The sequence below is a fragment of the Adlercreutzia muris genome (assembly GCF_041223505.1).
GTDB lineage: Bacteria > Actinomycetota > Coriobacteriia > Coriobacteriales > Eggerthellaceae > Adlercreutzia > Adlercreutzia muris.
Genome location: NZ_JBCLQK010000008.1, coordinates 1 through 57,671 on the forward strand (window position 1 = coordinate 1; position 57,671 = coordinate 57,671).

The 57,671-nt window shown below is 60.7% G+C and carries 42 protein-coding genes and 4 tRNA genes (1 of these 46 running past the window's edge); 17 read left to right on the forward strand and 29 right to left on the reverse strand.

The window, feature by feature from the left end; genetic code table 11:
* Positions 1 to 281: 281 nt before the first annotated feature.
* Positions 282 to 357 (reverse strand) — tRNA-Phe (locus AAK988_RS08285).
* 238 nt (positions 358 to 595) lie between these two features.
* Here AAK988_RS08285 and AAK988_RS08290 point away from each other — a divergent pair.
* Entirely contained in the window at positions 596 to 3,718 is a 3,123-nt protein-coding gene (locus AAK988_RS08290) for a YDG domain-containing protein (RefSeq protein ID WP_369880603.1), read from the forward strand.
* Here AAK988_RS08290 and AAK988_RS08295 read toward each other — a convergent pair.
* From AAK988_RS08295 to AAK988_RS08365, 15 genes are all read right to left on the reverse strand, one after another.
* On the reverse strand, positions 3,715 to 4,308 hold the full coding sequence (locus tag AAK988_RS08295; protein WP_151432021.1) for a prepilin peptidase: 594 nt from the start codon (positions 4,306 to 4,308) through the stop codon (positions 3,715 to 3,717). The genes AAK988_RS08290 and AAK988_RS08295 overlap by 4 nt on opposite strands.
* A 12-nt stretch (positions 4,309 to 4,320) precedes the next feature.
* On the reverse strand, positions 4,321 to 5,763 hold the full coding sequence (locus AAK988_RS08300; protein WP_369880604.1) for a coproporphyrinogen III oxidase family protein: 1,443 nt from the start codon (positions 5,761 to 5,763) through the stop codon (positions 4,321 to 4,323).
* A gap of 3 nt (positions 5,764 to 5,766) precedes the next feature.
* On the reverse strand, positions 5,767 to 7,056 hold the full coding sequence (gene purD / locus AAK988_RS08305) for a phosphoribosylamine--glycine ligase (RefSeq protein ID WP_369880605.1): 1,290 nt from the start codon (positions 7,054 to 7,056) through the stop codon (positions 5,767 to 5,769).
* Between the two features lie 12 nt (positions 7,057 to 7,068).
* Positions 7,069 to 8,379: an adenylosuccinate synthase gene (locus tag AAK988_RS08310; RefSeq protein WP_160324331.1), complete on the reverse strand. Its 1,311-nt coding sequence runs from the start codon at positions 8,377 to 8,379 to the stop codon at positions 7,069 to 7,071.
* A 197-nt stretch (positions 8,380 to 8,576) separates the two neighbouring features.
* Positions 8,577 to 10,757, reverse strand: a complete 2,181-nt coding sequence (locus tag AAK988_RS08315; protein WP_369880624.1) for an ATP-binding protein — start codon at positions 10,755 to 10,757, stop codon at positions 8,577 to 8,579.
* Positions 10,757 to 12,034 (reverse strand): metallophosphoesterase family protein, encoded by a 1,278-nt coding sequence (locus tag AAK988_RS08320; protein ID WP_369880606.1) that lies wholly within the window; start codon positions 12,032 to 12,034, stop codon positions 10,757 to 10,759. The genes AAK988_RS08315 and AAK988_RS08320 overlap by 1 nt, the downstream gene beginning before the upstream one ends.
* A 9-nt stretch (positions 12,035 to 12,043) precedes the next feature.
* A complete protein-coding gene (gene dnaB, locus AAK988_RS08325; RefSeq protein WP_369873509.1) occupies positions 12,044 to 13,459 on the reverse strand; it encodes a replicative DNA helicase in 1,416 nt (471 codons plus the stop codon).
* 163 nt (positions 13,460 to 13,622) lie between these two features.
* Positions 13,623 to 14,216 carry a 50S ribosomal protein L9 gene (rplI, locus tag AAK988_RS08330; RefSeq protein WP_151431003.1) on the reverse strand — a complete coding sequence of 198 codons (594 nt, stop codon included), beginning with the start codon at positions 14,214 to 14,216 and terminating at the stop codon, positions 13,623 to 13,625.
* Positions 14,217 to 14,230: 14 nt separating this feature from the next.
* Positions 14,231 to 14,491 carry a 30S ribosomal protein S18 gene (gene rpsR / locus AAK988_RS08335; protein WP_135970729.1) on the reverse strand — a complete coding sequence of 87 codons (261 nt, stop codon included), beginning with the start codon at positions 14,489 to 14,491 and terminating at the stop codon, positions 14,231 to 14,233.
* Positions 14,492 to 14,511: 20 nt separating this feature from the next.
* Positions 14,512 to 14,991 carry a single-stranded DNA-binding protein gene (locus AAK988_RS08340; RefSeq protein WP_160324335.1) on the reverse strand — a complete coding sequence of 160 codons (480 nt, stop codon included), beginning with the start codon at positions 14,989 to 14,991 and terminating at the stop codon, positions 14,512 to 14,514.
* A 51-nt stretch (positions 14,992 to 15,042) separates the two neighbouring features.
* Positions 15,043 to 15,336: a 30S ribosomal protein S6 gene (rpsF, locus tag AAK988_RS08345; protein ID WP_135970749.1), complete on the reverse strand. Its 294-nt coding sequence runs from the start codon at positions 15,334 to 15,336 to the stop codon at positions 15,043 to 15,045.
* 340 nt (positions 15,337 to 15,676) lie between these two features.
* Positions 15,677 to 15,752 (reverse strand) — tRNA-Arg (locus AAK988_RS08350).
* A gap of 35 nt (positions 15,753 to 15,787) precedes the next feature.
* The gene (locus AAK988_RS08355; protein ID WP_369880608.1) at positions 15,788 to 18,871 is read right to left on the reverse strand and encodes an aminopeptidase; all 3,084 of its coding nucleotides are present in this window, start codon (positions 18,869 to 18,871) and stop codon (positions 15,788 to 15,790) included.
* 57 nt (positions 18,872 to 18,928) lie between these two features.
* Positions 18,929 to 20,188 carry a hypothetical protein gene (locus AAK988_RS08360; protein WP_369873513.1) on the reverse strand — a complete coding sequence of 420 codons (1,260 nt, stop codon included), beginning with the start codon at positions 20,186 to 20,188 and terminating at the stop codon, positions 18,929 to 18,931.
* Between the two features lie 13 nt (positions 20,189 to 20,201).
* A complete protein-coding gene (locus AAK988_RS08365) occupies positions 20,202 to 23,171 on the reverse strand; it encodes a helicase C-terminal domain-containing protein (RefSeq protein WP_369873514.1) in 2,970 nt (989 codons plus the stop codon).
* Positions 23,172 to 23,315: 144 nt separating this feature from the next.
* Between AAK988_RS08365 and AAK988_RS08370 the strand changes: the two genes are divergently transcribed.
* Positions 23,316 to 23,954: a hypothetical protein gene (locus AAK988_RS08370; RefSeq protein WP_369873515.1), complete on the forward strand. Its 639-nt coding sequence runs from the start codon at positions 23,316 to 23,318 to the stop codon at positions 23,952 to 23,954.
* On the opposite strand, the gene AAK988_RS08375 is transcribed toward AAK988_RS08370, so the two are convergent.
* Entirely contained in the window at positions 23,951 to 24,904 is a 954-nt protein-coding gene (locus AAK988_RS08375; RefSeq protein ID WP_369873516.1) for a D-alanine--D-alanine ligase family protein, read from the reverse strand. The genes AAK988_RS08370 and AAK988_RS08375 overlap by 4 nt on opposite strands.
* 76 nt (positions 24,905 to 24,980) lie before the next feature.
* Here AAK988_RS08375 and rlmN point away from each other — a divergent pair, with 76 nt between their 5' ends.
* Positions 24,981 to 26,033, forward strand: coding sequence for a dual-specificity RNA methyltransferase RlmN (rlmN, locus tag AAK988_RS08380; RefSeq protein ID WP_369873517.1), 1,053 nt, complete (start codon positions 24,981 to 24,983; stop codon positions 26,031 to 26,033).
* A 228-nt stretch (positions 26,034 to 26,261) separates the two neighbouring features.
* On the opposite strand, the gene AAK988_RS08385 is transcribed toward rlmN, so the two are convergent.
* The 10 genes from AAK988_RS08385 to AAK988_RS08430 all read right to left on the reverse strand — a co-directional run bounded on the left by AAK988_RS08385 (position 26,262) and on the right by AAK988_RS08430 (position 34,902).
* Positions 26,262 to 27,344, reverse strand: a complete 1,083-nt coding sequence (locus AAK988_RS08385; RefSeq protein WP_369873518.1) for a ParB/RepB/Spo0J family partition protein — start codon at positions 27,342 to 27,344, stop codon at positions 26,262 to 26,264.
* The gene (locus tag AAK988_RS08390) at positions 27,337 to 28,191 is read right to left on the reverse strand and encodes a ParA family protein (protein ID WP_240806278.1); all 855 of its coding nucleotides are present in this window, start codon (positions 28,189 to 28,191) and stop codon (positions 27,337 to 27,339) included. Before AAK988_RS08390 ends, AAK988_RS08385 begins: the two co-directional genes overlap by 8 nt.
* A gap of 249 nt (positions 28,192 to 28,440) precedes the next feature.
* A complete protein-coding gene (gene rsmG, locus AAK988_RS08395; protein ID WP_369873519.1) occupies positions 28,441 to 29,091 on the reverse strand; it encodes a 16S rRNA (guanine(527)-N(7))-methyltransferase RsmG in 651 nt (216 codons plus the stop codon).
* Between the two features lie 126 nt (positions 29,092 to 29,217).
* Complete coding sequence (locus AAK988_RS08400; protein WP_201757673.1) at positions 29,218 to 29,799, reverse strand: Jag family protein; 582 nt, start codon at positions 29,797 to 29,799, stop codon at positions 29,218 to 29,220.
* A 104-nt stretch (positions 29,800 to 29,903) separates the two neighbouring features.
* Positions 29,904 to 30,680, reverse strand: coding sequence for a YidC/Oxa1 family membrane protein insertase (locus AAK988_RS08405; RefSeq protein ID WP_242369847.1), 777 nt, complete (start codon positions 30,678 to 30,680; stop codon positions 29,904 to 29,906).
* Between the two features lie 32 nt (positions 30,681 to 30,712).
* Positions 30,713 to 31,024 (reverse strand): membrane protein insertion efficiency factor YidD, encoded by a 312-nt coding sequence (yidD, locus tag AAK988_RS08410; protein ID WP_369873520.1) that lies wholly within the window; start codon positions 31,022 to 31,024, stop codon positions 30,713 to 30,715.
* The gene (gene rnpA, locus AAK988_RS08415; protein WP_160324341.1) at positions 30,930 to 31,322 is read right to left on the reverse strand and encodes a ribonuclease P protein component; all 393 of its coding nucleotides are present in this window, start codon (positions 31,320 to 31,322) and stop codon (positions 30,930 to 30,932) included. The genes yidD and rnpA overlap by 95 nt, the downstream gene beginning before the upstream one ends.
* A 12-nt stretch (positions 31,323 to 31,334) precedes the next feature.
* Entirely contained in the window at positions 31,335 to 31,469 is a 135-nt protein-coding gene (rpmH, locus tag AAK988_RS08420; RefSeq protein WP_016310113.1) for a 50S ribosomal protein L34, read from the reverse strand.
* Between the two features lie 512 nt (positions 31,470 to 31,981).
* Entirely contained in the window at positions 31,982 to 33,766 is a 1,785-nt protein-coding gene (dnaA, locus tag AAK988_RS08425; protein ID WP_160324342.1) for a chromosomal replication initiator protein DnaA, read from the reverse strand.
* A gap of 80 nt (positions 33,767 to 33,846) precedes the next feature.
* A complete protein-coding gene (locus AAK988_RS08430; RefSeq protein ID WP_160324343.1) occupies positions 33,847 to 34,902 on the reverse strand; it encodes an ATP-binding protein in 1,056 nt (351 codons plus the stop codon).
* A gap of 760 nt (positions 34,903 to 35,662) precedes the next feature.
* On the opposite strand from AAK988_RS08430, the gene dnaN reads away from it, so the two are divergent.
* The 4 genes from dnaN (at position 35,663) to gyrA (ending at position 42,986) form a co-directional block, all read left to right on the forward strand.
* Positions 35,663 to 36,763, forward strand: a complete 1,101-nt coding sequence (dnaN, locus tag AAK988_RS08435; protein WP_151430977.1) for a DNA polymerase III subunit beta — start codon at positions 35,663 to 35,665, stop codon at positions 36,761 to 36,763.
* Between the two features lie 24 nt (positions 36,764 to 36,787).
* Positions 36,788 to 37,921, forward strand: coding sequence for a DNA replication/repair protein RecF (gene recF / locus AAK988_RS08440; protein WP_369880609.1), 1,134 nt, complete (start codon positions 36,788 to 36,790; stop codon positions 37,919 to 37,921).
* A gap of 287 nt (positions 37,922 to 38,208) precedes the next feature.
* Positions 38,209 to 40,152 carry a DNA topoisomerase (ATP-hydrolyzing) subunit B gene (gyrB, locus tag AAK988_RS08445; protein ID WP_440132290.1) on the forward strand — a complete coding sequence of 648 codons (1,944 nt, stop codon included), beginning with the start codon at positions 38,209 to 38,211 and terminating at the stop codon, positions 40,150 to 40,152.
* A gap of 215 nt (positions 40,153 to 40,367) precedes the next feature.
* Complete coding sequence (gene gyrA, locus AAK988_RS08450; protein ID WP_201757675.1) at positions 40,368 to 42,986, forward strand: DNA gyrase subunit A; 2,619 nt, start codon at positions 40,368 to 40,370, stop codon at positions 42,984 to 42,986.
* 78 nt (positions 42,987 to 43,064) lie between these two features.
* On the opposite strand, the gene AAK988_RS08455 is transcribed toward gyrA, so the two are convergent.
* Positions 43,065 to 43,571 carry a bifunctional nuclease family protein gene (locus tag AAK988_RS08455; protein ID WP_151430969.1) on the reverse strand — a complete coding sequence of 169 codons (507 nt, stop codon included), beginning with the start codon at positions 43,569 to 43,571 and terminating at the stop codon, positions 43,065 to 43,067.
* A 144-nt stretch (positions 43,572 to 43,715) separates the two neighbouring features.
* On the opposite strand from AAK988_RS08455, the gene AAK988_RS08460 reads away from it, so the two are divergent.
* The 10 genes from AAK988_RS08460 to AAK988_RS08505 all read left to right on the forward strand — a co-directional run bounded on the left by AAK988_RS08460 (position 43,716) and on the right by AAK988_RS08505 (position 57,141).
* Positions 43,716 to 43,792: transfer RNA gene (locus AAK988_RS08460), tRNA-Ile, on the forward strand.
* Positions 43,793 to 43,908: 116 nt separating this feature from the next.
* A tRNA-Ala gene (locus AAK988_RS08465) sits at positions 43,909 to 43,984 on the forward strand.
* 429 nt (positions 43,985 to 44,413) lie between these two features.
* Positions 44,414 to 48,088: a hypothetical protein gene (locus AAK988_RS08470; RefSeq protein WP_369873522.1), complete on the forward strand. Its 3,675-nt coding sequence runs from the start codon at positions 44,414 to 44,416 to the stop codon at positions 48,086 to 48,088.
* A 2-nt stretch (positions 48,089 to 48,090) separates the two neighbouring features.
* Positions 48,091 to 48,633: a SipW-dependent-type signal peptide-containing protein gene (locus AAK988_RS08475; protein WP_369873523.1), complete on the forward strand. Its 543-nt coding sequence runs from the start codon at positions 48,091 to 48,093 to the stop codon at positions 48,631 to 48,633.
* Positions 48,634 to 48,636: 3 nt separating this feature from the next.
* Positions 48,637 to 49,392 (forward strand): hypothetical protein, encoded by a 756-nt coding sequence (locus AAK988_RS08480; RefSeq protein ID WP_369873524.1) that lies wholly within the window; start codon positions 48,637 to 48,639, stop codon positions 49,390 to 49,392.
* A gap of 12 nt (positions 49,393 to 49,404) precedes the next feature.
* Positions 49,405 to 50,262: a hypothetical protein gene (locus AAK988_RS08485; protein ID WP_369873525.1), complete on the forward strand. Its 858-nt coding sequence runs from the start codon at positions 49,405 to 49,407 to the stop codon at positions 50,260 to 50,262.
* On the forward strand, positions 50,259 to 51,416 hold the full coding sequence (locus AAK988_RS08490; RefSeq protein ID WP_369873526.1) for a MucBP domain-containing protein: 1,158 nt from the start codon (positions 50,259 to 50,261) through the stop codon (positions 51,414 to 51,416). Before AAK988_RS08485 ends, AAK988_RS08490 begins: the two co-directional genes overlap by 4 nt.
* A 98-nt stretch (positions 51,417 to 51,514) precedes the next feature.
* Positions 51,515 to 52,105: a signal peptidase I gene (locus AAK988_RS08495; RefSeq protein WP_369873527.1), complete on the forward strand. Its 591-nt coding sequence runs from the start codon at positions 51,515 to 51,517 to the stop codon at positions 52,103 to 52,105.
* Positions 52,106 to 52,495: 390 nt separating this feature from the next.
* Positions 52,496 to 56,578, forward strand: a complete 4,083-nt coding sequence (locus AAK988_RS08500; protein ID WP_369880610.1) for an MBG domain-containing protein — start codon at positions 52,496 to 52,498, stop codon at positions 56,576 to 56,578.
* 62 nt (positions 56,579 to 56,640) lie between these two features.
* On the forward strand, positions 56,641 to 57,141 hold the full coding sequence (locus AAK988_RS08505; protein ID WP_135970154.1) for a thioredoxin domain-containing protein: 501 nt from the start codon (positions 56,641 to 56,643) through the stop codon (positions 57,139 to 57,141).
* 109 nt (positions 57,142 to 57,250) lie between these two features.
* Here the strand turns inward: AAK988_RS08505 and AAK988_RS08510 are convergent, their stop codons facing one another.
* Positions 57,251 to 57,671 carry the 3' portion of a TraX family protein gene (locus tag AAK988_RS08510; RefSeq protein ID WP_160324354.1) on the reverse strand. Its footprint extends 302 nt past the window's final position, so the window shows 421 of its 723 coding nt (coding positions 303-723); its start codon lies beyond the right edge, outside the window — the gene reads right to left on this strand; the stop codon is at positions 57,251 to 57,253.

The window sequence follows — 57,671 nt, forward strand, 5'->3', positions numbered from 1 at the left end:
GACTGGAACGAGTTCCACATGCCAACCCGGTACAGACAGTGAATAATGCTAAGAGCACACTTTTTGAGCCTTAACCCGCCTTTGGTGCCCTAGCTAATCGGCATATTTTAGAAATGGGGGGGTTGGCAGTGGTGGCGCGGCGGTTCATTGTGTCGCTGTTATTGTTTGTGATTTGATTTGCGCGGCAATTTGCGACAATTATTGCGACAACCTTGCGACAAGCCTAACTTAAAAGACAAAGCAGGTCAAGCGTTTTAGTTGCTTGACCTGCTTAAAGTTAATGGTGGTCGGAGGGGGACTTGAACCCTCGACACACGGATTTTCAGTCCGTTGCTCTACCAACTGAGCTACCCGACCAAGGTGCGGAAAGCATTCGCTTTCGACGCGAGCATATATATTAACGGGTAGAACCGCGCAATGCAAGAACTTTTTTCGGGACGATCCGTGGCGTCGCGCTCCCCCCATCGCATATCCGTTGCTGTCATCGGCCGAAACTCTCATCGCCTCAAGGGCTTATCGCGGTTGGCGCGACCTGGTGGCGGCGCTATACTATGAGTACTTCTATCATTTTAGAACGACCGAGAGAAGACCTGCTATGAAACCTCTGCATGTATTGGGAATGAACCTCGTCAAGGGATCCCTCGCCATCGCGCTAGCCGCAACGGCCTCGACGATTGCCGTTGTCGGCACCGCGCCTCTCTGCGAGCCAGCCTGGGCGGCGGACGAGAGCGCCGCACCTTCCGCCGATGTTGACGACGAAGCTGCGGAACTGACCATTGTGGCTGGCCCCGCCGAGCGCAATGGAAACGAGTACCGGTTTCCCAAGTTGAAGGTAACCTCCAACACCGATAAGAACATCCGCAGCATCACCGTGCAGTTCACGACGGCCATTGCGGCGGGCGACGACGTGACCTTCGATGCGGTAGAGGGCTTCGAGGTGCGGGGCAAGACGGCCAACCGATCTGTGAACGCCACGAATGCCGACGAGAAGGAAGGCGGCTGGCCGGCGGCAAAATGGGAGGAGTACCTCCAAAAGCATATGAAGATCACCCTTGCCGGCGGGTCGGGCACCAAGGGCCTGCGCATGATCGCCAGCCTGAAGCCCGTAACGGACACCTACGACTTCAATTCCGAGAATGGCCACTACTACCGCTACATTCCCCAGCCGTCTACCTGGCTGGAAGCCCGCGATGCGGCGGCGGCCGACACCTACATGGGCCTTCAGGGCTATTTAGTCACGGTTACCAGCCCCGAGGAATCGAAGTTCATCACCACGCTCATTGACACGAACATGTGGATGGGCGGTACGGCCGAGCCCACGTTCGGCGCCGTCGGCAACACGGGGCAGTTCACATGGCAGAATCCCTTAGCAGGATGGCCCTACAGCTTCTATTGGGTAACCGGGCCCGAGGCAACCATGGGCCCCGACGGCGGCCCCATGGAGATATGTCGCATGGTCTCGACCGGGTCGGCAACGCCCGTGAAAGATCCGATAACCGAAGACGACGCTTACTACAATTTTGCCAGCAGCGAGCCGAACAACGCGGCCAGTATCGGATTCTACGACAACGCCGGCACTCTAGATTCGGGCGAATACTGCTTGCATATGTACAGCCAGAAAAACTCCGCCGACGTGCCCACCGCAGCGGCCAACATTGGCAAATGGAACGATTATCCCAACTTCCCCAACAATGCTGCTCACCAGAAATGCTGCTACGTCATCGAGTACGGCGGTTTGGAAGACGATAGCGCGCCGGGCGGAGACGGCGATGGTTCCGGGGGCGATGCCGATGTGAACGTCGATGTGGATGTGTATGTGAAAGTGGACATCAACGTCGATCCCGAAGAGCTCACCATTACCACCGAGGCAGACAGCATCACCCTCGGCCAAGCCCTCAAGGTGGGCGAGAACATCAACGGCGGCGTGCTGGACCCCGTGGCCGACCAGGTGGAGCGTACCTACGTGCTCGTGGACGCCAACGGCAAGGAAATCATCGGCGACGACGGCAAACCCATCGTAGTGCCCGAGGCCGAGGTGCCCTACACCGCCGGCCGTTACAAGGTCACCTCCACGAAACCTAATCGGGAAGACGGCGGCGTGTACAAGGAGGGCACCGCCATCTTCACCGTGCGCCCCGCCACCGTTGACCTGACACGCGAGAAGGATGCTTCTGGTGCTATGCAGCCAAAGGTGTATGAGAAGGTGTACGACGGCACCGCCGACTTCAGCCTGGATGCCATCGCGTTGCCCGGCATTCTTCCCACCCATAGCGGCGATGTGCGCCTTGCCGCAGATAGCGCAAGCTACGGCACCGCCGACGCGGGGGACGGGAAGATCGTGCTCGAAGGGGCGCGGCTGGAATCGGCCGACGGCACCGTGACCACCAATTACACTCTGGCTGGTCTGAAAGATGACGGAACCCTTGAACTGGTAGCCCGTATCGTGCCTCGGGAACTGGTTGTAACCGCCTCTTCCACCGTAAAGTGGGGCCTAGCGGGCAAGCCCCTAGCCGACGAATCCGGCGTTCCCCTGACCCTGACGAGCAACGAAGACGTGCACGACGATGGGAGCGCCCCGTGGGCAGCGAATATGCTCGCGCCTCGCGATGCCGCGCGGGTCGATGGCGGGGCCGTTGAAAGCATTCTCGGTGCCGTGGAGCTGACCTGCACCCGCGACAGCGACGGCGAGCCGCTGGACGTCTCCAACCCCACTGTGGGCACCTATACGGCGACTCCCCACTTCGCCAATGTGAACCCTTGTGCCAACGGGGCGGCCGCGGCCTTCGCGATGGACGGATCCCGCGCGACCGGCTTCCCCTCCCCCATTACCGAGGTGAAAGATCTAGGTGGCGGCCGCTATGACATCGGCAATTACCTCCTCACCCTGAAGCCGGCCAAGGTGGTGGTCACCGCCAATCCGGCCACCGACCCCGATTTGGACCAGATCGGCGACCTCATCGAGGGAGGCACCGTGGAAGAGGACGTGACCCCGGGCAAGCCGCCGGTGTCGAAGGACGAGCTTGAGGATGTCATCAAAGACCAGATAGAAGACAATCTTCCCAACACCGATCCGGTCATCACCATCATCAAGGACGGCGAAGAGGTGGAGACCATCGACCCGACCAAGCCCGGTCACTACGTGGTCATCGCCACGTACCCCGACCCCGATGGTGGCCCGGACAAGGTAGTGCGTTTCGAATACACCGTGGCCGAGCCGACCCCCGACGAACCGCAGAAGCCCGAGAAGCCGGGCACGCCCGACAAGCCCACCGCCCCGGGCGCCTCGCAGCCGGATCAGGGAAACGTCATCGTTGACGAGAACGTCACCGTGACCGTGGATCCCAACGGCAAGCCTCTGACGAAGGATGATATTGCCGCCGATATCCACGAGCGCTGGCCCGATCGCGTGCCCGCCGACGTAAAACCCGAGATCACCATCACTCTTGATGGCAAGACGGTTGACTCCATCGATCCCACCCGTCCGGGCACCTACTACGTGACGGCGGTGTACCCCGACCCGAACGGCGGGCCCGATAGGATCGTGCGCTTCACCTATACCGTAGAAGAGCGGGATGGCACGACCATTCGCCTCAAGCACCTGCTGGCTCAAACGGGCGATGCCGCGCCGATGACCGTCGCCGGAGCGATGGCCCTGGGAGCTGCCGCCATTCTGGCTGTATCGGCGGCGCGGCGCCGAAAGGATCGGCGAAACAGCTAAACCACAAAGGCAATCAAAGCACCCAGGGCAATAAAGGGAGCAAAGGGGAGGGTCGTGCGCAGCAGGCCCTCCCCTTCTTCTTCGGAGGTTCCCCCTCGGCGGCGGGCAATCACCGAGCGGGCGATACGGGCAATAAGAGCGTAGAGCAGGCTGAGCACGCATGCGGCCAGCAAGCAGATGAGACCCCGATCGGCGCCGAGGAACAGACCGAGGGCGGCCATGAGCTTGATGTCTCCGCCGCCGAAGGACTCCCGATGGGTCACGGCCTCATAGACGGCCGTGAGCACCAGCAAACCGCCGCCGAGGATGACGGCGCCGATAATGCCCTCGGCCAGGGAAGCACCTTCGATGCTGAGCCCCGGGGGCACCACGATTGTCGGCGCGGGAGCCGCGAACTCGGCGCGGAAGCCCAGCCCCATGTGCTGGCCGGCGAAGCCAAGCACGACGCGCCACAGCAGCCAGAGGGCAGCCAAGGCCCCGGACAGCAGGTTGGGCACGCGCCTCTCCCGCAGATCAACTACGGCTATGGCCCCGAGCACCAGCAGCACGAGGCCATAGGCCGCCAGAGTCACAACGGAAACATAGGTCATGGGCGGGGGCGCCTACTCCTCGGCCGCCTGGGCCCGGGCTCCGTCGAGAACCGCCGTGGCGGACAGCTCGCGCACCCCGGCGGCGGCAGCGGCCGAGGCCGCGCCCCCGGCGGCCGCACACCCATGGGCCGTGCCATCGCCGAACACCAGCTCGCGCTCCTCGCCCGTGAGGGCCGCCCGGGCCTGGTCGCGCAGATTGTTCACGCCGATGAAGAACTGGCGCATCATGACTACCACGAGGTAGCGGCCCTTGGGCGTCAGCGTCAGCTCGTCGGAATTGTCGGTGGCAAAGGCGCCGCAGGCCCGCATGAAGGCCATCTCGGCCGGCAGACCCCGCTCCACGGTCGTACCGAAGTCGCGGTAGAACTGGCGCTTGTCCAGATGTAGGCCGAACAGCTGCATCATGAACCGGTAGCGCATGCGATCGCGCAGGCTGAACGTGGTCTTGCCCATCATGGACATACGGCCGCTCTCGATGGCGGCATTGTACTCGCGTACCGAGAACGTGTTCACGTACAGGTTCTTCCCCAGATAGGTGATGCCGCCGCTGCCGATGGCCGGGTACTCCTCGTAGTCCACCACGTACTCGTCGATCATGGCGTCCTCGCCGGCCGCACCGGTACCGCGGCGATTGAACGTCCAGGCGCTGCCCAACTCGAACAGACCGGGATCGCCGTTGGGCAAGTCTCCCAGCAGCAGATCGCAGATGATCTCGTAGAACCGCTGCTCACGGTTGTAATCCACCGGGCCCACGGTGGCTGCGAGAGACCGCTGCACCGACGGCGAGGCCATGAGCGGGTAGAACGTAGTCTGGCTCGCTCCCGAGGCCACCACCATCTCGATATCGCGGATGAGCGTGTCCTCGGTCTGGGCCGGGAAGTTAAAGATCATGTCGGCGTTCATGGAGGTGAAATAGGGCGACGCCTCGCCGATACGTTCGAGAATCTCCTGACCGCAGCCGTATTTCTCGTAGCGGTCCATCTGGCGCAGCAGGTCGTCGTCGAAGGACTGCACCCCTACCGACAGCCGCTGCACGCGCCCCTTCAACTTCTCCAAGTAGGAGGGGATGAGGTGGTTCGGGTTCGTCTCGCTCGACACTTCCCGAATGGAGAACAGATCGCGGGCCTGGTCGATGGTCTCGCACAGCTCGTCGATCATGATGGTGGGCGTGCCGCCGCCGATGTAGACCGAATCGAAGTCGTAGCCCAGCTCCTTCAGCATGCGCATCTCCTTGCGCATGTTCTCGAAGTAGGGCTTCGCCCGATCCTCCCGGAAGGGGAAGCGGTTGAAGGAGCAATACGGGCAGAGCCGCTCGCAGAACGGCACATGCATATAAAGCATATAGGCCTGCCCGGGCACGGGCTCGGGCACGGGCTCCTCGGTGCAGGGGGTCAGCTTCAGATAGTTGGCCGTGCAGGCCGCTACCACCTTCGACAACAGTCGCTCTGAGAGCATAGGCTACTCCCAAGCGGAACGACCCTGGAGGGCCTTCTTGCCGATATCATGGCGGAACTGCTTGCCTTCGAAGTTGATGAGGTCGCAAGCCTCATAGGCCCGCTCGCGAGCCTCCTCGAACGTGGCGCCCGTGGCCACCACGTTCAGCACGCGTCCGCCGTTGGTGAGCAGCTCGCCGTCGAAGTTGCGCCGGGTGCCAGCATGGAACACGGTAACGCCATCCAGGGCCTCGGCCTCCTCAATGCCGAGGATAACCTTCCCCTTCTCGTAGGAGCCGGGGTAGCCCTCGCTCGCGAGCACCACCGAGACGGCCCAATCGTCGGACCACTCCAGGGCAATGTCCTCGGGACGGCCCTCGGCCACGGCCAGCATCACGTCCACCAGGTCGCTTTCCAGGCGCGGCAAGACCACCTGGGTCTCCGGATCGCCGAAGCGCACGTTGAACTCCACGATCTTGGGGCCGGCGGGGGTGAGCATGAAGCCGCCGTACAGCGTACCGCGGTAGTCGGCGGCGAAGGGCTCGCGCGCTGTCGCAGAGGCGGCGTCTTCCATGATGGCCACCATGGCGGCCATTTCCTCATCGGTCACGATGGGCACTGGCGAGTACACGCCCATGCCACCAGTATTGGGGCCCAGGTCGCCGTCGTAGGCACGCTTGTGATCCTGGGCCGGGGCCATGGGGAAGGACTTGCCGGCTGTGACGAAGCAGAGCAGCGAGCACTCGGGGCCGGTCATGCACTCCTCGATGACCACCGTGGAGCCGGCATCGCCGAAGGCGCCGTCGAAGCAGGCGCGCACGGCGTTCTCGGCGTCTTCCAGGGTTTCCGCCACCACGACGCCCTTGCCGGCGGCCAGACCGTCGGCCTTGATGACGATGGGGGCGCCCTGCTCGCGCACATAGGCCAGGGCCGCATCCGCGTTATCGAAGCGACCGTAGGCGGCGGTGGGGATGGCATTGGCCATCATGAACTCTTTGGAATAGGCCTTGGAACCCTCCAGCTGGGCGCCATCGGCGTTGGGACCGAACACCGGCACGCCGGCCGCGCGCAGCACATCGGCCACGCCATCGACCAGGGGCGCCTCGGGGCCGATGACCACCAGGCCAATCTTGCGCTCGGCCACGAAGCTGAGCAGGGCCTCGCTATCGGCAATGTCGATCTCGACGTTCTCGGCAATGTCAGCGGTGCCTCCGTTGCCCGGGGCCACGTACAGCACATCGGTCTTCGGCGACTTCTGCAGCGCCCAGGCGATGGCGTGCTCGCGGCCACCCGAACCCAAAACCAGGATGTTCATGTTGGTCCTCTCCTACCAATTCCGCATGATGGTCTGATCGCGATCGGGGCCCACGGAGATGATGCTCATGGGCACGCCGGTGACCTCTTCCAGATACTCGATGTACTTGCGCGTGTTCTCGGGCAGCTCCTCGTAGGTCTTGCAGCCCGTAATATCGACATCCTTCCAACCGGGCAGCTCCACGTAGATGGGTTTCGCGTGATGCAGCACCGACTGCTGCATGGGGAAGTAGTCGTAGCGCTCGCCATCGCACTCGTAGGCCACGCACACCTTGATAGTGTCGAAGGCCGACAGCACGTCCAGCTTAGTGAGGGCCACGTCCGTAAGCCCGTTCACCTCGGCGGCATAGCGGCCGATGACGGCGTCGAACCAGCCGCAGCGGCGCTTGCGGCCCGTGGTCACGCCGAACTCGTGGCCGGCGGCGCACAGCAACTCGCCGTCTTCCGCATCCTGGCCCACTCCGCCGTTCTCGGGGAACTTCAGCTCCGTGGGGAAGGGGCCCTCTCCCACGCGGGTGACATAGGCCTTCTGGATGCCGAGTACCCGGTCGATGGCCGCAGGGCCCACGCCGGTGCCCGTGGCAGCGCCGCCAGCGCAGCAGGAAGACGAGGTGACGAAGGGATAGGTGCCATGGTCGATGTCGAGCAGGGTACCCTGGGCCCCCTCGAAGAGGATGGACTTGCCCTCGGCCAGGGCCGTGTTCAGCATGTGGGCCGACTCGCACACGAAGGGGGCGAGAATACGGGCATAGGGTAGGTACTCGTCGCAGATTTCCTCGACGGTGTAGGTGTGCAGCCCGTAGATCTTCTCCAAAATGGGATTTTTCTGGGCCAGCACCGCCGCGAGCTTCAGACGGAAGATCTTCTCGTCCAGCAGGTCCTGCATACGGATGCCCTTGCGGCCCATTTTATCCTGATAGCAGGGACCGATGCCGCGCTTGGTGGTGCCGATCTTCTTGTCGCCGAGGCTCTTCTCGTCGGCTCCGTCAAGATCCTTGTGGTAGGGCATGATGAGGTGCGCGTCGTTGGAGATGCGCAGGTTCTTGCAGGAGATGCCCTCGGCCTCCAGCATGGCCATCTCCTTCACCAGGACGCCCGGGTCCACCACCACGCCGTTGCCGATGACGGGCACGGCGTTCTCGTACATGACACCGGAGGGCATGAGGTGCAGCGCCAGCTTCTTGTCACCGTGGATGACGGTGTGGCCGGCGTTGTTGCCCCCCTGGAAGCGCACCACGTAGTCGTAGTCGCTGGCGATGAGGTCGGTGATCTTACCCTTGCCTTCGTCGCCCCACTGGGCGCCGACGAGCACTGTGCTGGGCATGCTGCGTCCTTTCGTCGTGAGCCTTTTGCTCGAAGATGTAAGTATAGTACAGGCGGCCGCAAATGGCCCGCACGTTCGGTAGCTACGGGTCTTTTCCAAAGGGCGAAGACACCGAGGGAAAGGACCTGGCCGCACATGAGGGGAAGCCGGAGGGAAGCGTCGGGACGACAGGGGCGCCGCACAGCAGCGGACGGGTTCTACAAATCGATGATCACGGTCGAGCAGTCGGCCTGCTTGGCGGCCTTCTTCAGAACCCGCACCACCTCTGGGTGGCAAGTGAACAGAATGACCTGGCGGGTTCGGGCCAGTTCCACCAACGCCTGGGCGGCGCCGATGCGCCGGCGATCGTCGAAGTTCACGAGAATGTCGTCGGCGAGAATGGGGATAGCGCGGCCAACATTGTCGGCACTCGTGAGCAGGGCGATGCGCAGGGCCAAATACAGCTGCTGACATGTTCCAAGGGACAGGTGGACAGGCTCGCGCGTGCATCGAGCCGCATCGGCCACCAACAGGGTTCCCCCAGAAGAGAGCTCTACCGCCGTCCAACGACCCTCGGTCATGAGAGACAGGAGACGGCTCGCCTTCGCGTACACCTCCGGCTGCTGCTTCGATTCCCAGGTGGCGATGGCCGCTTGGAGCATGCGCTTAGCGAGGAGCAGGCGGGCAAAGTCGGCCCGGGCCTCGTCAAGGCGCGTGGATACCTGCTGCACCTCGATCTTGTAGCGATCGAACGAGCCCTCAGCCTCGGCCTGGGAGAGGATGGTCGCCAACTCGCCGGCTCGCTGGTTCATGGACTCGAAGGCCTCTAGCAGCCCGGCCCGTTGACGCAAGCGGCGCTCGAGTTCGGCTTCTACCTCGGAGAGGTGGACCTCGGGAGAAAGGCCCGCCCGAGCCGTGGCCGCCGCCCGTTCCCGGCGGATCTCGGCCAAGCGGGCGCTGGCTTGAGCCGCCCGAGCTGCCGCCGCCTGCTGGCGCTGACGGCACAGCGCCGCATCGGCGCGGGCATCGCGCGCCTCGTCCAAGAGCACCCGAGCCTGGCGCAGAGAGCCATCGGCGGCCCCAAGCCCAAGCTCTTCCAGCTCCTCCGCGAGACGAATCTGAGCCTGCCGCTCCTCCGCCTGGCACGCCTCGAGCTTCTTCTTATCCTGCACCATGACCCAGTGGGCATCCTGGAAACGCTCCTTGAGCGCAGTGTTGTGCTTGCTGGGGCGGAAGAGCAAAGCGAAGCCGCCGAGGGCCAGCAATGCGGCAAATACCGTGAGCAGGAAGCCGATGGCCATATAGCTGAGGGCCCCGCGATCGCGGCCCTCGATGAACAGGGGCACGCCCAGCAAGAACAGCACGGCGGGGATGACCACGCAGAAAGCCACTTGAATGCGCCGATCTGTCCGCAAGCGCTGCTGCTCGTCGCGACCGCTCTCCGTCTCCAGTAGAGCCTCGTACACCGCTGCCGACGAGGTGTAATTCGCCCGAGCGACATCGGTACTGTGGGCAAGGCGGGCCTGCTGGGCCGCGAGGGCGTCGAGACGGTCGCGCAGGGCGCGGTCCTCATTGGAGCTCAGACGAGCCAAGGACGCCCCCGCCCCGCGCTCGCGTTCTCGCTGCTCAGAGGTTGCGGCGGCCTGAACCCCCTCAAGCCGTTCGATCTCCTGCTCCAGCTTGTCACGTTCCCCGTCGAGCGCCTCCAGGACCGCCCGGGCCGAGGAGAGCGATTCGATGAGCCGATTGCTCTCGTCAACCCGCTCGGCCATGGCCGCGCGCTCCGGCTCCAGCTCGTGCAGCTCGCGATCTTGGGCGCGCCAGCGGTCGGCCTGGTCGGCGGCTTCATTCTGTCGCTCGCGCAGCTCGTTGCGCAGGGCGATCAACTGCGGAATGGACTGCGTGGCCCCAGCCGCTCGGGAGGTGAACGCCGCCAAGCGCTCGCTCACTTGGGCAAGAGCATGGGCTGGCGACGACGAGGTGCCCGAGCCGGCCGTGAGCAGCTTCGCCGTAGTGTCGGTCGTATTTCGCAAACTGCGCAACTCGTCGCTGTTCAAGGAGAACATTGTGCGGAAGGTGTCCCTGTCGATATCCTCCACCAGGGCTGCGTCCCCGTCGATACCATCGACGTTGCGCGTGCGCGAGAGCGTACGACCGTCGGAGAAGATCAGACTCCCGCTCCGCTCGGCACCGGCGGGCTTGTAGGTATTCCGCCGGCCGCGGGCCTCCTCCCATCCGAATAGCACGCCGCCGACGAAGGCAGCCAGGGTGGTTTTGCCCGCTTCGTTGCCACCATAGACGATGTTCAGATGCTCATCGAAGGGACCCACGGTCTTGTCATGGAAGCGACCAAAGCGCTCGATGCGCAGATAGCGCAGAAAGGGGGTCGTCCGCACCATCACGCATCGCCTCCCTGCACGAGCAGGTCAAGCACCAGATCGGCGGCCTCGGCGGCAAGACATCGGGCTTTCTTTTCGGAAAGCGCCGCTGTGAGCGGGATGTTCCGCGCGAGAAACTCCTCCTGGATGTAATCGATCTGGCCTGTCACATCAGCGACCATGGCGTCGGCCGTGCGCAGGAATACCGCCGGGAACATACCCTCGGCCCGCAGGGCTTCCTCGTTGAGGGGCGCTCGCGTGCGGTCGATGAGCGCATCGCAGAAGAATTCGCTATAGGCATCGTTAACAGAGGACCGCACATCGTCGAGCACGCCGGGACGGCCGAGCACCTCGTGCAGACCCGAAGATCCGGTCAGCGTGATGCGAGACACCATCATCTCGCAGGAGACAGTGCCGTTCACGGCGAACAATTCCCGCATCACCTTGTCAACCAAGGCCGGAATGTTGGCGCAATCGGACACGTCAACCTCAAGCTGCTCCCATACTACCGAGGCCGTGGGGATGAACGTCAGAGCTGGAGGACGCTGTTCAGCCAGCGTAACGACGTAGACGCCCCGCGGGCCCGTTTCCCTCACATCGCGCCCTTGGATGCAGCCGGAGAACACGATGCGCGGATCGGATTCGTCGTTCGCGTAGCGACGATGGATGTGGCCGAGGGCCCAATAGTCCATGCCGGCACGCAGTAAGGCCGCCGGGTCAGTGGGCGCTTTCACAGGATCGAGCGTCAGCCCCGTGTGCAGCACGCCCACGGCAAAAGGAGCTGCTGCGGCGCGGGGACCGAGGGCCTTCTCGGCAGCGTCACGGGTGACGCCTGCGGCAATGTTCTCCTGGGGCGACCACACCTTGTTCGGATATCCCCGGCCGCCGATGATGGCAAGGGGTTCGCCTCCCCGCTCATAGAGAGCGAAGTCGGGCCGATCGGCGGCGAGCATCGTGGCCGATGCCGGCAATGCGAAGAAATCCCTCTGCCACAGGCTCAGCGGATCGTGGTTTCCCGTGCACAGATAGGAGGGAATACCTGCGGCATCGAGTTTCTTGAGGCCGTCGAAGAAGCGCAGGTAATCGCGATAGGAGGCACGGGTGGAATCGAAGATGTCCCCAGCCACTACCACAAAGTCCACCTTGCGGGACAGCGCCGCTTCCACCACCCGATCCCAGGCGGCGGGAATGGCATCGGAAAGCCGCCGCGCCCACTCCTCCGACAGCTCCCTTAAACCGCGAAAGGGGGCGCCGATATGCAAATCGGAGGCGTGGATGAATGTCAGCGACGGATTCAATGGCGCTTCCTAGAAGGAGGAATCGAAACGGGAATCGTCCACGAAGTCCATGAACTTGGTGAATTCCGGATTGAAGGCGAGGTCGATATCGCGCGTGGCACCATTGCGGTGCTTTGCCACGATGAGCTTTGCCGTGCCCAGATCGGGGCGGCTCTCGCTCTCGGCCTCGATTTCACTCATGGACCGATCGATGAACATGACGATGTCGGCATCCTGCTCGATGGAACCGGAGTCGCGCAGGTCGGAGAGCATGGGGCGCTTGTCCTTGCCGCGCTGCTCCACGGCGCGCGACAGCTGGGACAAGGCAATGACCGGCATGTTCATTTCCTTCGCGAGAATCTTCAGTCCGCGGGAGATCTCGCCAACCTGGTCGTTAGTGCTCTTGTTACGCGTGTTGGGGCCAGGCTCCATGAGCTGCAGGTAGTCTACGACGATAAGGCCCTTCTGACCCTCCTTCACGTTGCGCAGTTCCCGGCGGGCTTTGGCGCGGGCCTCCAAGATGGACAGGCCCGGTGTGTCGTCGATGTACATGTCCAACGCGGCGAGCTTCCCTGAATGCTCGGCCAGGGCGCCCCAGTCGCCGTCGGCGATCTGGCCGCTGCGCAGCTTCGAGAGCGATACGCGGGCCTCGGAGCACAAGATACGCTGCACCAGCTGTTCGGCACCCATCTCCAGCGAGAAGAACGTGACGGCCACGCCGGCCTTTGCGGCATTGGTGGCCAGATTCAGAGCGAAGGACGTCTTGCCCACGCCGGGACGGGCAGCCAAGATCACCAGGTCTCCCCCGCGGAACCCGTGGATCAGGTCGTCAACATCCTTGAAGCCCGTGGGAACACCCACCACGTGATTGCGCTGGTTCGCCAAAAGGGTGATCTGCTCATAGGCCTCGGCTACGAGTTCGTCCATCTTGCGGAACGTGGAGGAAACGCGCTTCTCAGTTACCTCGAGCAACATCTTTTCCGCTTCCTCAACGACTTCGTTCACATCATCGGGAGCGTCGTAAGCCAGGGCGTTGATCTGAGCGGAGGCGAACACCAAGTCGCGCAGAATGGCCTGGCGCTTCACGATCTCCACATGACGCTCCCAACTTGTGAGCGAGAACGTGTTGTCGGCAAGCTCCGCCAAATAGGCGCGCCCTCCCACGGCATCCAACTGGCCCAGGGCCTTCAGGGTGTCGGCGAGGGAGATGGGATCCACGGGAATGCGGCGGCCGATCAAATTCTGGATACCCTCGAAGATAGCCCGATGAGCGGGGCGGAAGAAGTTCTCGGGCCGAATACGCATGACCACTTCTTCGGTCACCTCGTGATTGAGAATACAAGCAGCCAGCACCGACTGCTCGGCCTCAATATTCTGAGGAAGCTGCGCACGGGGTGCGATGACGCCTTGGCTCTGCGGGTCCTGGTCCTGGGGGGCAAACGACATAAAAAGCTCTTTCTCTTAGGTCTCCTCTATTGTAGCGTGAATCTCCCCGCCCCTCTTGCGCTCTATTGTTTCACGGGAAACAAACAGGCCCCAACGATGGGTCTCAGGATAGAAAAAGGCCCTCGCGAACGAGGGCCTTTGCAGGGATCGATCAGAAAGGAGCTTACTCCTCGATCTCGGTCACCTCAGCCTCGACGGTGCCGTCCTCGGAAACCTGGCCGTCGATCTCGACGGTCTCGGGAGCCGGGGTCTCAGCAATCCCGAGAGCCTCATCAAAGGCCTCGACGGTCTCAGCGGACTCCTCATCCATGCCCTCGCCTCCGACGATCACGGTCACAATGCCCTTGATGTCGCGGTACAGGGAGACGGGAACCTCGTAGGTACCCACCATCTTGATCGGCTTGCCCAGCTCGACACGGCGCTTGTCGATCTCGACCTCGAGCTGCTCGGCGATGGCGTCGGCCACGGCCGGAGCCGTGACGGAGCCGAAGAGCACGCCCTCTTCGCCCACCTGGGCGATAACGCGCACGGTGGCGTCGTTGAGCTTCGCAGCCAGAGCGTTGGCATCGGCAATGCGGGTCTCCTCGCGCTTGGCGATGTTCTTCTTACGCTCCTCCAGCTGCTTCAGGTTACCCGGAGTAGCCTTCACAGCGTAGCCCTGAGTGAGCAGGAAGTTGTTGGCATAGCCACGGTTGACGTCGATGACGTCGCCCTCGCCGCCCTTGCCGTGGAGTTCCTTCAGAAGAATAACTTTCATGGTTCCTCCTTCGCCTAGCGGTTGCGGCGGTCGCCACGACCGCTCACCGCGGGAACGGCATAGGGCATGAGAGCCATGACGCGGGCGCGCTTGACGGCCTCCGCGATGTCGCGCTGGTGCTGAGTGCAGGCACCAGTGACGCGACGGGGCTTGATCTTGCCACGATCGGTAACATACTTGCGCAGCGTTTGAGTATCTTTGTAATCGATATACTCCACGTCGTCCTTGCAGAACTGGCAATACTTACGACGAGGCTGCTTAGCATAATCGGCCATGTTAACCTCTTTCGTTTCGCTTAAAACGGAATGTCATCATCGTACACGGAAGAGGAGGCATCAATGACGGGGGCCGCGGGGGCAGGGGCGCTATAAGCAGGCGCCGGAGCAGCGTAGCTCTGGCCTCCTCCGTAGGAATCTCCGCCATAGGACGGGGCACCACCGTTGCTGTTGCGGCTCGACATGAACTCGAGCTCGTCAACGATGACCTCCAGCTTGCTGCGCTTCTGGCCATCACGCTCCCATTGGCTCCAGCGAAGCTTGCCCTCGATGGACACCTTGGTGCCCTTGGACAGATACTGGGCCAAACTGTTGGCGCGGGCACCGAACATCGTGCAGTCCACGAAGTTCGGATAATCCTCCCATTCGCCCGTGGAGGGGTTCTTGCGGCGGTCGTTAACCGCCACGCCGAAGCTCAGCACGGCCATACCCGACTGGGTCTGGCGCAGCTCAGGATCGCGGGTCAGATTGCCGCTGATGATCACACGGTTGATGCTCATTTCTACCTCTTCTCACAGTGAGCAGCCCAGTCTGACTGCCCGGTTTCCAAACTAGTCGCGATCGGCGCGGGCCACGACCATGTGACGCATAACGGCATCGTTAATGCGCAGCACGCGATCGAGCTCGGCAATGCTCTGCGGATCAGCATGGAAATCGATGAGAGTGTAGTCGCCGTCGGACAGACCGTTGATCTCATAAGCGAGTTTGCGCTTGCCCCAGTTGTCGACGTTGTCCACAACACCGTTGCTCTCAGCGAGAGTGGTCTCGATGCGCTTCATCACGCCAGCGCGAGTCTCGTCATCGATCGTGGGGGGCACAATAAACAGCAGTTCATAAGCCTTCATCCAGCTCACCTCCTTTGGACTTTACGGCTCCGGGCTGGTGAAGGCACACGCCGGAGCAGGAATAGCCTGAACAGTCTATCAGAACACCCCACCCCGGTCTCAAGCCGCTCGCGTCCATCACGGTAATCACACATTGCTTCGGTCGCAGTCATATCCTACCAGCCCAAAATCGCACTTATGTCGCAAGAAAGCCGCATCTCGGTCCCGCCGCACACCGCCCCGCTGTCCCCGAAGACCGCCAGCAAACCGCTGCAACGACCCGACACGAACTGTCTGCATCGCCTCTTCACCAAGTAAAAGCCGCCGCCAGCAAAAGCTAGCGGCGGCCTAAGGAAATCTCTGGCGCCCCCGAGAGGACTCGAACCTCCGACGCACGGTTTAGGAAACCGACGCTCTATCCGCTGAGCTACGGGGGCGGATGCGGGCCATCATATCATGGCCGAGGGATATATCAGATTTGCTTCAGCAGTTCCATAACGAAATCGCTGTTGAGAGCCAGCTGATCGCCGTCGACATTCTCCAGAACGTCATCGGCCTCGCCGAAGAACGTCGGCTTCTTGCCCTCCATGCCCGCAAGGTGCATGGCCTGCTGGCCGTGCTTCATGGCATAGGCCGAAGCACTGTCGCGCCATTCCATGGTACCATCGCCCACGGACAACCCAACGGCCTGGCCGGCTTTGCGCACGAGGCGCTTCATACGACTCGACGCCTTCTTCGGCAGGTAGGTGCCCTCTCTGTCCATCAAGGTCAGCTCGCCGGCGCCGAGGGCCTCCAGCTCGATGATAATAGAGCCTTTGAGCTCGGCCTCATGAGTCTCCACGAAGGCGCGCATGCCGCCATTACCGGCAAGCTCAGAGCCCAGGGCAACGAACCACACCTCCATATCGATGCGCTTGCTGTGAAACTGCTCGATGGCCGCTGCCTCGGGGGCATCGTCAAACACGAAGCCCGCGGGAAGCCCATCGGCGAAGCTGGAAACGGCCTCACGACGGGGCCGGGACTCCTCCTCATCGAACGGTTCTTCGCCGTCGGCGGTGCCTCGCGAGAAGGCTCCGCCCTCGAAGTGACGGCCGCGGCGGTGGAGAGGAGCGGCCGCGTTGGACTGGTTCTCTCCAAAGTCGGGAGAGAAGGCCGTGGTCTGCCGAGGATCGAAGTCCTCATCGTAGCCATCGAATTCATCTTCCTCGCGGAAGCTCTCCCAGCCGCCTCGCGCGGCACCCGCCTCGCGGGCATCGAAGGTGTCCTCGACGTCGAGCCATTCCTGAGGAGTGGAAGCCTCAACCTGAGCGTGGCGCCGGCGCTTGCCGAAGATGCGACCAAAGCGGCTCTTGGGCATCTCCACATAGCCGGGGCCAGCCATGGCGCCCGTCTCGGTGACCTGCTCCATGTAAGCCGAATCGTCCACGTCCTCGATATAGAGGTCATCCTCGCTGGCGGCCTCGAACATGTCGTCAGTCAGAGGGGCCGCCGCGCCCGTGGCGCCCATGGCCGAGAAAGATCCGGCCAAGTTGATGCTACCCGACAGTCCCGGGTCGGCCGCCGCCGGGACCTGGGAAAGAGACGGCAGGGCGTCGCGCAGGGCGGCCGAGTGAGGAGCAGCAGGGGAAGTCGCCGGAGAAGCGACAGAGGGCACGATCGCCGAAAGGTCGCGTACCCGGCCATCGTGGGCCGGACGCTCCTCCGCCAAAGGGGCGGCCTGGAGATGATCGTCCATGGAGATACGAGGGAGCTCCTGGGAAATGCCGATATTCGGCAGGGAGATGGCGCGGCGCTTGCGCGGAGACGAATCCGACGCTCCCTCGACCACCGGGGGAATCTCCCCCACCGAGGGAATGACGAGGCGGCGGGAACCTTCCGCAGCCTGATCAGCCGGAGTGGGAATGCCCGCCAGCGGCGAAGCACCGACGGGAGGCGCTGCGACGGTGGCGCCCGTCAACGGCCGCTGGCCCTCGCGGAGAACCACATCGGGATCATCGGCCGCCACTGCCGGAACCTGGGACAGATCCACTGCCGCGCTACGATCGAGGGGAGAAGGAATGTCTGCCGGAGAGGGAGTCAGCACTTCCTCCGGCACTGCGGCGGCAACCGCAGGCGGGACGGGAGCCTCTTCGGTGGCGGGAATAGGCGTATCCGCCAAAACGGGCGCTACCGGGGCAACCTGAGGCTCCACCGACGGCGCGGGCACAGCAGCTGGGCTCTCTTCCAGCGGCGGCAGGTCAGCAATCACACCGGTCGGCTGGGCGCCGGCTGCCGCCGAAGCGGCCTGCACTGAAGCCCGCATCCCGCGCATGCGGGCACTCAACTCCTCTGTGGCGCTCTTCTGAGATTCCTCCCGGGCAGTTATCTCTTCTTCGGCGCGCTCCAAAGCGGCAGCATAGCGCGAACGCTGCACCGGCTTCTCCACCTTCGGCTTCTTCGCCTGCTCTTGCCCCTTCTTGAACCAGTCGGGCACCGCGGGCTCGACAGCCGGCGCCGGAGCCTGAACGGGAACGATAACGGGAGAAGCGGTCGGGGGCTCTGCCTCCAAGGCCGGCGCCGGGTCGGGGCAGGCTGGCGCCGGGGCCTCCTCCTCAGGATCAGAGGCGGGAGAGGTCACAGCTTCGGTTTCGTCCACCGGCTTGCCGGAGAGCGCCGCGACCGCTGCCTTGGCGGCGGCGAGACGTTCGGCCGCCGATTCCATGGAAGAGTCCAGCTCGTCGGTGTTCGAGGGAACATCGTACACAAGCTCAGTGCCCTCGGGCACCAACCCTGCCGAAGCCGCTGCGGCAGCACCGTGGATCAGTGGTTCGTCCCCGTCGGGAATATCGCGGGAAGCAGCCACGCGAGCGGCCACATCCAGCAGCACCGCCACACCCGAGGCGTTGCAGTTCGCCCCGTCGTTGTAGGTGCTCAGCTTCTCCAGGGCGAAAGAGAGAGTCGGCAGCACCGCCACAGCCATAGCGACGGCCAGGATAACGTTGAAGGCGATGAGGGCGCCATCGACGGGGGTCACGATCATGCGAACGAGCAGCAGCACGGGCATGAGCACCATAGCAGCGAATTCAACCCAATACAGAAGGGGAAGCGCCGTAATGACGGCGCTGTTCAAATCGCGGCGGATCTTGCCACTGTCATAATGGGCGACGATGATGACCTTGCGCCGGCGACTCGCCTGCTTCGCCGACTTCAAGGGAACGTACTTCGCCACGACGTTCTGGCTCGCTCCCCGATTGAGCAGGCGTGAAAGTACGGGCTTGTCGAAAATCTCAGCAGCCAGGAGGAGCACACATAGAAACCCGATCACAATAGAGGCAACCGAGACTACGGAGAAGATAGTGGCCACCAGGGTCATGAGCACCGCGACTCCGCCCACAAGGGCCCGGGGGAGGGTGCTGTCGGGGTTGCACTGGAAGTCTTCCATGGTGGTGGGCAGGCCCGTTTCGGCAGAGAGCGTCTCGCTGATATAGAGAGCCGCACGCTGCTCTTCCTCGGTTCCCGCCGGACGCGGGCCGATTTCCTGAGACAAGTATGCGACGCATTCGTTTAGCTCGGCCATGTACGTTGCCTTTCCTCGTTCAAAGAGGTCTGTTGACACAATTATTACTAGTATACGCTATTGGACGCTCTTGCCCAAATAATCACGGAGAAACGTATCAGCATTACCCGCTTTGAGCCGTTCGGCCTCATAAACTGTCACCTGATCCTCAATCGATTCATAGAATCGATTGGCCACGCGTTGATCGGGATCGTCGCCCAGATCCTGGGCCAGCGCCGCGGCCTCGGCCTCAAGGGCGTTGTAGCGGTCGTTCTCCTCGGCCAGAGCCTCCTTATCGCGATCGAGATAGGCCTGGTCGGAGGCGAGGGCGGCCTGCTGCGCCTCAAGGCGCTTCTCCACATAGGCGATGAAAGAGTCCAGATCGAGGCCGGGATAAGCACCTTGAGCCTTGGTGAAGAGCTCTCGGGCGTCATTCAGCTGCGTTACGGCCTCGTCGCTCTCCTCCATCGAGGCGCGCACATTGGCCTCGGACATCTCGCGCAGCAGTGCCGTCGCCTCCCGAGCAGCAGCGTCAGCGTTGATGACGGCCCTCCATCCTCCCTGACAATCGAGGAACGCCTCGGTGGCCATGAGAGATTGCTCGATGATAGCCACGCCGGCATCGAGCATGTTCAGGCGCGCCCGGGCCGCGGTCACAGCCTGATGGGCTGCCTCCTCGGCATTGTTATCGGCGAGGGTCGGGCGCATCGATTCAATGGCGGCCAACGACTCTTCCAACTGAGCCCGCGAAGGGGCAATATCGGCGACGACGCGGCGGTAGCCCTCCGACAGATCCTCGAAAGAGGGGGCATGCTGGCCGGCGGCTGACGGAGAAAGGCGCTTTCTGTCGTATTGGGCCATGACCAACTCGTCGAAGGGAATCAATGTCTCATCGCAGCTGGTGATAACGCTGATGTTATCGTTCAGCGAGGAGCGAAAGCCCTGCTGCTGGGTACGCATAGAGATGAGCGTTTGCCCGAGGGTGAGGGCCAGGGCCAAGAGCACACAGACGACCACGACCACGGGAACGATGCGAAAAGCCCGGCGATCCACCTCTGCCACGGCAGCCGAGGCGAACGATGATGCCGAGGACCGCGTGGGGGCCGCGCTTTCGGGAATGACGATGGACTGGCTTCGGGCCGGGGTGGCGCGGGGCTTCTTTCCCCGCCCGAGCGTAAACAGCGGAACCCTCCCCGCGCCGGCGGCCTCTCGTCGATCCCGTTCCTCGGCATCCCGGGCCTCGCGGGCCGCATCGAGCACGCTGAATGAAATCTCGTTTGAGGAGCCGTGGGTGTGACTCTTGATGTGAAGCGCGTGCTGGGCCTTCTTCTTCGCCATGGGTAAAGCTCCGCTAGTGGGCACTGCGCTCAATTTCGGCCACGATTTCGGCGGCCGAGCAGAAACGGATGTTCTGGCTGGGAAGCGAGCGAAGGAAGGTCTTGCCGTAACCCTTGGTCACGAGGCGCTTGTCCGCCAGGATGAGGATGCCGCTATCCGTGGCCTTGCGAATGAGGCGGCCTGCAGCCTGCTTGGTCTCCAAGACGGCGGCGGGCAGAACATAGCGGCGCCACGCGGCGTCATCACGAGCGGCCCGTTCGCAGGAGAGCGGGTCGGTGGGCTTGGAAAACGGCAGCTTGGGGATGACGACCCCCTTAAGCGTCGCGCCCGGGGCATCGAAACCTTCCCAGAAGCTCTTGAGAGCGAACAGCGACAGATGCTCATCGGCAAGGAAATCGTCGCGCAGGCCCTTCACGGAAACGCCCCACTTCTGGCAGACCAGGCGCAGATCGTCCTCCTTCAGGGCCGGCTGCACTTCTTCGAAGCACCGCTCCATCTCGCGACGATTAGTGAACAGCGTGAGCATGGACCCCCGTTGAGCTTTATGAGCAGCGACAAGCAGGTTCTGAAGAGCACCAAGATAGGAGGCTTCGTTGGGCTCTGGCATGTCGTTAACGACATAGACAATCATGCGGTTGTCGAAATCATAGCTCGAGGGAAGCATAAGCTCGTCAGCACGAGAGCAATCACTCGTGTTAAGGCCCATGGCGCTGGCGAAACTGGTAAAGCCCCCGTCTACGGTCAACGTGGCCGAAGCGTACACCACCGCATGGGTGTTCGCGTAGAACGTCTCTTCCAGCGTACTGCCCACATTGAGCAGCAGGGCCTCCAGCTTGTTCTGGGGACGATCGTTTTTCCGTGTGAGACTGGCGGCATACACGTACTGGGGCGGGCATTGGACGCAGATCACGTCCACAGCGGCGATAATCTCCTTCAATTCCATGGCAATGGCAGCAATCTCTCGCTGAATGACCGCGGCCCCCTCGATATCATCCAGGTACCCCACAAGCTCCTGGCAGGCCGTGACCATCTTCTCGGCTTCCGCAGCCATAGCCTTCCCCAACCGCGAAATGTTCTGGAAGACAGAGCCGGCACGGATCTCGTCGTTGAGCCAAAGATCCACTGTCTCATAGCCCTTCGAGCGGCGGTTCGCGTCGTAGAACAGCAGTTCGGGCAGGGCGGCGCAGAAGGCCTCGGCTGCCGATCCGAAAGCCTGCCCCGCGCTGCGGGCTTTGGCAGTGAGAGCATAGAACAGCGTTGCGGAGGATTCGTTCCCCGGCATAATGACCGTGCGCTCCGCCCGCACGAACACGTTGCGGCGCGCCTCGTCGGTGGCTACGCGGCGGACAAGCGAAAGGATGTCCTCCTCGGCCAGGTCCATGGAGAAGGCGCGGCGAGCCTCGTTCTCGGCCCCATGGGCCTCGTCCACCACCCAGTAGCGAATAGGAGGCAACAATCCTCCGTCGGCGGCGAGATCACAGAACAGGAGGCTGTGGTTGGTCACGACGATGTTCGATGCCTCAGCCCGACGCCTGGCACCGTGGACGAAGCAGGTCGTTCCGAAGAAGGGGCACTTGCGGCGAAGGCAATCGTGACTCGTCGTGGTGATGGACCATCGCGGCAGGAGGCGATAATCGATCTTGAGGTTATCGATATCGTCATAGGTCGTCTGGCTGATGAACGAGAGCAGACCGGCAAGAGCCGGGGCTTGATGCTGCTCCCCCTTCCCCACCGTGCGCATGCGCGGGCCGTCCACAACAATGCGCTCCACCTTGCGCAGGCAGGGGTAATGGGAGAAACCCTTGAGCGATGCATAGGTAAGGCCACCGCCGAGAGCCTCGGCCAAGGCTGGCAACTCGTGGTAGACGAGCTGGTCGAGCAGGGCGTTGGTCTTCGTAGCCACGCCGATGTTGATATCGTTATCCCGCGCCGTGATAGCGGCGGGCAGCAGGTAGGCCATGGATTTCCCCACACCCGTACCCGCTTCTACCATAAGGTTAGTAGAACGGGCAAACGAGCTGCGCACCGCCTCGGCCATGGACACCTGCTCATTGCGCTGCTCGTAGTCGTCGTACAGCGAGCCGATAAGCCCCGTCTCGGTGAACGCCTGCGCTATGGCTTCGGCTGTGGGGAACACCAGGGAACGGGCGGGATCGGCAACAATATCCGCCGCATCCACGAGGGGTCGGTGGTCGATGGCTCCGACTCGATCGCGCCGCAGGCTCCTCAGGGAAAACGGCAGGGGCTTTTCTCCTTCTGAAGCGCATTGCTCGGCGAAGTACTGGAACACCACAACCGTGGGCCACTGTTCCGGTGTGGCCATGGAGGCAATCTCGCGCAGCAACATGGGAGGCATGGCCTCCACACCGGCCAGGAGGATGCGCAGCAGCGCGCACGTGGCGGCCACATCCTCATCGGCTCGGTGGGTAGAGCGCGGGGCGCCGAACGCCTTCACCAAGTCGATGAGACGATGGGATTTCATGCGGGGCAGAGCAATGCGTGATAGGTCAAGGGAGTCGACCCAAGTATTCTCAAGCAGCGGGTAGCCAGCAGGATGCTTCGTCGTGAAGTTGCGATCAAACTCCGCATTGTGGGCCACCACCACGGCGTCTCCCACAAACTCCACGAGCGATGCCAGGGCTTCGGCGGGGGTGGGGGCCACGGCTACATCCTCATCGTGAATATCGGTCAAATGGGCGACTTCATCGGGAATGGGCCTGCCAGGGTTCACGAAGGTGATGAACCACTCGACGATCTGGCCGCCTTCCATGCGGGCGGCGGCAATTTGGGTGAGCTCGTCATGGTTAAGAGAGAAACCAGTGGTCTCGGTATCGAGCACTACCACATTACCGTCGAAGGGGCCAAAATGGCCAGTACGGGCCCGCTCCGGCAGACTCTCGTAGAGGGCGACCACCTCAGGGGGCGTTCCATCGGTAATGAAGTTCTTCAGCTGGCCCTCAAGAGGAGCAGTGTCTCGTGTCATAGCGTTGCCCTACCTTCGCGGTGCACCCCTGATGCCGAAAAAAAGGAACCTCGTCCAAGCGAGCGTTCCACAGATGATCGGCCTCGGTTATGGTGTGTACTCAATAGCTTTCGGTATTGTAGCAGCCAGCGCAGGGAGAACGTCATGGAACGGTATTTTGGTACATATCAAACATTTCAAACGGCGTCCCGCAAGGACGCCGCGGCCCTGCTCGGCTCGAACAATCTTGTCGGGGATCAGTACGCTATCGAGTGCACCATCGAGAGCGGGGTCCAGAAAGCCTGGCTCGTCAATCGCTTCGGGTCTCGCATCGGGTACTTCGACCCCGACTTCTCGCGCCAGCTGAGCCTGCTGCGCGCCCAGGGTCTCACCTTGGTCGGCATCCTCTCCTTCGTGGCCTTCTCCGAGCAGCCAGAGCCCGGTGAGTACTGGGGGGAGGCGGCGGTCATCGCCTACGATGCCCGCGATCAGAAGGCCTTCACCCGCTTTGTGGAAGGTGTCGGAACCCTTATAGGCAAGGGGATTCGCCCCGCACTGGCCTTTGACGGAGCAGCCGTAGAGCGAATTGTCGAAACCCAGGGCGCATGGCTCCCCACGGATCGCGTTCCCTTGCCAGAAAAAAAGAAGGGTATGGCCATTCTCAAGCGGCAAAGATCGATAACCGATAGCCTCGTCGAAAAGGGCCGCCAGGGAAACAAGGGCTGCTACCTTCTCAGTTGGGCGTTCCTCCTTGCCCTGGTGGGCTCCCTCATCTTCGGGTTGAAGGCCTGCGGGCTCTTCTAGCGAGCCTTCGCTTCAAGGGCGCTGACAATCAGGCGTGTGCACAGCTCGGGAAACTCGATGCCGGCGGCACGGGCCGCATCAGGGAGCAGCGAGGTGCTCGTCATGCCGGGGATGGTATTCGTCTCCAAAATCCATGGCGTTCCCTCCTCATCGAGGATGAAGTCAGAGCGAGAGACGCCAGTGCACTCCAGGGCCCGATGGGCGGCCACAGCCATGGCCTGAACACGCTGGGTCAGGGCCTCGCCGAGAGGCGCGGGGCAAATGTGCTGAGAGCCGCCCAGGGCGTACTTGGAATCAAAATCATAGAACTCGCCCCGGGGCACAATCTCAATGATCGGCAGCGCATAGGGCTCATCGTTGCCGAGAACCGCCACGGTCAGCTCGGTGCCCTTGATGAAGCGCTCCACAACCACCAGGCTATCAATCTTGAACACCTCTTCAATGGCCTCTCGGATAGACTCCTCCCCCTCAACGATATAAATACCGAGGGCACTTCCCTCAGTTGCGGGCTTGACAACACAGGTGCCGTCCATAACTTGGGCGATTGTCTCAACATCATAGGAGCACCCCCGCTCAAGAGAGAAGAATGGGGCCGTCGCAATACCCTCACGGGCATAGAAGACCTTCGATTTCGCCTTGTTCATAGCCGTAGCGCTCGACCACACGCCTGGGCCTGTATAGGGAAGGCCGATCACCTCCAGAAACCCTTGAAGCTGGCCGTCCTCCCCTCCTTTACCATGGAGGCAGAGAAAGGCCACATCGAAGTTGCCGTCAATGAGCGCCTTCAAATCATCTTTGGAGGCAGGGTCCAATTCCGTCACCGCAAACCCTGCCTGGCGCAGCGCTTCGCCAGCCCCTTTGCCGGACGCGAGGGAGATCTCGCGCTCGCCGCTCGTTCCTCCTGCAAGCAGAGCGACGCGACAAGTAGCCGGATCTAAAGTAACAGCCATGATCGGACACCTTTCAAGACGATGAATATCTGAGGGGAAGTATATCAGAGCAGGTGCATTGTCTATAATGGCCCCTATGAATAACGAACTTATGACACTCACCCTTCCCGAGCTCACCGGTCTCATTGAAGCCTGGGGGTTCCCCCGATTCCGAGCCAAGCAGGTACACGAATGGATTCATCGGCACCATTGCACTTCTTTTGACGCCATGAGCAATGTGCCGGCCTCCCTTCGTCAGCGGCTGGCACAGGAATATCCCTTTGAGGAATTCTCCCTTGTCGACCGACAGGTCTCCAGCGATGGAACGCGCAAATACGTGTTCAAACTTAGCGACGGATGTCTTGTCGAAACTGTCGGCATGCCAACCCATCGCCAAGACGGAGCCATCGAGCGGTTATCGGTTTGCGTCTCCTCTCAGGTGGGCTGTCCCATGGCCTGCGCATTCTGCGCAACAGGGCGCGAGGGGCTCACCCGCAGCCTGCAAGCAGGGGAGATTGTCCAGCAAATTGCTACCGTTCAAAAGGACTTCGAAGCCCGCGTGAGCAATGTTGTTGTCATGGGCCAGGGAGAGCCATTCCTGAACTACGATGAGGTGCTTTCAGCACTGCGTATGATTAACAGCGCTGATGACCTTCATATCGGCGCGCGTCATATCACGATTTCCACCTGCGGCATCATCTCCGGCATCAAGCGCCTCAGCGACGAGCCTGAGCAATTCACTCTAGCTATTTCGCTTCACTCGGCAGTACAGTCAACCCGCGACGAACTCATGCCGAAAGTCTCCCAACAACCCCTGCCGCTGCTCAAAACGGCCCTTAAGAACTATACCCAGAAAACCGGGCGGCGCGTCTCCCTCGAATACCTCCTCATCAAGAACGTCAATGATTCCGACGAGCAACTGCGTGCACTTCTCGATCTATGTCGCGGACTCCTCTGCCATATCAATCTTCTGCCCATGAATCCCGTGGAGGGGGCTCCCTTCCAGCCAGCAACCGAGAAAATCGTTCGACACTGGATGAGAACGCTCGAAGCCGAGGGCGTTGAAATAAGCATAAGAAAGTCTCGCGGAAGTGATATCGACGGTGCCTGTGGGCAGTTGAAGAACCGTATTGTTTCACGTGAAACATGATCACTCCCAACTCGATATGTTATGTAAAGCAGTTTTCGCGAGCTTCCCATAGGGACTCTAGGCAGCAAAATTCTTCCAATATCGAGGCGACCCACTCAGATCGACCTTTAAGGCGCCTCAATCGGAAGTGGGCGCGCTCGATACAGAACAGGGGAATTTCGAAAATAAAAAGAAAGGGTGTTTCACGTGAAACACCCTTTCTTTCTTTTCTCAGTCCCGATAGAGAGGTTACTCCTCAATGGCTGAAGACTCTTCCTTCATGCCAAGAATCTCATCGAAGAGGCGCTGCAGATCTTCCTCATCCTTGAACTCGATCTCAATCTTGTTCTTGCCCTTGGAAGATTTGACGCGAACATTGGTCTTGAGGGTCTCACGCAGTGTCTTGGCAACTGATTTGAACACGGGTGGAGTTGCGGGACGAGTCGAAGTAGGAGAGGAGTCTTTCTTTCCTGAAAGCAAGCGGGCAAGGCTCTCGGCCTCACGCACGGTCATATTCCCCTCAACGATCTTCTCGGTAAGTTTCGCGCGTCCTTCGGGTGTGGATACCGAGAGAATAGCCCGGGCATGGCCGGCTGTGATCTTCTCCTCGTAGAGCAACTGCTGAGCCTCTTCGGGGAGATCGAGCAAGCGAAGAGCGTTGGCCACAGTGGATCGCCCTTTTGAAACCGCCTGGGCAACCTCGGCTTGAGTCATCGAACGACGCTCCATGAGGCGGCGGTATCCATAGGCCTCCTCAATGGGATTCAAGTCGCTTCGCTGGATATTCTCAATCAGAGCCAGCTCCAGTGCGAGGTTATCATCAGCCTCTTTGATGCGGATCGGCACTTTTTTGAGGCCCGCGGCCTTAGAGGCCTGCCAGCGTCGCTCACCAGCGATAATCTGATAGGTACCATCGCCCATCTGCCGAACAAGAATCGGTTGAAGCAAGCCGTCCTTTTCGATGGAAGTAGCTAGCTCCTCGATCTCTTCTTTCTTGAACTGAGTTCGGGGCTGATCGGGATTAGGGAAGATGCTATCAAGGCTCACTTCATCGGTCGTCCTCGTCTCCACTGTTTCTCGGACGAGAGCGGGCACAACAGCGCTTACCTCCCGCGGAATCGGCTCAGAGAGGACAGTATCGGCTCCTTCTTCGCTCACAACAACACGAGAAGCCGGTCGAGAAGACGCCGGCACCTCCTCGATATCCTCAACCTGAACGGTCAGTCGCTGGCCTTCGGGAGCTGGAGCAGCAGGGGCGGGAGCCTCATAGGAACCAGGGAGGAGAGAACTGAGACCTCGGCCCAATCCACCACGTCGTTCTGGCTTAGCCACGGGCAATCACTTCCTTCGCAAGTTCAATATAGGACAGGGAGCCACGACCACGGGGATCGTACTGGGTAATAGGCTGCCCGAAGCTGGGGGCTTCGGAAAGTTTTACCGTACGGGGAATAGGGGTGGAGAACACGAGACGCCCGAAGTACTCTCGAACTTCATCGGCAACCTGCTTCGAGAGGATCGTACGACTGTCATACATCGTCAAGAGAATGCCGTAAATATCAAGAGACGGATTCAAACGGCTTTTGACACGTTTCATTGATTCAAGAAGTTTTGTCACGCCCTCAAGGGCATAGAACTCGCACTGGATGGGAATAAGCAGCTTGTCAGCGGCCACCATCGCATTCACTGTGAGCAAACCCAAGGCCGGAGGGCAGTCGATAATAACGAAGTCGTACTTTCCCCGCATAGAGCCGATGGCGTCCTTCAGACGGTTCTCGCGGGCCATCTCAGAAACCAACTCCACTTCAGCGCCAGCAAGATTGATCGTTGCCGGCGCCACATCGAGACCTTCAGCCACATCAGGAATGATGACATCCTCCAATGGGGCGTCATTCAGGAGCACGTCATAAATGCACTGCTGGATAAGACCCTTCTCAATACCAAGACCGCTGGAGCAATTCCCTTGCGGATCGAGGTCGATGAGAAGAACCTGCTTACCCATCTCGCCCAGAGCGGCAGCAAGATTAATGGCCGTCGTTGATTTGCCGACGCCGCCCTTTTGATTGATGATGCCGATCACGCGCGTATGCCCAATCACATGTTTGACGGGAGCCTTATCCTTGTAGCTCTTAAGCGGCTGAACAGGTTCAGAATGATATGTCGCGGGAGCCACTTCCCGCATCGACACCTCAAGTTCATCGGGATCAGGTTCGCGATAAGTAGCATCCGCCTGGGCTTCACGTTGTTCCTGAGACTGAGGGGCGCGACCCCCGGCGATAGTCTGATTCTGTTTACTGTCCCGTTTAAGACCATCAAAAAATCCCACAGGAACCTCCTTCCTTAGCTGCAGCACAGTATAGCATCGGCCCTACATCACAGGACCGCTGATTCATAGGAGCGGCGAGTTAATCGTGATGTTTCACGTGAAACATCACGAACGTGGTTTCAGGGGGTTCCTCTGAGCCATTCCAACACGGCGAGGAAGCTTGACCTTACCACGGCCGACTTTCTCAAATACGAGAATAGAGCGTTCCGTCTCCCCATCACTGAGTACGAGCTCCCGTCGAGAGACAAGCCTCATGCCAACCAAATTCTCCGCAGCACGAGCCTCTTCCAACTCCTCGTCGTCTACATGGGCCTTATAGCATATCAGTTGCCCTCCTTTGCTCAGCAAAGGCGAGGCGAGCTCTAGAAGAGATACGAGGCGCGAGAGTGCGCGGGCCGTGAGAACCGAGAAAGAACCAGGACGATCCAGGGCCAACTCCTCAATACGGCCGTCATAGGTACTTATCTGATCGCTCAAGCCAAGCTCATCGAGGACACCGGATACGAGGGCCATCTTTTTTTTGACTGAGTCGATCAACACCGTCATACGGCCCGTGGCAAGGGCCAAGGGAACACCGGGGAACCCTCCGCCTGAGCCAAGATCGCCGTAGAGCCCTTCAGGAGCGGCCTCTATCTCAGGAAGTCCAGCAAGAGAGTCTTCAATATGGAGAACCTCCGCCTCTGTCTGAGAGGCGATACGCGTGAGATTCGTTGTCTTATTGACCTCGAGAATGGCATCAAGGTATTGATGGGTCAAATCACGACACTCTGACGAAGTCATAGAATCCCAAGCCTCCAAGGTTAGAAATGGTAATGAGATATTGTAAAGGAAAAGGGCGGGAATTCCCGCCCTTTCGCCGCTGTTCAATGAAATTCGCGGTAACTACAGGGGAACTACCACAACGTGACGAGCAGAACCCTCTCCCTCGGACACCGTCTCAACGCGATCGTCATCGCGAAGAGCGATGTGAATGATACGGCGTTCATAGGGAGTCATCGGACGCAAGCCCACTTTACGATGCTGGCTAACTGCTCGGTTGGCGGAGGAGTGGGCAATCGATTCCAGCTTCTGGCGCTGACGATTCTTGTATCCCTCGACATCAACCACAACCGGATAACGGAACCCAATGGTGCGGATGGTAATCATCGACACGATGAACTGCAGAGCATCAAGAGTCTTGCCGTGACGCCCAATCAGGACAGCCATATCGTCACCACTGATATCAAGGATGAGCTCTCCCTCATCACCCTCGTACTCGTCGATGGTTACATCGCCCACATTGAAGTACTGGAGGATATCCTGCAATGCGGCGATGGCTGTATCGGCAATGTTGTCCAGCATCTCATCGGTAACCACCAGCTCATTAGAGTCGGACGGAGTATCGGCAGCCGCCTCATCCGAAACGTCGGGAGTATCGCTCTCCGACATCGTAGCCTCCACAGCTTCGACGAATTCCTCGGTCATCAGGAGCTCCTTTTCTCTTCGCAGGGTTCCGCAGCGAACTCTTCCATTCCACGGACAAATAAAGAGAGTGTTTCACGTGAAACACTCTCTTAAGACAACGATTCTTAGCGCTTCTTCTTAGGACGCTTTTTCTTTTCCTTGCGCACCACATCAACTTCGACGGGCTTGACCACAAGGGCTTCTTCCTCTTCGCGCTTCTTGTCCTGCGCTCGGCAACGGGCAAGGGTCAGCTGATTCTGTGCGATACCAATCACAGAACTGGCTCCCCAGAACAGAAGCACGCCGGCAGGAGACCCCCACGAAATCCAGAGCATCATAATCGACATGATGCCGCCCATCATAAGCGTCTGGTTCTTCTGCTGGGTGTTCTCAGTCTTCAACTGCTGAAGCACCATGGGGAGAAACGTCGCACCGGCAAACACTACCATTAGAACCAAGTAAGGGAAAAAGGTGCCGAAACCCTCGGCGAAAGCCCCCGAGGGGGTCTGCACGAGATTGGGGACCAGATTGTAAAACGAATAGCTGTCGTCACCGATACGATCCCCCATCTCGCGCAGTACCTGGAATAGGGCAATAAAGATGGGCATCTGCAGCAGCATCGGAAGACATCCAGCGAGCGGATTAAACTTCATCTCCGCGTAAATCTTCTGCATCTCCTGGGATTGGCGCGTGGGATCATCGGGGAACCGCTCCTTGAGCGCCTGAATTTTCGGCTGGACCTTCTGCATGGCGTAGTTCGACTTCGCCTGCTTGTGCATCAGGGGAGCTACGATGATACGGAAGATGATCGTAACGATGATGATAGCCAGGCCCCAGTCGTGGCAGAAGTCAAAGAAGAACTGGATAACATCGAAGATCCAGTCCTTAAATATATCCCACATACGCAACCCTTCTCAAGTCGGCCGCGGTAGCCTCATGGCACGGGATCGTATCCATGAGGGCCGCCCGGACGGCATTTCAGTATCCGTTTCGCCGTGAGGACAAACCCCTTGCGAAACCCATAGCGCCTAAAGGCGGTGAGCCCGTATTCAGAGCAGGTGGGAACGAAGCGGCAGGCAGGAGGCAGGAGTGGCGAGATGGCCATGCGATAGAACATGATGATCCCGATGGCCACGAGGGCCGGCATGCGCTTAATGAAGACAGCGATCCGCCTCATCATTGCCCCTTTCCCATGGCGAGCTAAGGTGCGCCGCTGCGCCAGTGCAAGCCCTGAGCACGTCCCCATAGGAGGCTCGGCAGAGCGATGCGCGGGCGAGGAACACCACATCCTTGTCCGGCCACGGCCCTCCCAAATCTCGACAGAGAGCTCTCAGTCGCCGCTTAGCCCGGTTGCGCCAAACGGCGTTCCCCAGCTTCTTCCCAGCAATAAAAGCAACACGACCAGGGAGGTCGTGTTGCACGTCTTCAGCTCGGGTTGACATCGAGGAATGTTCCCCGACGATCAGCGTGAGATAGGGAGTTTTCAGACGCCGACCGGTTGAGAAGAGCTGGGAGATTTCAGTGCTGGACTTGATGGTATCCACGCCTGGGCACTCCTAGACGGTGAGACGCTTGCGCCCCTTAGCACGACGGGAAGCGAGAACAGCGCGGCCGCCCTTGGTGGACATGCGGGCACGGAAGCCGTGGCACTTGGCGCGCTTGCGTTTGTTCGGTTGATAGGTGCGTTTCATTGTTTTCTTTCCCTTTCATGGTTCAAAGAATAGCTTTCCGATTATATACCACAGAGAGAGGCTGTCAACGGGGAACTCTTAGGAAAACGCGAAGACTGTCGGTGGGATTGCCCTGCCTCGTGGAGAGACAGGGTTTTGGCGAGGGAGGAATCGAGCAGGGCTACAGGATTGCTTTTGCGAGAATGCAGGTTGTCTCGAAGGAACCCTCAGGTGCAACGACAGTCCGCTGAGAGAGATCTGCGGCAAAATGACGGGTGAGGCAATAGGACGATTCAGCAATCCGCCCCAGTTCTTCTATGTTCTTTCCCTTCGTCATTACAATAAACCTGGTTGATTAGTCGAGAACCTTAGAGAATCCCTGATCACAGCCATGAAATTTCCACGGGAAACTGGTTCATTTCCTGTAGGGGAAATCGGCCCTATGCCTCTCTCCCAGGCCTCCTAATGTCGGCGTTTGTGGAAAAAGGAGGGGTTATACCCGCGATATCCCCTACAATCCCCCAGTTTTGCACCTAGGATTCCCGAATGATCTTCATGAGTCTCTCCACGTCGCTTTGAACCTCCATGTTGTCCTCGAGCATCGCCTCAACGGTTCGGGTGGAGTGAATAACGGTCGAGTGGTCCCGGTTGAACTTCTTCCCGATATCGCCCTGGGGCATGTCAAGCATCTGACGGCAGAGGTACACGGCGATATGACGGGGATGCACGATGGTGCGGCTGCGAGCCGGGCCGACGAGATCGCTATGGCTTACCTTGTAATATTCCTCCACCGCCCGCTGGATGTCCTCAACGGTGACAGTGCGCGACAGTCCACCGGAGAAGTGGTTCTCCAGGAGGGACCGTACTTCCTCCACGGTGACGTCACCACGTTCGCCCATGGAAGTCTGATAAAAGGCCACCTTGGTAATGGCGCTCTTCAGTTCACGAATGTTCGACCCCGAGATCTCAGCAATATAGAGCTGCACGTCGTTGGAAAGGGCCAAATGCCCAAATCCCTCACTGCGACAGAGCTCGTCGGTAAAGGACTTGACAATACCAAGCTTGGTCTCGATGTCGGGCGGCTGGATGTCGACGGGGGAGCCGGCAGCGAAGCGAGATTGGTAGCGCTCGTCGAGGCCGATGCTCTTGGGGGCGCGATCGGCTGACAGCACTACCTGGCTACCGCGGCTCGTAAGGGTGTTAAGCAGTTGGAACACGATATCGAGGGTACGCTCTTTGCCTTGGAACTTCTGGACGTCGTCGATGAACAGCACGTCGGCTTCCTCGTAGAAGGTTTTGAAGTTCTTGAAACTGCTCTTTTCCCGATCATGGGCGGCACTGGCCTCGGCGTACTCGTTGGTGATGCTGTCGGCATCCACAAAGACGGTGCGGAGGTGCGGGTAGGTTTCCCCGATGTAGTTCTGGATGGCCCGCATGAGATGGGTCTTTCCCAGGCCGCTCTTGCCATAGATGAACAAGGGGTTGAGGGCGCTCCGGCCCGGCTGTTCGGCCACCTGCACGGCCATTTGGTAGGCAAGACGATTCGACGAGCCGATGACGAAATTGCTGAATGTGTAGGCTGAGCAGGGATTTGAGGTTCCCGCCGCTCCCGCCGGCGGCTGGGGTCGGTAATGGTCCTCGGCCCCAGCATCGGCGGTTGGGGCGGCGGGGCGTTCGGTTCCATGCACCCCGCCCGCGCCCGCGGGTGGGGTGCCATTTACGGGAGCACCGCCGCCAGCATCGCCCCAGGGCGGCATCGTCGGAGTTGCGGGGGCATTCGCTGTTGCGGCCGGATCGGAGGATGAGGGGTTTCCCAAAGCTCCCGGGTTCGCTGCGGGAGGGTTTCCGGGCCACGGTGCCGGGTAGGCGTTCGTGGGGGAGAGAGCTGCGGACAGGGGATTTGCTGGAGTCCCGGCGCCCGCAGCCGGGGTCACCGCAGGGAAGGACGCTGGGGCCGTGGCCCCGGGCGATCCCGGCACGCTCATCGGGGCCGCCGCAGGGGCGGGGGCCCCCGAGGGGGAAGACCCCGCCGCGGCAGCGGCCTTGCGGGCCTCTTGCCCCGGATCGATGGCGATGGCCACGGTGAACGGAATGCCGCACAGGTCGAGTAGAGCCCGCTGGATGGGCTCTACATAGTGTTGCTCCACCCAAGACTTGATGAAGTCGTTGTCGGCGGTGAGCATAAGGAAGGAGTCGCTCATGGCTTGGGGCTCAAGTCGCGAGAAGAAGGCGGTGACCTGGGAAGCGTCCATGTCGGGGTAGCTCATGACCTGGGTGCAGATGGTGTGCCACTGTTGATTGAGTTTCTCGCTGTCCATAGTGCTTCCTTGCGGTCCTCTCGCGGGGTTGAGTGGGAAAAGGGCGGTTGTTCTAACTGGGGCGCTGAGGTCTTTTGGGGCTACAGGAGCCCGGGGATCACTTGGGCGCCGTAGGGGGTGAGGGTGTACTTTTGACCGTCTTTCGTCACGAGGCTCTTGTCTCGCAACTCGTTGAAGTTATTCGTTACGGTCGAGGGCTTTGCGCCAAGACGGCGACAGATATCGGCGTTGCCGAGGCTCCCTTCGACGGCGAGAAGGCGCAGCATCTCCTGCTGAATCTTATTAAGCCGCAGGGTGGAAGCCCCGGCTACGGGCGCCACGGCCGGGTAGGGCATGGCCTGGGCCAGGGGCGCGCCCACGGGGGCCGCGGCGTAAGTGCCGGGTAGGGGCTGGCCGGCCATGGCCCCGTAGGGGCTCGCGGCCGGTGCCGGGGCGGGGGCATAGCCGTAGCCATAGGGCTGCGCCGCCGCTGGTGCGGCTACGGCCGCGCCCGGCACTCCCGGGGCGACTCCGTAGGTTGGTGCCGTTGCGGCAGCGCCCTCCACGCCTCCCGGGTAAGGACTCGCTTGGGGCATGGCTCCGTAAGGATTGACCTCGATATAGTCGTCCTCCTCCTCATCGGCCCCCGCGAGGCTTATGGTGACGACGGCCCCGGTTCCCAGGTTGTCCTCGATGGTGATGGTGCCGTGGGACGATTCCAGGTACTCGCGCACGATGGGCAGCCCCGACCCAACGCCGCGGATGTAGTTGCGCATGGGCTCAACCGCCGAGGAGAACCCGGGCATCTGAGCCTTTTCCTTGGAGGGGATGCCGGGCCCGTGGTCGGCGAACACAATAGTGTTGCCCTGATCGCGAATGGTGACGAGCACGCCCTTGAACTGGGCGTGGATAAAATTCTCGGACACTTCCCGGATAACCGTGTAGGGGATGGATCCGCCTGCGCCCCGTGCCTGCTCGTACACGCTGGAGGCGAGGGCCTCGATGTAGGCCCCGGTGGCCGCCGGTTGAACTTCGATGACCCGCGGCGCGCTGAGCAGGTCGTCGTAGAGCGCAATACGACCGACGGTTTCGACGAAGGTGTAGTCGAAGGGCTTCGCTTCAGGGGCGGTGTCCGGCTGGGCGGCGTGTGTCTCCATGGTGTTCGATCTCGTTCCGTGCGATTCGGCTTTTATTCAGTGGATTCGGAAGAAATTGGCTGCCATTGTACCTTGTTTTTGAAATGATGAGGCCAGACTGGAGGGGCTTTTTAGGACAACGGGTGGAAATCCACTTTATGTTCAGTATTTGTTGAAAACTTCCAATTTCCTCACCTGCACTTTTCACCTAATTCAGAGTTATTAACAGAAAGTTCAGTAAAAGTGGAAAACAGTGAATTTTTGGGAACAAAATTCATTGGCCTTCAAAGATGGAAAAGTTGAAAACTTTCTTGACAGGGAGCCTCAATCGCTCTTATCGGCCCACTCTTTTCTTTGTGCGGGTGCGTTGACCTCGTTCAGCTAAAAGGGATGAGGAGTACTCCCATTACATGGCCTTTATAGGCTTTAATCTGACATAAAGCCAGTTCAAGTACATAATACTATGACTGTTTAGGTGGAGCTAAACGCCCTGTCGGTTTCCCTGTTGCTGCTTTTTGGGGGTTTTCACCGCGGTGCAAAAGAGGTTTTCCACCGAGTTTGCTGGGGAAAAGACAGGTTTTCCACTTTATCCACCGCCGTTGCGCTCTGGAAAGTGCATAATCATCTCGCGGGGAAAGGTCGGGCGCCTGTGGTTCCGCCGAAGAAGCGCTCCGCTTTGCCCTTCTAGGGGAAGTCTGGCGTTATAATGCTCAAACCTTGCTTTTACATATCATCCGCCTGAGGGCGGTGAGCGACCCGTCAGTCGAGGAAAGGGTTTCCATTGAAGCTGAGCATTAATCGTACCGAACTCGCCAATGCGCTCTCTATCGTTCTGAAGGGCGTTTCCACCCGTTCCACCCTGCCGGTTCTATCGGGTATTCTCATTGAAGCCACGGGGGACAAGATCATCCTCCAAGCTACCGATCTGGAGCTGTCCATTCAATATTCCGTCGCCGCGCTCATTGAGGAAGAGGGCCGTGCCGTTGTTCCGGGCAAGCTGTTCTCAGAGATTGTGAAGAACCTGCCCGATGCGGCCGTTCACGTGGAAGCCACCGACGAGCAGGCTTTCATCACCTGCGATACCTCCTCTTTCTCCATTCGCGCTTTGAACGCCGAGGACTTCCCCGGCTTCCCCCGGGTTGAGACGCACCAGCGCATCGAGATTCCCTTCCAGCAGTTCTCCACCATGGTGAAGCGCGTGTCCCGCGTTGTGTCAAAGGATGAGAGCCGGGCCATTCTCACAGGCGTGCTCATCACGCTGGAGAACGGCGTGCTGCGCATGGTGGCCACCGACTCCTACCGCCTTGCCATTACCGATGCTCCTCTGGAGGAGACGGCGGCCGATGAGTTCCAAGCGGTCATTTCTGGCTCATTCCTGTCGGAAATCGCCTCGCTGCCCAAGACCGAATCGCCGGTGTCGCTGGCCCTGGCCGACAATCAGATCGTGGTGACCTGCGAGGATACCGTGTTCATCAACCGTCGTATCGAGGGGAACTTCCCCAATTACAAGCAGCTGCTCCCCGATACCTACGCTACCCGCGCTACCCTAGAAGTGGACAAGCTCGTAGCCAGCGTGCGACGCGCCTCGTTGCTCGGCTCCAACGCCTCGCCGGTGCGCTTCGACTTGAACGCCGCTTCCCAGACTGCCCAGATTACCGCAGCATCTCAAGATGTGGGCAGCGCTCAAGAGATTCTCCCTTGCACAGTGGAAGGCGAGGATGTGGAAATCGCCTTCAACTACGCCTACGTGCTCGATGGCCTGGGGTCTATCGCCACGGATGAGGTGTACCTGGAGGTGCTCTCTTCGTTGAAGCCCGGTATTTTCCGTGCCCTGGAGCCTGAGAACTTCCTGTATCTCGTCATGCCCGTGCGCATTTCCTAGACCCGATGTTTCACGTGGAACGTTTTGACGCTGCGCATCGAACAACTTGCCTTCCGTAATTTTCGGAGTTATGAATCAGCATTGTTGACGTCCATCGGGGATTTGACTGTGCTCGTGGGGGAGAACGCCATGGGCAAGACTAACATCATAGAGGGCGTCCAATTGCTCACCGCCCTCACTTCTTTTCGCCATGCCACCATTGATCAGCTGATTCGCCATGGTTGTGAGAGAGCCCGCCTGCAGGCTCAGGTGAGCGATGGAAATCGCGAGCTTTCCCTCGATCTGGCTCTCGATGGCAAGGTGAGGAAATACCGCCTGAACGGAAAGGCGAAGCGCCCGGCCGACTTGAAGGGCCTGGTGCCGTCGGTGATCTTCACGCCCGATGATCTTGATCTAGTGAAGGGCCCCACCGCCGGACGACGCACCGCTTTGGATACCCTGGGATCTCAAGTAAACAAGAACTATTATGTGGTGCGCCGCGATTATGAGAAGGTGATCCGCCACAAGAACCGCTTGCTCAAGGAAGAGGCGCCGCCGGCTCTTCTCGAGGCCATCAACGAGATGGTGGTGACTGCGGGTGCGCAGCTCGCCTGCTATCGCGCCGCCCTCTTTGCGCGGCTCCAGCCTTCCATTGCGGAAAAGTATCGTCAGATCTCTCGGGGTCGCGAGCGCTTAACGGCGTACTACACGCCCTCGTGGGCTCGTTCGGGAAAGGAGCCGATAACCCCGTATCCGGGGGCTTTTCCCTTAATGACCTTCACGCGGGACGAGGCACGGGAAGCTCTGGCGCGATCCCTCCATGAACGCGCCACCGAAGAGCGTCGTCGGGGCCGATCTCTTGTGGGACCCCATGGTGACGCCATCGGATTCTTCCTCGATGATCAAGATGCTTCCCTGTTCGGAAGTCAGGGCCAGCAGCGCTCCATCGTGCTCGCATACAAGCTCGCTGAGGCCGCGGTAGTGGAAGAGCTCTTGCAGCAGAAGCCGGTGCTTCTTCTGGATGATGTGATGAGTGAGCTTGATGGTGCCCGCCGCGAAGCCCTGGTAGATGCCATGGAGGGAGGTTGCCAGACCTTTATCACCACGGCGAATCTCGCCTATTTCGACCAGGGTATGCTCAGTCGGGCTCAAGTGGTTGAGCTTCCCCTGTCGGTCTAGCGTTTCGCTGTGAACCCCTGCCGCTTAGTTTTTAGTTCGGCGCCCCGGGCCCTGATCCTGCCCTATTGTTTCGCCTGCACCTTTCCTGAGAAGTCCTGGCGCCCCTAGAACTTCGATTTTCGAAAATGTGATATTTTCCCCATAAAATTCCAAAAGTACCCCTGAGAGGCCGTTAAAACAGCCATTTTCAGACCTCGCAAAACCACAGGCCACTATCCCATGCTATAATCGACGCTCAGTCAGCGCTCGCATCGGGCGCATTTTCTATGTAGAGCGAAGGAGTGTCAGTGGCACAAAAACCAGATCATTACGACGGTTCTGACATTCAAGTCCTTGAAGGGCTTGAAGCCGTTCGCAAACGCCCCGGCATGTACATCGGCTCCACCGGCCCCCGCGGCCTGCATCACCTGGTTTACGAGGTGGTCGACAACGCCGTGGACGAGGCCCTGGCCGGTTACTGCGACACTATCGAGGTGTGGATCCATCCCGATAATTCCATTTCGGTCAATGATAACGGCCGCGGTATTCCCGTGGACAAGCATCCCAAGGAGAAAATCCCCACCGTTGAGGTGGTGCTCACCATCCTGCACGCCGGCGGCAAGTTCGGCGGCGAGGGCTACAAGGTGTCCGGCGGCCTGCACGGCGTGGGTGTGTCGGTCGTGAATGCCCTGTCCACCAAGGTGGAGGTGCAGGTGCGCCGCGACGGGAAGACCTATGAGATTGACTTCGACCACGGCAAGACCAACAACAAGCTGCACGAGGTGGGCCCGGCGAAGAATACCGGCACCAAGGTGACCTTCTGGCCCGACCCGGCCATCTTCACCGAGACCACGACCTATGACTACGACACCCTGGCGGCCCGCTTCCGCGAGATGTCGTTCCTCAACAAGGGCCTGAAGATCATCCTCCACGACGAGCGCGTGACCGATGCCGACGGCAACCCCCGCACCGAGGTCTTCCAGGCTCTCGGCGGCATTGTGGACTTCGTGAAGTTCATCAACGATGGCAAGGAAACCCTGAACAAGCCCATCTACTTCGAGGCCGAGAACGCCGACGGCACCGTGGAAGTAGCCCTGCAGTGGTCCAGCTCCTATTCCACCAATTCAGTCATGGCCTTCGCTAACAACATCAACACTCACGAGGGCGGTACGCACATGGACGGCTTCAAACAGGCCATCACCCGTACCATCAACGACTATGCCCGCGCTAAGGGACTGCTGAAGGAGAAGGACAACAACCTCTCCGGCGAAGACGCTCGCGAGGGTCTGGCCGCCATCATCTCAGTGAAGCTGCACGATCCGCAGTTCGAGGGCCAGACCAAGACGAAGCTTGGCAACACCGAGATTCGCCCCTTGGTGCAGAACGCCGTGACCCAGGGACTCGCCGAGTATCTGGAGGAGAACCCCACCCCGGCCAAGCGCATCATCGGCAAGGCCACTCAGGCTCTCAAGGCCCGCGAGGCTGCCCGCAAGGCCCGCGAGATGACCCGCCGCAAGAACGTGCTCGATTCGTTCTCCATGCCCGGCAAGCTGGCCGACTGCGCCAGCAAGGATGCCTCCCAGTCCGAAATCTTCATTGTAGAGGGTGACTCGGCAGGCGGCTCCGCGAAGCAGGCCCGCGACCGTAAGTTCCAGGCCATCCTGCCCCTGCGCGGCAAGATCCTGAACGTGGAGCGCGCCGGTCTGCATCGCTCGCTGTCTTCCGAGACCATCAGCTCCCTCATCACCGCTATCGGCACCAACATCGGCGAGGACTTCGACGCCGAGAAGGCCCGCTACCACCGCATCATCATCATGACCGATGCCGATGTGGACGGCGCGCATATCCGCTGCCTGCTGCTCACGTTCTTCTACCGCTACATGCCCGAGCTCATCAATCTCGGCTACATTTACATCGCCCAGCCGCCCATCTTCGGTCTGAAGAAGAAAAATTCTCGCAGCACCAAGGTGGAGCGCTATATCTACGACGAGAAGGCCCTGTCCTCCACGCTTGCCGAGTACGACGACCCGGGCAAGTTCGACGTGCAGCGCTACAAGGGCCTCGGCGAGATGGACCCGGAGCAGCTGTGGGAGACCACCATGGAGCCGGCCACCCGCACGCTTCTGCAGGTGAACATCGACGACGCCGTGGAAGCCGAGCGCGTGGTGAGCGAGCTCATGGGCGACCAGGTGGAGCCCCGCAAGGAGTTCATCCAGAAGCACGCCCGCGACGTCCGCTTCCTGGACATTTAAGGAGAACCTAAATGGCAGATTTTGAAGACGAGAACTTCGACGCCGACGAGCAGTCCGGGGTAGAGGCCGCCGAAGAGGACGCGCTGTACCTGGCCGAAGAGGTCGACACCGACGACGAGGGCGATGAGGATGCCGAGATCGCCTCGGCCTCTTCCACCCTGGATGAGGAGCACGCCGTTTCCGAGGAGGAGCGGGCCCGCTCTATGATGGTGGACATGCCCAACCCCCACGGCTCTATCATCGAGGGGGCCAACGGCGGCGAGGGCACCACGGTGCGCGCGGCGTTTCTCGGCAAGGAGATGCAGACCTCCTTCCTGGAATACTCCATGTCGGTTATCGTGTCCCGCGCCCTGCCCGACGTGCGCGACGGCCTGAAGCCGGTGCACCGCCGCATTCTGTACGCCATGAACGAGTCGGGTTACACGCCGAGCAAGCCGCACATGAAGTCGGCCCGTACCGTCGGCGACGTGATCGGCAAGTACCATCCCCATGGCGACAGCGCCGTGTACGACACCATGGTGCGCCTGGCCCAGCCCTTTAGCCTGCGCCTGCCGCTGATCGACGGCCACGGCAACTTCGGCTCCATCGACGGCGATAGTGCCGCCGCCATGCGTTACACCGAGGCCCGCCTGGACAAGCCGGCCATGGAACTGCTGCGCGATCTGGACAAGGAAACCGTTGATTTCCAGCCCAACTACGACGAGAGCTTGCAGGAGCCCACGGTGCTTCCGGCCCGTTTCCCCAACCTGCTGGTCAACGGCTCCAACGGCATCGCCGTCGGTATGGCCACGAACATCCCGCCCCACAACCTGGGTGAGACCATCGATGCCACCTGCCTCATGATCGATAATCCGGAGTGCACCACCGAGGAGCTCATGGCCGTCATGCCCGGCCCCGACTTCCCCACCGGCGGCCTTATCATGGGCAAGAAGGGCATTCTGGATGCCTACGAGACCGGTCACGGCAACATGACCATCCGCGCCAAGTGCGAGATCGAGGAGAAGAAGAACGGCCGCTCCTCTATTGTGGTGAAGGAAATTCCCTATCAGGTGAACCGCAAGCGCCTGCTGGAGAAGCTCGGCGAGCTCGTGCGCGACAAGAAGCTGCCCGAGATCAGCAACATCCACGACGCTGCCGACCGCAAGGGCATCGATATCATCATCGACTTAAAGTCCAACGCCATTCCGCAGGTGGTGCTGAACAAGCTGTACAAGCACACCCAGTTGCAGGTGGGCTTCGGCGCCAACATGCTGGCCCTGGTGAACGGCACCCCTCGCGTGCTGTCGCTCAAGGAGATCCTTCACTACTATATCGAGCATCAGAAGGACGTCGTCACCCGCCGCACCCGCTACGAGCTGGCCAAGGCCGAGGAGCGCGAGCACATCCTCGAGGGCTATATCATCGCGCTGGATAACATCGACGAGGTCATCCAGATTATCCGCTCGTCCCAGACGGACAAGGAAGCCGCCGCGCGCCTGACCGAGCGCTTTGGGCTCTCCGAGAAGCAAACCAACGCCATCTTGGAGATGCGCCTGCGCCGCCTGACCGGACTGGAGCGCGAGAAGATCGAGGAAGAGCTGGCCGAGCTGCGCGAGAAGATCGCCTACTACAAGCGCATCTTGTCTGACGAGAGCCTGCTGAAGCAGGTCATCAAGGACGAGCTGCTGGAGATCAAGAAGAAGTACGGCACCCCGCGCCGCACCCGCATCACCGGCGAGGCGAAGGACATTGAGGTAGAAGATCTCATCGCCGAGGAGAACATGGTCGTCACCATGACCAAGGCCGGCTACATCAAGCGTCTGCCCGTGAGCACCTACCGCCAGCAGAAGCGCGGCGGCAAGGGCATGCAGGGCGTGAACTTGAAGGATGCCGACTTCGTGGAGCACCTGTTCGTGGCCTCCACCCACTCCTACATGCTGTTCTTCTCCACCAAGGGCAAGGTGTATCGCCTGAAGGTGTACGAGATTCCCGAGGCCAGCCGCCATGCCCGCGGCACGGCCATCGTGAACCTGCTGCCTTTGGAGAAAGGCGAGTCTATCAGCGCCGTCATCGCCACGAAGGACTTCCCTGCCGAGGAGTTCCTCATGTTCGCCACGGCTCAGGGCAACGTGAAGAAGACCTCCATGGACCAGTACGACCGCACTCGCCGCGACGGGCTTATCGCCATCAACTTGAAGGACGATGACGAGCTCATCTCGGTGAAGCGCGTGGCCAAGGGCGAGAAGGTAATCATGGTGTCCTCCGCCGGCAAGGCCATTCTGTGGGACGAGTCCGAGGCCCGCGCCATGGGCCGCGGCACCATGGGCGTGCGCGGCATGAACGTGCCCGCCGACGCCCACGTGCTGGGCATGGAGATTGCCCGCCCCGGCACCGACCTGTTCGTCATTACCGAGAAGGGCTACGGCAAGCGCACGAAGATCGAGGAATACCCCGAGCACCATCGCGGTGGCCAGGGCGTGTACACCATCACCATGACCCACAAGAAGGGCCTGCTCGCAGTCATGAAGATCGTCGGCGCCGATGACGAGATCATGATCGTGTCCGAGGAGGGCGTCATCGTGCGCACCCCGGTGAAGGGCATCTCCGAGCTTGGCCGTTCCACCCAGGGCGTGAAGGTGATGAACGTGGCCGATAAGGACAAGGTCTGCGCCGTGGCCATTTCCTCCACAGGCAAGAAGAAGGCCAAGAAGGCCGGCGAGGTGGACGAGAACCAGCTCGACCTGCTGGACGAGGAGAGCACCGACGGATCCTTGGCCATTGATGACATCGATGGCGACGAGGGAGACGGCGCTGCCGAAGTCGCGGTGGAAGAGATCGCCGAGGACGAAGAGTAACTGGGTCGATTGCCGTTGTTGTGTCGCGAGGGCGGCGGGCCTGCGGGCCCGCCCCCCCCTTTTTTTTCTTTCAGGTGGCTACGGGCCCTCGATACCGAAGTCGTCAGGGGAGACATGGTCCAGGAAGGTCTTGAAGGCCGCTAGCTCCTCTTCCGGCCGTTCCTCCTTGAAGATAAATGGAAAAGAGGCAGCATCTAGCACGCGCTCCTCGATGTAGAGAGGAGCGTCTTGGCGCAGGGCCAGGGCAACGGCGTCGCTCGGCCGCGCATCGAGGGTAACGAGGCGGCCTCCCTGGCTCAAAATGAGGCGGGATCGGAATACCGGGCCCTTCACGCCGCAGATGACCACGGAATCGATGCGGGCATCAAGATTAGTGAGCGCGTCGAGGAAGAGATCATGAGTCATCGGTCGTTCGAGTTTCACCTGCTCCAAGGCCATGCCGATTTGCGCTGCCTCCGAGGGTCCGATCCATATGGGTACGATACGGGCCTTCCCCGCCGGCGCGTCTTCCACAGGTTGGAGCACGAGCACCGAAGGTTGCAGTGGGTTCGCCATGATGAGCGTGAGCACTTTCAAGGGAATCACGGCAGGCTCCTTTCAGGGAAAACGGCGCAATGGTATTGTCTCACGAGTGAGTTTTCCGGGGCTCAAGATAATTTTTCCAATTCGGTTAAATTTTTCCTTGACCCCACTATGATTTCATCGTAAGATAGTCAAGCACTTTTTCAAGGGCCCGTAGCTCAGTTGGTTAGAGCGCACGCCTGATAAGCGTGAGGTCGCTGGTTCAAATCCATTCGGGCCCACCATTACTTTGCGATAAACGCTCCACCGTGAGCCGAGTTAGCCGGTGGAGCGTTTATTATATTCTGAGGCAGTTTTCCGAACATGCCACCTAGCAAGGTAAGGGAGAAAGAGAAGCCACGGGGCATTAGCTCAGCTGGGAGAGCGCGGGCTTTGCAAGCCTGAGGTCAGGGGTTCGATCCCCCTATGCTCCACCAATAACTTCAGAAACCGGGTCGTGAGGCTCGGTTTTCTTGTATGTGAGCATTTCTGAGATCGAACTCGGTGCGGAGAGAATAGCCCCTGGACTGCCTTCTGTCTTCAAATCCTAAAGTTTATACGGTCATTACCCTGTCATATTAATGTCATCTTGCCGTAAACTCTGAATTTGCGGCTCTTTTGCCTATGATAGGTGTGTTAAAGAAGCCCCTGAGCCAGAAAGAGCCATCGGCAATCGATTGACGAGTAGACAGTAAGGAAGTCTCAGAGATACAATAGATGATCGGAAACATCTGAGACAGAGGCGGTTTTCCCGCCCGCGAGAGAGGGTAAGAGGGCAAGCTGAGGACGCTTGCTTATAAGAGGAGCGGTGAGATATGAAGGCGATAACTCAAAATATGGGATATGAGTTCTCGAAGGCAAGGAAAGTGGTTGCCTCCGTGGTCGCTGCGGCGATGATTGTCTCTTTCGGCAACTTTGCCCTAGGATCTCCTTCTAAGGCCCTCGCCGAAGACGGCACCGTGGAGGTTCGCTTCCGGGTGGCCGACGGCATGACGGTTGCCGTGGGAGCCGATCGGTTCGCCTCTGACATGGATGCGGTGTACGAGGCTCCCGTCGACACCGACTTGACCTTCTCCGTCGACGCTCCCGCCCATACGGCCATTGAGGTGACCTATGAGGCAGAGGGAGGCGATCCCGTTTCCCGTGCCATGGGGTCCAAGCAGCCGTCCGATAATCTGATTATCGGAGAGCCGTCCCTAGAGGACGGCTCTCAAGAAGCCTCCCCTGCCCCTTCCTCCGACGAAGGTGGAGAGGAGAATTCGGCACACGACGGATCGGGCCCTGCGCCCTCGCCCGTCGCTCCCGATGCGCCGGCGGCCGACACTCCGGTTGAGGGGGATGCCCCGAATGTCAACGAGGCAGCTCACGAGGCTGATAGCGCGGAGGTCTTGGGAGATTCCGAAGCCGTAGGATCCTCGGCCGCCGAGGCAGTTCCCCTGGCAGAAACCGGAGAAAATGCCGTTGAGGAGGTTCTCCCCGACGAGTACCCGCCAATGGCCGCTGCCCCCGCCTCCCAGGAGGACGAGGAGCTGGTGGTGGCAACGACTGTCGAGCCGGCTGCCGATGGGTCTTACACGATTCCCCTCGCCGTGTTGGCTGAAGCCGCTGATCGGGGGGCCGTCGTTGTGGTGAGTGTCGAGCCTGCACCCGGAGCCTCCACATGGGACGATGTTGCTAAAGCGCTGTCGGAGGGCGACGAGGGAACCGTGAAGCTGGCCGCAAATATCGACGAGGCCATTAGCCCGGTTGAGGTGAAGGGTACCAAGACCCTCGATCTGAATGGCCATACCATTGCAGTGGATGAGATTGACACGCTGTTCACCGTGAACGCAGGTGCGACGCTCACCATTACGGACACCAACGATGATGCCGCCCCGGTGAAGCTTGATGTCCCCGGTGCCGCCCGGGGGGAGAAGATTCCCAGCCCTGCGGATGATCGCGAGGGCTTCAAGGCCATGATCGGCAAGAAGGCCGAGTACAATGCCGATGCGCAGACTCTGCGGTATTTCATCACGAGCTCGTATGCCAATCGTCCCGCAAAGGGCGAGACCACTGAATATCTGTACCAGTATGATCTCGATCTCTCGGGAGCGGGGTCCATTAAGGCCCGCCAGGCCGTGAATTTGGTGCAGGTGAGTGGCGGCACGCTTAATATCGAGGGCGGCCGCCTGACCATGGAGCAGGGCGATCATGTGGTGGCAGCCCAGGAGGGCACCATCACCATGACCGATGGATGCATCGTGGGGTCAACAGGAGCCGACGGTGCCGCCATCAACGCCAAGAAGGCCACGGTGGAAATTACTGACCAGGCCATTATTGCGGGCAATACGGCCCGAGGTGACGGCAACGGCGGCGCACTGTGGGTGGACAACACCCAGTTGACCGTGGCCGGTGATGCGCTGATCGCGGGCAATCGCGCCGGCGAGAAAGTGTTCAACGACACGACCCCTGGCGGTATGGCCCAGGTGCGCAACGGCGGCGGCATCTACGCCAACGCCTCATCTACGGTGACTCTTGCCGATAACGCTGTGCTCGCGGGCAATACGGCCCAGGCTGACGGTGGTGCTGTCTATGTGCAGGGGCGCCTGAGGAACAACGGAAGCCAGGCCAAAAGCGTGCTTACGGTGAAGGACTCCGCCTTGGTAACCAACAACCGCTCGGAAAACGACAAGTCGGCCATTCACCCCTCGGAGCGCCCCGACACGAACGAGGGTGTGAATTGGAAGCAGCTCGGCGGTGGCGGTGGCGGTATCTTCTCCATGGATGAGACGGTTATCGCCGGTGCCTCCCTGACGGGCAATTACGCTTCCGATGGCGGTGGCGGTCTGCTTATGGCCTCCTACGCCCTTTATTCCGGCACCACGTGGATCGACCAGTACATCTACCCTCTGCTGAAAGTGGAATCCGGTGTTTTCGCTTCCAATTATGCCGGTACGAGCGAGGGTGGCGGCATCAATGCCACGCCGGCCAAGGAAAGCTATATCAAGGGTGGCTATATCACGAACAATATGACCGCGACGGAGTTTGATTACGGTGGAGGCGGCCTGTTCCTCCCCTCGGCCACTCATGGCAAGGAGACGGGACTCACCGTGCGCTACCCCATCGTCACCGGCAACACCGCTCACGGCTTTGGCGGCGGCGTGGGCGTGTGCACCAACGGCGTCGTGGTCACCGCCGATGCGGCCATCTTCGACAATACGGCTGATCAGGCCAATGCGACGACTAATCCCAACGAATACGGTGACCAGTGGGCCCTTGATCCGACCTATGGCCTGAAGATTGACCCCCACGCGGCCGATGATTTCTTCTGCGCCAAGGAAAGCACGGTGTTCAATGCCATGCTCGGAGGCGGCTACCACCGCTGGACAGGCTACACCAGCGGCACCGTGTCCTATATTCCCGATATGACCTACAAGGGCACGCTGAGTGCTACCCGCACAGGTGGGTGGGCCAACAAAGCCGTCAGCATGATCATCGATGGCAAGGATCTGACCTCATCGGGAATTCCCAACGTGATTATGAAGAACAAGGCCGAAGGGATAGTGGAGATTTACGTTCCCGATGCCCACGCCGGCTCCGATGGCTTCCTCGAGGGCTACTACGCCACCGTTAAGGTGGCAACGGGGAATAGCAGTGCCGACGGCACCGTGGCCGGTGAAGTGACCGCGTGCAAGAAAGTCGAGAGCGATAGCCCTGTCTTCAAGAAATACGAGCTCACTATCGATCAGAGTGCACCCGCGCCCGATCAGCGCCAAGAGGTCCACTTCGATGACAACCCCCAAACGCTGGTTGCCGAGACGCGCACCGATGAGAAGAAGGAGTACCCCGTCTATCACCTGACCGACCCGAACACGTTCCCCCAGACCGCCGAGGCTGTGCTCCAGGCGGATCGCTTCACAGCCCTGAAAGCAAACCCGACCTCGGCCGATAAGGAAGCGGCCATGGGCATGGCGGTGCTGTACTTCACGGGTAATTACTCCAACACCAATGGCGGGGCCATCGCCTGCAACGACCGCATTGTGGTGGGCCGCGATCCCGAGGTTCCCGGCGATCCCGAGGTTCCCGGCAACCCCGACGAGCCCGAGAAGCGCGGTGCTCTGCAGCTTGTGAAAAATCTGAACAACTTCGAAGCGGCTAACGGCGTGGCCACAGCGGTATTCCAGGTGACGGGCTATGTCGATCAGGCTGCGGCGGCCAGCAAGGTAGACGATCTGGTGATTTACCAGAACACCGTGAGCGTGACCTTTGGTGCTGGCGAGAATCAGACGAAGGTGGAGTTGCTGTCCGACCTTCCCGAGGGTTACTACCTTATCGAGGAGCTGTACTACAGCGGTGACAACTTCGACGGCACCCCCAATCGCGAGATTGTGGCCGTGGAGGGGGCTGTTCCCGGAGAGGAAGCCGATATTCCCGTCACAGAGGTTACCTTCGACAACACCTATACCGATGAGAGTTACGGCACGGGCGTGGTGAACCGTTACGCTCCGGGCGAGAACGGCTTTACCTACACACCCATGCCCACGACGGAAGAGGGGAGGTAGTCATGGGGAAGCAATCCCTTGCCAAGCGTGTTGCCCTGACGGTGTCCGCAGCCCTGGTTATCTCTCTGGGCGTGGCGGCTGGCACGGCTTGGGCCTACTACACCGATACGACCAAAGCCGCTGGCATGATCCAGTTCAAGTACAATCCGAATCCGCCCAAGACCGAGGTGAACGAAACCCCCGATGGCGCGAACAAGGTCATTTCCGTCACCAACACCGGTGATGTTGACGCCATGGTGCGCGTGAAAGTGTTCGACCCGCAGATCGACGGCGTGGAGCTTACCTTCGAGGCTGCGCCGGGTTGGACCCAGGCGGTGAGCGACAACGACGAGGGTTGGTGGTACTATACCGAGCCCGTGGCCCCCAAAGCCTCCACCCCGGCTTTGAAGGCTCTCGTAACGGTGGACACCGAGAAGGTCGCCCATGGTTTCGATGTGGCCGTGGTGCAGCAGTGCACGAGTGCCCGCGCCTTTGAGGCGGGACAGCCGCTGCTGGGCACCTTTGCCGATGGCGAAAAGTACCTGACCGCCCAGGATGGTGAGTAGCCCATGTTGAAGACGCTGAAGACTCTTGATTTGCAGACGCGCATCATGCTGATTGCGCTTTCCGCTGGGCTTGTGGTGTGTCTCGTCATGATGACGGTGAGCCCGGCCCGCTCTGCCCTGGTGTTCCGGAGCGACGACTACGTGGCTGAGATCCAGCAGACCCATATTGGCGTGACGCTGACTGAGAACGGCGTGGACGTGGACCCCGATGCGAAGGGCGTCGGCAAGCTGCTCGATCAGGATGCGGGTTGGCAGATTGTGAACGCCTCCACCGGCGCCGTCGAGGAGTTCATGGCCCCCGGTCAGGTGTATCGGGAATTCCTCTCGGTGAAGAACGTGTCGGCTGATATGGACGAGTACGTGCGCCTGACGGTGCGCAAATACTGGGCTGCGGGTGAGGACGGCGAACCACAGAAGAGCGCCACCCTGGATCCGGCCCTCATCGAGCTGGTGCTCGACGATGAGTTCGACGAGCACTGGGTGCGCTCGGATGCGGAATGCACCGATGAGCGTGAGGTGTACTATTACCGTTCCGTTCTGGGGAAGAACACCGCCGCCGCTCCTGCCGTGGCCGGCATTCGCGTGAATGATGCCATCAAGAACGTGAAGCAGGATTATTCCAACTGCTATCTTGCCCTGTCGGCCCAGGTGGATTCCGTGCAGGTGAACAACGCCGTGGCAGCCGCCCAGAGCGCTTGGGGTGTGGATGTGCGGGAGCTGGGCCTCGATCAATGGTCCGATGAGACGGCTGGGGAATAACGGGGTGATCCGATGTATAGCCTGACGAAAACACGCCCATCACTCCGGTATCTCACTGCGCTGCTGCTGGCGCTCATGGTTGCCTCGGCCCTGTCTCTCTTGACGGCTGCTCCGGCTTTCGCCAAAACTTACGATGAGGCCTGGACTGTGGAATTCACTGGTACCGAGATGAAGGACGAGGGCACGGCGAACATCACCAAGACCCTTGGCTCCATGCAGCCGGGGGACAGCGCCCGCTTCACCATTGAGATGAAGGAAGGCCCTCAGGGCTCGGCCGACTGGTACATGCGCAACAAGGTTCTAACCACCATGGAGGAATCCATGGTCAACGCCAACGAGCGCTCCGGCGGCTCCTACAGCTACAAGCTCACCTATATCACGCCCAAGAACGAGGAGAAGGTGATTCTCACCAACGAGGTTGTCTCGGGCGAGGTGGACGGCGACGGAACGAAGACCCGTGGTCTGTTCGACGCTACCGAGGCAACGGGGGAATGGTTCTATCTGGACACCTTGGCTGCTGACGCCCGGGCCTATATGGTGTTGGAGGTGGCCATTGATGGCGAGACCCACGGCAACACCTACTTCGACACCGATGCCAGCGTGCAGCTGGCCTTTGCGGCGGAGCCTTCCGATGAAGAGGGCACCAAGGGCGAGGCCGATCCTCCGGGTGGCGATCCGAAGGACGACCCCAAGCAGAAAAATTCTCCCAAGAGCGGGGATACCAAGAAGTCTGGCGGCAAATTGTCCCAGACCGGCGACATGCTGCCCTTGGGTATTATCGTGGCCGTTGCCGTCGTGGCCGCAGGGGTAGTGGTTGTAGCGGCGGTATGCAGCCGCAAGAGGAACGACAAGGAGGGCGACGCCCGATGAAGAATATGAAGAAGTGGAGCCGTCTCATGGGGACGATGGCCGCCGCCGCGCTGCTGACCGTCTCTTTGTCGGCACCTGCGGCTTTTGCCGACGATGCCCCCGCCCCCGCCGCGCAGGCTATGACCTCCTATAAGGGCACGACCTACACGGTTACGTTGTACAGCGGTAATCAGGGCGTCTTTGCCGATGGGCAGACCAAGCATGTCTTCGAGGGGCAAGCGCCCGGCGAGTCGCTTTCCTTCGACGGCGTGACTCTGGAAGTACCGGCAGACAGCAAGTACTATGCCAAGGGCGTGCGCCTGGCCGGGCTCGACAACGAGCGTTCCGACAAGAACCGCGGGGGAGAGAACCTCGCGGGCGCGAATACCCCCATGGTCGCCTATGTGGCCGCCGACGGTGCCCTGGCGGGCTCGGTGCCTGTGACGGAAGATGCCGACTACGTGGTGGCCTATGGCATCATGGCCAATCGCGTGGCCTTCACGGTGAACTACGTGGACGCCTCTGACGGCAGCCAACTCGCCGAGCCCCAGACCTTCTTCGGCGACATCGGCGATGTGCCCGCTACGGCGCCCGTGTATATCGAGAACTACGTGCCCCATGCGACGCTCATCGATATTGTGCTGAGCGAGGATGAGGCGAGGAACGTCATTACCTACCGCTATACGCGCCTGGCCGAGGGCACGACCACCGAGCCGCAGCCCAATGGTCCGGTAGATGTAGTTGCCCCCGATGGCTCGCGGGTTGAAGGGGTCTACACGACCAATCCGACGGACGAGGTGGCCCAGCGCGCCCCGGCCAACCCCATTGAGGCGACCACGCCAGGGGCTGGCGGCACGGCTGAGGGAGCTGGCACCCCGACCCCCGTACAGCCCATCAGCGCGGCGGTGCCGCTCACGACCGATGCGGGTACCGAGGTGCTGGCCGATGATGGCACGCCCCTTGCAACTCCGGGCACTGAGACCATCAACGATGATGAGACGGCCCTTGCGAGCGGCGAAGCGGCAGCACCGGGCTCCGAGTCCGGGCTGTCTGCTCAGACCTCCTGGGTTCCCTGGGCCGTGGCAGCCGCTGTATTGGCCTGCGCCATTGCCTTCATTCTCGTGCGAGGCCTGCGCAAAGCCGAGGAAGATCAGGCTGAGTCTTCGGCTGCTTAAGGGTTCTGCGGCGTTCTAGAAGGGGAGGATGGGGTTTCGCACCCGTCCTCCCCTTTGTTCTATGCTGTACTGAGGCCGATGCGTGGTACATTGAACCCATGGCGAAACATCCAGTGGACATAGCCCCCTCCGAACCGCGCGATGCTTTTTCCCGCGCGGTGGAGCGCCGTTTGGCGTGGATGCGCCGCATTGCCCGCCTGTGCTCGGCTCTCGGAGCCGCGCTGTTGCTCGCCTTGGCTTTTGTGGGCATCGGCTCTTCGGTGATTCCGCGGGTTATGGGCATGCAGCCCTATGCCATTATTTCCGGATCTATGGAGCCGGCCTATCCCACGGGCAGCCTTGTGTACGCCGACCCTGTTGAGGGATCGTCTCTTCAGGCAGGCGATGTGGTCGCCTTCTGGGAGGAAGAGGAGGTCATCATCCACAGGGTGAAGGAGGTGGATGACCAAGCGGGGTATCTGGTTACCAAAGGTGATGCAAATGAAGATGTCGATCTGCGACCTGTCCCCTTCCAAAACGTCCTTGGTCGCGTGGTGTTCTCGGTGCCCGTCGTAGGGTATTTTCTCATGGCCCTCGGCACCACAGCGGGCCTGTTGGTCTTGGGTTGGGTTGTGATCATGGCCGTGGCCCTGTGCGTGGTGGGAACCATTTTGGGCAGTCTTGCCGACCGCCGCGAGGCGGAGCGGTAGGGTTCCTTCTCCTCATTTCCCACGCCCGCGGTTCTTGGCCGGAGGAGTCGGGCAACCGCTCGCCAGTGATTTTGTTATCTCATATCAGAACTTACCTAGTCATTACCCTGTCAAAGTTGCCTTTCTCTTTGTTCTGCCATAAATGAACGATTATCGGTAAAAAGCCAGATCAAAATTAAAAAATTCTGCGCCGTTCAGCCTTATAGCTGACTTCTTTTCTTATTGACCGCTTGTTCGCACGGGGGGGGAGGTGATACTCTGATTCTGTTCATGAGGTTACCTAACGGTAACAAGTGGCAGTCGGGAGGCTTAAGGAGAGAAATCCCGACACGGTTCATTCTGTTAAATGTCCGGCTCCATGCCGGTGTTTAAAGCAGCTGTAACGAGGAAGTGACCTGCGAGGGCAACTCTGGGTCGGAGGGCGACGCGGTCGAGGCGCCGGCGGCAGCCGATGATGCCCGCGCTGCCGAGCTGAACCTCAACGCTGTGGGCGAGAGGGACAAAAAGCCAGAGCTTTCGGAGCAGAACGTGTATGTGTATCTGCAGCTTACGGGCGATGGGGTGGACGAATTTGTCAAAGACCTCAGCATCAAGCCGAATAGTCACGGCTACTACACTATCGGTGTCATCAAGGCGATGCTCCCCACTCCCACCGAGAGCATGCTGTCAACGGATAATGCTGTGAATAATTATATCGGCGATTACGGTGAGGCCGTCAGGGCAGCGCTCAGGAGCGGCATTGACCGATGGGCGAACAACGCCGGTGTGGATATCTCCGGCATTCCCCCTGAGCAGTGGAATAAGTTGACTGTCTCCAACGGCGCCGACCGCTACGTGAATAGCGGCACTTACACGTGGCACCTCGACGGCTATATGGAAGTCGAGAATGCCATCAACTACGAAGTTCGCCACGTCAATGAGGATGGCGAGGAGATTGCGCCGAAGGAAAGCGGCACCACGCGGGTGGGAACGAGGATCACCGCGGAGAACCACCGTCAGTCCATCGATGGCTATACCTATTCGGCGGAAAAGACCCAAGCTGCCAACGACGGCGAGGAGTTCGTCGAAATCGCCCGCGGTGAGGACAATGTGCTTACGCTGGTGTATGAGCGAAACACCTATCGCGTGACGTTTGACCCGGGCGCGCAGGGCACCTTCATCTCTCAGATGACCGAGGGCATCAAGCACGGCGCGGACACGCCCGCCCCGCCCGTCCCCACCGGAGCGGCCGGTTATCGCTTTATGGGGTGGGACCCCGTCGTGGCCGACCGGGTGACGGAAGATGCGACTTACGTGGCCCAGTGGGCTCGCGAGTATCAGGTTACCTATAAGTGGACGGGTCTTCCTACCGGCATCTTCTACGATGAGGAAGGCCACGAGGTGACTCCCACGCTGCCCGTCGATGCGAGCACCTATACCAAGGGCGAGTCTTACCAGGTCAAGGAGGCTGCCGTCAATAAGGTCTACACCCATGACGAGTTCGGCAATCGGAATGCAACGTACCGGCTGTCCTCGTGGTATGACCCGGAAAACGGAATTATGCCCGAAGCTGACGTGACGGTCACTGCGACATGGGAGGCAACGCCCATCAGCGTTCCCACGTGGAATATCACCTATCAGTGGAAAGGCGATGCTCCGGCCGCCGCGAAGCTGCCTGTTGATTCCAAGACCTACCGAAACAACGAGCCGTTCGAGGTGAAAGCGAACTTCTTCAAGGGGTGCACTGTCAACGAAACCGATGCGTACGGCAATACGACGGGTGTGTGGACCTTCAGCGGCTGGGATACTGAGAGCGGAAGGATAACGGACGATCTGACCATTGGCGGCTCGTGGTCCTATAAGCCTCAGGATGTGCCTCGGTACAACGTGTTCTACCAGTGGACGGGCCTGCCCAAGGGCGAGGCGTTCTACAATGCCGCCGGCAACGAGGCGGCCCCTATGCTGCCGCTGAATCTTGGCGGCCTGGTCAAGGGCCAGCCGTTCACGGTCGATGCCGCGCTGCCGGGCACCGAGCTGTTCACCCATGACGAGTTCGGCAATGTGAACGCCCGATATACGCTGGGCAACTGGAACCTCACCGGCGAGCAGATCATGGGCGAGGGAGATGTGGCCATTACCGCTCAGTGGACCCGAGAGGAAATTCCCGTTCCTACGGTTGAAGTGCGCTACGTCTACACCAACGGAATGAACGGCACTCCTCAACATGCCCCTCAGCCGCCGGAGGCCAAGACCTACGTGCTGGGCCAGTCCCTTGATTCGGTGGCCGTGCCGACCTTGGATGGCTGGGAGTTCTCTGGCTGGTCCATTGATGCCAACGAGGGATACACCATCACGACCGAAGACATGCGAGCCGGCGTCGTGGAGATCACCGGCACGTGGACTCCCCTCACGGAGGGCCTTGATGCCGTGGGTTATCGAGGCGTGTACGACGGCGCGCCTCATAACGTTGCGGCCCTCGGGCTTCTGCCCGATGACGAGGTGTTCTACAGGATCGGCGGCCTTGTTGCGCAGAACCGGTTCACGAACGCTACTGTGACCTCCTCGAACCCCCAGGGCACCATCGTCGAGGTCGTTGCCGTGCGCGATGGCGTCGAGATTTGGTCGAAGAACGTTTCCGTGGCCATCGCCAAGCGCCCGGTGAAGATCAAGGGCGAGGGTTGGGCCGCGCCGCAGGTCTACACGGGCGAGGAATATGCTACGACTGCCTATACCGCCGAACAGCGCAACGGCGATCGGGGCTTGGTGAGCCATGCGAAGGTGAGCGGTCTGACCTATGATCTGGCTGGAACTGCGGCTGGTAGCTACACCGGCTCCTTCGGCGGCCAGGTTCTCATTAAACTGGGCACCGGCGAGAATGTGACGGGCAACTATGAGGTCGAGTTGGTGCACGGCGGCCTGACCATTGAGGCGAAGAACCTGACCGACCCCGATGTGAACCCCGAAGAGCCGACCGAGGCTGCGTTCACGGTCCAGTACGAATCGACGAAGGTATACAACGGCACCGAGCAGAAGCCCGAGGCCTCCGATATCCTGGTGACCGATCGTGAGACGGGCTTCCAGCTGGTTCCCGGCGTTGACTACGGGGTCTACTATCGCCCCGCGAATGGCGTTGCCACCACTCCGGCCGATTTCGTGAACGCGGGGGAAACTACCATCGTCGTGTACGGCAAGGGCAACTATCAGGGTCAGTTCGAGCTGCCCTACGAGATTATCCCGGCTCCCCTGACCGTTTCCGCCGCCTATGCCAGCAAGGTGTTCGGCGAGGACGATCCGGAGTTTACTTGGACTGTTGAGGGGCTGTTCAGCCAGAATGGTGTCTTGGACGCTATGGGAGCGGTGACGGTCTCCCGTTCCACCGGTGAGGAGAACGCGGGCCTCTATGAAGATGAGCTCGTTCCGGCGGTGGCCGAGGGGGATCGCAACTCGAACTACACCTACGAGTTCGTTCCGGCCGATTTCCGCATCTTGCAGGACGACGAGAACGATGTCGTGATCGACGGCATTAACGACGTGGCTTCCCAGAGCATCGTAAAGACCTACGATGGCGAAGTAGTGGCCATCGAGGCGACGGCCGCCCGTCCCGAGGGTTCTACGCTGGAGTACTCGGTCGATGGCGGCGAGTGGGGCGCGGAGGTTCCGACCTTCCTGAACGCTGGCGTTTACGAGGTTGCCGTGCGCGCCACCAACCCGAATTACGAGACGGTGGAGAAGACGGTTACGGTAGTGATCAACCGCGCGCCGGTGACGGTGACCGCCGTGGCGTCGGGCAAGTACTTCGGCGCTGCCGACCCCTCCCTGGCTGCAACGGTGACTGGCTTGGTTGCAGGCGAGAGTGAGAGCCTGATTGACTATGTCGTGGCCCGCGAGGCCGGCGAGGCCGTGGGCGAGTACTCCATCATCCCGGCTGGCCTTGCCACCCAGGGTAACTACGCGGTGAGCTACGAGGCGGCACCCTTTACCATTTCGCTTGTGCCGGTGGTTCCCCCGACGGTCACGCCGAACCCGGTGAATCCGCCGACGGTGCCCACGGTGCCCACGGTGCCGACGCCCGCTCCGGGCCCGGCTGCCCCGGCCGCCACGCCCGCTGCGGCAACTCCCGCCCCCGCCCCTGCCGCTGTTCCGGCCGTCGCGCCCCCGGTCTTGGCTGCGCCCGCGCCCGCCCCGGCTGTCGCAGAGCCCGCTGGAGAGGTTATCGAGGACGACGCCACGCCGCAGGCAGCCACGCCCTCCGATGAGGCTGGCGAGCAGATCGAAGACGACGCTACCCCCATGGGCGCCTTCGACGAGCCCCATTGTTGGGTGCACTGGGTGATGATGCTCGGCATTCTGCTCACGGCTCTGTACGGCATCGTTGTGGTGCGCCGCCGCCTTGCCCTGATCAGTGATATCGACGATATCGAGCGGCAGATCACGGGCCGCACGGAAGAAACCGAGGAGACGTTTGTTCCCCTCACGGGCCATCAGGCTCTGTAACGTACATCGCGAGGGTGCGGTCGCCCAAGCACCGCACCCCTCTTCTCGGAAAGGAACTTCGCATGAGAAAGAGCAATTGGCTGGTAGCCACCCTCGCGGTTGTCGCGTCGGCTGCCCTGCTGTGGGCCTGGTTTGCCCTCGGCTTCAACCATGTGGATGATCCGTTGGATCTGATCGTCGCCATTCTGTGGTGGGTCGTCGTGGCCGCTGTGGTGGGCGCTATCCTGTGGGCCGAGGGCAAGCGCCGCCAGAAGATGCGCCTGGCCTTCGTGGGCGAGGGCATTATCTACAACCCGGAATCCGGCATGGTTATGGCCGATCGGGGCGAGACCGAGCTGGCCGCCCTGGAGCGCACCCTGGCCGGTATGACCTTCCCCGACGAGGTGGCACCCCTTGATAACCGCACGCGGCCGGCGTTTCGCTGGGTCGTCCGTTCGGAGAAGTTTAAGGACAACGGCAACGTGTGGGAGGGGGAGGTACTGCCCGCCCACGACCCTCAGGGCCAGGCGGTGCGCTTCCGCGGCCGCGAGGAGCTGGCGGCCCTCATCGGCTCAGCTGCCTAACTGGCTCGCAACAACATACCCCTTAAGGGCGGTGCTTCGGCACCGCCCTCTTTGCGTTGAGAAGAATACGCTCGCACGGGCTTAGCCGAAACCCGCGAGGCGCCGCAGCCTAGACGAATTGGGCGACGAGCCAGAGCGCCAGGAGGTGAGCCGGGTAGTAGGCGTAGAAGAACCACTTGAGGGACGGACCGCGCTGGCCGTTGTAGGTAGTCATGAGGAAGGTGGCCAGGGCGAAGCCCAGGGTGTAGTAGCCCAGCGCCCCCCATTGGATAGCCGGGGGAAGCCCCCCGGCCGCGCCCAGGCCAGCGCCCCACACACTTATGAGTTGGGGAATTCCGAAGACCGCGCCGAAGGCTGCCATGACCTTCAATACGCCGCGCGGCTGTTCTCGTACGCGGTGGAAGAAAACGATCATGAGCGGCCCTGCAATGGCCCAGTCGCATAGCCAGCTCGCGGCTACGCCGGCCACGATCACGAGCCCATAGGCCCCCCGGCCGCGCAGATGATCGCGGGCCCACAGCAGGCCAAGG

Bases quoted from the DNA above. Each gene is read 5' to 3' on its own strand.
- AAK988_RS08290 (WP_369880603.1), top strand. From the start codon at position 596: ATGAAACCTCTGCATGTATTGGGAATGAACCTCGTCAAGGGATCCCTC.
- AAK988_RS08295 (WP_151432021.1), bottom strand. From the start codon at position 4,308: ATGACCTATGTTTCCGTTGTGACTCTGGCGGCCTATGGCCTCGTGCTG.
- AAK988_RS08300 (WP_369880604.1), bottom strand. From the start codon at position 5,763: ATGCTCTCAGAGCGACTGTTGTCGAAGGTGGTAGCGGCCTGCACGGCC.
- purD (WP_369880605.1), bottom strand. From the start codon at position 7,056: ATGAACATCCTGGTTTTGGGTTCGGGTGGCCGCGAGCACGCCATCGCC.
- AAK988_RS08310 (WP_160324331.1), bottom strand. From the start codon at position 8,379: ATGCCCAGCACAGTGCTCGTCGGCGCCCAGTGGGGCGACGAAGGCAAG.
- AAK988_RS08315 (WP_369880624.1), bottom strand. From the start codon at position 10,757: ATGGTGCGGACGACCCCCTTTCTGCGCTATCTGCGCATCGAGCGCTTT.
- dnaB (WP_369873509.1), bottom strand. From the start codon at position 13,459: ATGTCGTTTGCCCCCCAGGACCAGGACCCGCAGAGCCAAGGCGTCATC.
- rplI (WP_151431003.1), bottom strand. From the start codon at position 14,216: ATGAAAGTTATTCTTCTGAAGGAACTCCACGGCAAGGGCGGCGAGGGC.
- rpsR (WP_135970729.1), bottom strand. From the start codon at position 14,491: ATGGCCGATTATGCTAAGCAGCCTCGTCGTAAGTATTGCCAGTTCTGC.
- AAK988_RS08340 (WP_160324335.1), bottom strand. From the start codon at position 14,991: ATGAGCATCAACCGTGTGATCATCAGCGGCAATCTGACCCGCGATCCT.
- rpsF (WP_135970749.1), bottom strand. From the start codon at position 15,336: ATGAAGGCTTATGAACTGCTGTTTATTGTGCCCCCCACGATCGATGAC.
- AAK988_RS08355 (WP_369880608.1), bottom strand. From the start codon at position 18,871: ATGGCCGAGCTAAACGAATGCGTCGCATACTTGTCTCAGGAAATCGGC.
- AAK988_RS08360 (WP_369873513.1), bottom strand. From the start codon at position 20,188: ATGGCGAAGAAGAAGGCCCAGCACGCGCTTCACATCAAGAGTCACACC.
- AAK988_RS08365 (WP_369873514.1), bottom strand. From the start codon at position 23,171: ATGACACGAGACACTGCTCCTCTTGAGGGCCAGCTGAAGAACTTCATT.
- AAK988_RS08370 (WP_369873515.1), top strand. From the start codon at position 23,316: ATGGAACGGTATTTTGGTACATATCAAACATTTCAAACGGCGTCCCGC.
- AAK988_RS08375 (WP_369873516.1), bottom strand. From the start codon at position 24,904: ATGGCTGTTACTTTAGATCCGGCTACTTGTCGCGTCGCTCTGCTTGCA.
- rlmN (WP_369873517.1), top strand. From the start codon at position 24,981: ATGAATAACGAACTTATGACACTCACCCTTCCCGAGCTCACCGGTCTC.
- AAK988_RS08390 (WP_240806278.1), bottom strand. From the start codon at position 28,191: ATGCGGGAAGTGGCTCCCGCGACATATCATTCTGAACCTGTTCAGCCG.
- AAK988_RS08400 (WP_201757673.1), bottom strand. From the start codon at position 29,799: ATGACCGAGGAATTCGTCGAAGCTGTGGAGGCTACGATGTCGGAGAGC.
- AAK988_RS08405 (WP_242369847.1), bottom strand. From the start codon at position 30,680: ATGTGGGATATATTTAAGGACTGGATCTTCGATGTTATCCAGTTCTTC.
- yidD (WP_369873520.1), bottom strand. From the start codon at position 31,024: ATGGGGACGTGCTCAGGGCTTGCACTGGCGCAGCGGCGCACCTTAGCT.
- rpmH (WP_016310113.1), bottom strand. From the start codon at position 31,469: ATGAAACGCACCTATCAACCGAACAAACGCAAGCGCGCCAAGTGCCAC.
- dnaA (WP_160324342.1), bottom strand. From the start codon at position 33,766: ATGGACAGCGAGAAACTCAATCAACAGTGGCACACCATCTGCACCCAG.
- AAK988_RS08430 (WP_160324343.1), bottom strand. From the start codon at position 34,902: ATGGAGACACACGCCGCCCAGCCGGACACCGCCCCTGAAGCGAAGCCC.
- gyrA (WP_201757675.1), top strand. From the start codon at position 40,368: ATGCCCAACCCCCACGGCTCTATCATCGAGGGGGCCAACGGCGGCGAG.
- AAK988_RS08475 (WP_369873523.1), top strand. From the start codon at position 48,091: ATGGGGAAGCAATCCCTTGCCAAGCGTGTTGCCCTGACGGTGTCCGCA.
- AAK988_RS08480 (WP_369873524.1), top strand. From the start codon at position 48,637: ATGTTGAAGACGCTGAAGACTCTTGATTTGCAGACGCGCATCATGCTG.
- AAK988_RS08485 (WP_369873525.1), top strand. From the start codon at position 49,405: ATGTATAGCCTGACGAAAACACGCCCATCACTCCGGTATCTCACTGCG.
- AAK988_RS08490 (WP_369873526.1), top strand. From the start codon at position 50,259: ATGAAGAATATGAAGAAGTGGAGCCGTCTCATGGGGACGATGGCCGCC.
- AAK988_RS08495 (WP_369873527.1), top strand. From the start codon at position 51,515: ATGGCGAAACATCCAGTGGACATAGCCCCCTCCGAACCGCGCGATGCT.
- AAK988_RS08505 (WP_135970154.1), top strand. From the start codon at position 56,641: ATGAGAAAGAGCAATTGGCTGGTAGCCACCCTCGCGGTTGTCGCGTCG.